Origin of the sequence: Delftia sp. 11MD (assembly GCF_050907895.1) — a bacterium.
Classification (GTDB): domain Bacteria; phylum Pseudomonadota; class Gammaproteobacteria; order Burkholderiales; family Burkholderiaceae_C; genus Comamonas; species Comamonas tsuruhatensis.
This window is the reverse complement of the sequence record NZ_CP194333.1, coordinates 4,783,336-4,839,436: the sequence shown is the minus strand read 5'-3', so window position 1 is coordinate 4,839,436 and position 56,101 is coordinate 4,783,336. Positions and strand designations below refer to the sequence as shown.

At 63.0% G+C, this 56,101-nt stretch carries 46 protein-coding genes, 3 pseudogenes, 1 CRISPR repeat array and 1 riboswitch (2 of these 51 running past the window's edge); of the genes and pseudogenes, 30 read left to right on the top strand and 19 right to left on the bottom strand.

Features of this window, described 5'->3' with window-relative positions; all coding sequences use genetic code 11:
• Together ACRSCF_RS22145 and ACRSCF_RS22140 are read left to right on the top strand one after the other, a co-directional pair.
• On the top strand, positions 1 to 1,807 hold the 3' portion of the coding sequence (locus ACRSCF_RS22145) for an acetoacetate--CoA ligase (RefSeq protein WP_244386630.1). Its footprint begins 182 nt before the window's first position; only the last 1,807 of its 1,989 coding nucleotides appear in the window; its start codon lies beyond the left edge, outside the window; its stop codon occupies positions 1,805 to 1,807.
• A gap of 158 nt (positions 1,808 to 1,965) precedes the next feature.
• Positions 1,966 to 2,376 (top strand): MarR family winged helix-turn-helix transcriptional regulator, encoded by a 411-nt coding sequence (locus ACRSCF_RS22140; RefSeq protein ID WP_244386629.1) that lies wholly within the window; start codon positions 1,966 to 1,968, stop codon positions 2,374 to 2,376.
• A 140-nt stretch (positions 2,377 to 2,516) separates the two neighbouring features.
• On the opposite strand, the gene ACRSCF_RS22135 is transcribed toward ACRSCF_RS22140, so the two are convergent.
• The 5 genes from ACRSCF_RS22135 to ACRSCF_RS22115 all read right to left on the bottom strand — a co-directional run bounded on the left by ACRSCF_RS22135 (position 2,517) and on the right by ACRSCF_RS22115 (position 8,456).
• Positions 2,517 to 3,404 carry an alpha/beta fold hydrolase gene (locus tag ACRSCF_RS22135; protein ID WP_034368308.1) on the bottom strand — a complete coding sequence of 296 codons (888 nt, stop codon included), beginning with the start codon at positions 3,402 to 3,404 and terminating at the stop codon, positions 2,517 to 2,519.
• On the bottom strand, positions 3,401 to 4,477 hold the full coding sequence (locus ACRSCF_RS22130) for a proteasome-type protease (RefSeq protein WP_016449684.1): 1,077 nt from the start codon (positions 4,475 to 4,477) through the stop codon (positions 3,401 to 3,403). Before ACRSCF_RS22130 ends, ACRSCF_RS22135 begins: the two co-directional genes overlap by 4 nt.
• 55 nt (positions 4,478 to 4,532) lie before the next feature.
• On the bottom strand, positions 4,533 to 7,121 hold the full coding sequence (mutS, locus tag ACRSCF_RS22125; RefSeq protein ID WP_244451711.1) for a DNA mismatch repair protein MutS: 2,589 nt from the start codon (positions 7,119 to 7,121) through the stop codon (positions 4,533 to 4,535).
• 319 nt (positions 7,122 to 7,440) lie between these two features.
• The gene (locus tag ACRSCF_RS22120; protein ID WP_034368311.1) at positions 7,441 to 8,205 is read right to left on the bottom strand and encodes a hypothetical protein; all 765 of its coding nucleotides are present in this window, start codon (positions 8,203 to 8,205) and stop codon (positions 7,441 to 7,443) included.
• Positions 8,206 to 8,279: 74 nt separating this feature from the next.
• On the bottom strand, positions 8,280 to 8,456 hold the full coding sequence (locus ACRSCF_RS22115; protein WP_244386628.1) for a hypothetical protein: 177 nt from the start codon (positions 8,454 to 8,456) through the stop codon (positions 8,280 to 8,282).
• An 81-nt stretch (positions 8,457 to 8,537) separates the two neighbouring features.
• Between ACRSCF_RS22115 and ACRSCF_RS22110 the strand changes: the two genes are divergently transcribed.
• Positions 8,538 to 9,110, top strand: a complete 573-nt coding sequence (locus tag ACRSCF_RS22110; RefSeq protein WP_244386626.1) for a helix-turn-helix domain-containing protein — start codon at positions 8,538 to 8,540, stop codon at positions 9,108 to 9,110.
• 46 nt (positions 9,111 to 9,156) lie between these two features.
• Here the strand turns inward: ACRSCF_RS22110 and ACRSCF_RS22105 are convergent.
• Positions 9,157 to 9,480 (bottom strand): annotated as a pseudogene (locus ACRSCF_RS22105) (leucine zipper domain-containing protein); the annotation flags it as partial.
• A gap of 148 nt (positions 9,481 to 9,628) precedes the next feature.
• Between ACRSCF_RS22105 and ACRSCF_RS22100 the strand changes: the two are divergent.
• Together ACRSCF_RS22100 and ACRSCF_RS22095 are read left to right on the top strand one after the other, a co-directional pair.
• Positions 9,629 to 10,300 (top strand): annotated as a pseudogene (locus tag ACRSCF_RS22100) (PLxRFG domain-containing protein); the annotation flags it as partial.
• Between the two features lie 498 nt (positions 10,301 to 10,798).
• Entirely contained in the window at positions 10,799 to 12,526 is a 1,728-nt protein-coding gene (locus tag ACRSCF_RS22095) for a reverse transcriptase domain-containing protein (RefSeq protein ID WP_244386624.1), read from the top strand.
• A 722-nt stretch (positions 12,527 to 13,248) separates the two neighbouring features.
• Here the strand turns inward: ACRSCF_RS22095 and ACRSCF_RS22090 are convergent.
• On the bottom strand, positions 13,249 to 13,953 hold the full coding sequence (locus ACRSCF_RS22090) for a GntR family transcriptional regulator (protein ID WP_034368957.1): 705 nt from the start codon (positions 13,951 to 13,953) through the stop codon (positions 13,249 to 13,251).
• Between the two features lie 147 nt (positions 13,954 to 14,100).
• On the opposite strand from ACRSCF_RS22090, the gene ACRSCF_RS22085 reads away from it, so the two are divergent.
• The 5 genes from ACRSCF_RS22085 (at position 14,101) to ACRSCF_RS22065 (ending at position 19,814) form a co-directional block, all read left to right on the top strand.
• Positions 14,101 to 15,087 (top strand): Bug family tripartite tricarboxylate transporter substrate binding protein, encoded by a 987-nt coding sequence (locus ACRSCF_RS22085; protein WP_034368955.1) that lies wholly within the window; start codon positions 14,101 to 14,103, stop codon positions 15,085 to 15,087.
• A 15-nt stretch (positions 15,088 to 15,102) separates the two neighbouring features.
• Complete coding sequence (locus ACRSCF_RS22080) at positions 15,103 to 16,056, top strand: SMP-30/gluconolactonase/LRE family protein (protein ID WP_034368953.1); 954 nt, start codon at positions 15,103 to 15,105, stop codon at positions 16,054 to 16,056.
• A 90-nt stretch (positions 16,057 to 16,146) separates the two neighbouring features.
• A complete protein-coding gene (locus ACRSCF_RS22075; protein WP_034368951.1) occupies positions 16,147 to 17,874 on the top strand; it encodes an acetolactate synthase catalytic subunit in 1,728 nt (575 codons plus the stop codon).
• Positions 17,874 to 18,641, top strand: coding sequence for an SDR family oxidoreductase (locus tag ACRSCF_RS22070; protein ID WP_034368949.1), 768 nt, complete (start codon positions 17,874 to 17,876; stop codon positions 18,639 to 18,641). Before ACRSCF_RS22075 ends, ACRSCF_RS22070 begins: the two co-directional genes overlap by 1 nt.
• A 180-nt stretch (positions 18,642 to 18,821) precedes the next feature.
• Positions 18,822 to 19,814: a tripartite tricarboxylate transporter substrate binding protein gene (locus ACRSCF_RS22065; protein WP_244386622.1), complete on the top strand. Its 993-nt coding sequence runs from the start codon at positions 18,822 to 18,824 to the stop codon at positions 19,812 to 19,814.
• A gap of 256 nt (positions 19,815 to 20,070) precedes the next feature.
• Here the strand turns inward: ACRSCF_RS22065 and ACRSCF_RS22060 are convergent, their stop codons facing one another.
• From ACRSCF_RS22060 to ACRSCF_RS22045, 4 genes are read right to left on the bottom strand one after another with little or no spacing between them, the layout of a single operon-like run.
• A complete protein-coding gene (locus ACRSCF_RS22060) occupies positions 20,071 to 21,168 on the bottom strand; it encodes a DNA glycosylase AlkZ-like family protein (protein ID WP_034368947.1) in 1,098 nt (365 codons plus the stop codon).
• Positions 21,169 to 21,221: 53 nt separating this feature from the next.
• Complete coding sequence (locus tag ACRSCF_RS22055) at positions 21,222 to 22,154, bottom strand: DUF4349 domain-containing protein (RefSeq protein ID WP_034368959.1); 933 nt, start codon at positions 22,152 to 22,154, stop codon at positions 21,222 to 21,224.
• A 44-nt stretch (positions 22,155 to 22,198) separates the two neighbouring features.
• Positions 22,199 to 23,026 carry a hypothetical protein gene (locus tag ACRSCF_RS22050; protein ID WP_034368945.1) on the bottom strand — a complete coding sequence of 276 codons (828 nt, stop codon included), beginning with the start codon at positions 23,024 to 23,026 and terminating at the stop codon, positions 22,199 to 22,201.
• Positions 23,017 to 23,151, bottom strand: coding sequence for a hypothetical protein (locus tag ACRSCF_RS22045; RefSeq protein ID WP_279613701.1), 135 nt, complete (start codon positions 23,149 to 23,151; stop codon positions 23,017 to 23,019). Before ACRSCF_RS22045 ends, ACRSCF_RS22050 begins: the two co-directional genes overlap by 10 nt.
• 227 nt (positions 23,152 to 23,378) lie before the next feature.
• On the opposite strand from ACRSCF_RS22045, the gene ACRSCF_RS22040 reads away from it, so the two are divergent.
• The 3 genes from ACRSCF_RS22040 to ACRSCF_RS22030 all read left to right on the top strand — a co-directional run bounded on the left by ACRSCF_RS22040 (position 23,379) and on the right by ACRSCF_RS22030 (position 26,852).
• Positions 23,379 to 24,623, top strand: coding sequence for an SAM-dependent methyltransferase (locus tag ACRSCF_RS22040; protein ID WP_183018804.1), 1,245 nt, complete (start codon positions 23,379 to 23,381; stop codon positions 24,621 to 24,623).
• A 473-nt stretch (positions 24,624 to 25,096) separates the two neighbouring features.
• On the top strand, positions 25,097 to 25,870 hold the full coding sequence (locus ACRSCF_RS22035) for an SDR family oxidoreductase (RefSeq protein WP_016453872.1): 774 nt from the start codon (positions 25,097 to 25,099) through the stop codon (positions 25,868 to 25,870).
• Between the two features lie 40 nt (positions 25,871 to 25,910).
• The gene (locus ACRSCF_RS22030) at positions 25,911 to 26,852 is read left to right on the top strand and encodes a LysR family transcriptional regulator (protein ID WP_034369500.1); all 942 of its coding nucleotides are present in this window, start codon (positions 25,911 to 25,913) and stop codon (positions 26,850 to 26,852) included.
• Here the strand turns inward: ACRSCF_RS22030 and ACRSCF_RS22025 are convergent.
• From ACRSCF_RS22025 to ACRSCF_RS22015, 3 genes are all read right to left on the bottom strand, one after another.
• Positions 26,806 to 27,930: a sterol desaturase family protein gene (locus ACRSCF_RS22025; RefSeq protein WP_244386619.1), complete on the bottom strand. Its 1,125-nt coding sequence runs from the start codon at positions 27,928 to 27,930 to the stop codon at positions 26,806 to 26,808. The genes ACRSCF_RS22030 and ACRSCF_RS22025 overlap by 47 nt on opposite strands.
• A gap of 688 nt (positions 27,931 to 28,618) precedes the next feature.
• Positions 28,619 to 29,122 (bottom strand): hypothetical protein, encoded by a 504-nt coding sequence (locus tag ACRSCF_RS22020; RefSeq protein WP_143044528.1) that lies wholly within the window; start codon positions 29,120 to 29,122, stop codon positions 28,619 to 28,621.
• A gap of 49 nt (positions 29,123 to 29,171) precedes the next feature.
• Positions 29,172 to 30,020 carry a hypothetical protein gene (locus ACRSCF_RS22015; protein WP_016453869.1) on the bottom strand — a complete coding sequence of 283 codons (849 nt, stop codon included), beginning with the start codon at positions 30,018 to 30,020 and terminating at the stop codon, positions 29,172 to 29,174.
• A 1,240-nt stretch (positions 30,021 to 31,260) separates the two neighbouring features.
• Here ACRSCF_RS22015 and ACRSCF_RS22010 point away from each other — a divergent pair.
• The 4 genes and pseudogenes from ACRSCF_RS22010 to ACRSCF_RS21995 all read left to right on the top strand — a co-directional run bounded on the left by ACRSCF_RS22010 (position 31,261) and on the right by ACRSCF_RS21995 (position 34,752).
• Positions 31,261 to 31,563, top strand: a complete 303-nt coding sequence (locus ACRSCF_RS22010) for a hypothetical protein (protein ID WP_016453867.1) — start codon at positions 31,261 to 31,263, stop codon at positions 31,561 to 31,563.
• Positions 31,564 to 31,823: 260 nt separating this feature from the next.
• A pseudogene (locus ACRSCF_RS22005) lies at positions 31,824 to 32,639 on the top strand (IS5 family transposase).
• A 326-nt stretch (positions 32,640 to 32,965) separates the two neighbouring features.
• Positions 32,966 to 34,081, top strand: coding sequence for a GmrSD restriction endonuclease domain-containing protein (locus ACRSCF_RS22000; RefSeq protein WP_016453862.1), 1,116 nt, complete (start codon positions 32,966 to 32,968; stop codon positions 34,079 to 34,081).
• Complete coding sequence (locus ACRSCF_RS21995; protein WP_082254228.1) at positions 34,078 to 34,752, top strand: MAE_28990/MAE_18760 family HEPN-like nuclease; 675 nt, start codon at positions 34,078 to 34,080, stop codon at positions 34,750 to 34,752. The genes ACRSCF_RS22000 and ACRSCF_RS21995 overlap by 4 nt, the downstream gene beginning before the upstream one ends.
• Positions 34,753 to 34,890: 138 nt before the next feature.
• On the opposite strand, the gene ACRSCF_RS21990 is transcribed toward ACRSCF_RS21995, so the two are convergent.
• Both ACRSCF_RS21990 and ACRSCF_RS21985 read right to left on the bottom strand, forming a co-directional pair.
• Entirely contained in the window at positions 34,891 to 35,313 is a 423-nt protein-coding gene (locus ACRSCF_RS21990) for an ankyrin repeat domain-containing protein (RefSeq protein WP_016453860.1), read from the bottom strand.
• A gap of 60 nt (positions 35,314 to 35,373) precedes the next feature.
• The gene (locus tag ACRSCF_RS21985; protein WP_016453859.1) at positions 35,374 to 35,667 is read right to left on the bottom strand and encodes a helix-turn-helix domain-containing protein; all 294 of its coding nucleotides are present in this window, start codon (positions 35,665 to 35,667) and stop codon (positions 35,374 to 35,376) included.
• Between the two features lie 141 nt (positions 35,668 to 35,808).
• On the opposite strand from ACRSCF_RS21985, the gene ACRSCF_RS21980 reads away from it, so the two are divergent.
• On the top strand, positions 35,809 to 36,192 hold the full coding sequence (locus tag ACRSCF_RS21980; RefSeq protein WP_034369290.1) for a hypothetical protein: 384 nt from the start codon (positions 35,809 to 35,811) through the stop codon (positions 36,190 to 36,192).
• Positions 36,193 to 36,229: 37 nt separating this feature from the next.
• Here ACRSCF_RS21980 and ACRSCF_RS21975 read toward each other — a convergent pair whose 3' ends face one another.
• On the bottom strand, positions 36,230 to 36,580 hold the full coding sequence (locus tag ACRSCF_RS21975) for an ArsR/SmtB family transcription factor (RefSeq protein ID WP_034369288.1): 351 nt from the start codon (positions 36,578 to 36,580) through the stop codon (positions 36,230 to 36,232).
• Between the two features lie 350 nt (positions 36,581 to 36,930).
• Between ACRSCF_RS21975 and fusA the strand changes: the two genes are divergently transcribed.
• On the top strand, positions 36,931 to 39,033 hold the full coding sequence (gene fusA, locus ACRSCF_RS21970) for an elongation factor G (protein ID WP_244386616.1): 2,103 nt from the start codon (positions 36,931 to 36,933) through the stop codon (positions 39,031 to 39,033).
• Between the two features lie 286 nt (positions 39,034 to 39,319).
• On the opposite strand, the gene ACRSCF_RS21965 is transcribed toward fusA, so the two are convergent.
• Both ACRSCF_RS21965 and ACRSCF_RS21960 read right to left on the bottom strand, forming a co-directional pair.
• Positions 39,320 to 40,507, bottom strand: coding sequence for an IS481 family transposase (locus ACRSCF_RS21965; RefSeq protein WP_411165070.1), 1,188 nt, complete (start codon positions 40,505 to 40,507; stop codon positions 39,320 to 39,322).
• 276 nt (positions 40,508 to 40,783) lie between these two features.
• Complete coding sequence (locus ACRSCF_RS21960) at positions 40,784 to 41,698, bottom strand: inositol monophosphatase family protein (RefSeq protein WP_016449664.1); 915 nt, start codon at positions 41,696 to 41,698, stop codon at positions 40,784 to 40,786.
• Positions 41,699 to 41,914: 216 nt separating this feature from the next.
• Here ACRSCF_RS21960 and ACRSCF_RS21955 point away from each other — a divergent pair, with 216 nt between their 5' ends.
• The 11 genes from ACRSCF_RS21955 (at position 41,915) to cas2 (ending at position 54,668) form a co-directional block, all read left to right on the top strand.
• Positions 41,915 to 42,742, top strand: coding sequence for an RNA methyltransferase (locus ACRSCF_RS21955; RefSeq protein WP_088166809.1), 828 nt, complete (start codon positions 41,915 to 41,917; stop codon positions 42,740 to 42,742).
• Positions 42,743 to 42,777: 35 nt separating this feature from the next.
• Positions 42,778 to 43,602, top strand: coding sequence for a serine O-acetyltransferase (gene cysE / locus ACRSCF_RS21950; RefSeq protein ID WP_432675086.1), 825 nt, complete (start codon positions 42,778 to 42,780; stop codon positions 43,600 to 43,602).
• A gap of 62 nt (positions 43,603 to 43,664) precedes the next feature.
• Entirely contained in the window at positions 43,665 to 44,327 is a 663-nt protein-coding gene (locus ACRSCF_RS21945; protein WP_016449661.1) for a nitroreductase, read from the top strand.
• Positions 44,328 to 44,389: 62 nt separating this feature from the next.
• Positions 44,390 to 44,515, top strand: a riboswitch (TPP riboswitch).
• A 265-nt stretch (positions 44,516 to 44,780) separates the two neighbouring features.
• Positions 44,781 to 46,724: a phosphomethylpyrimidine synthase ThiC gene (thiC, locus tag ACRSCF_RS21940; RefSeq protein WP_034368871.1), complete on the top strand. Its 1,944-nt coding sequence runs from the start codon at positions 44,781 to 44,783 to the stop codon at positions 46,722 to 46,724.
• Positions 46,725 to 46,898: 174 nt separating this feature from the next.
• Positions 46,899 to 49,142, top strand: coding sequence for a CRISPR-associated helicase Cas3' (gene cas3 / locus ACRSCF_RS21935; protein WP_244386608.1), 2,244 nt, complete (start codon positions 46,899 to 46,901; stop codon positions 49,140 to 49,142).
• A gap of 41 nt (positions 49,143 to 49,183) precedes the next feature.
• Positions 49,184 to 49,858 (top strand): type I-C CRISPR-associated protein Cas5c, encoded by a 675-nt coding sequence (gene cas5c, locus ACRSCF_RS21930; protein ID WP_034368868.1) that lies wholly within the window; start codon positions 49,184 to 49,186, stop codon positions 49,856 to 49,858.
• Positions 49,855 to 51,687, top strand: coding sequence for a type I-C CRISPR-associated protein Cas8c/Csd1 (cas8c, locus tag ACRSCF_RS21925; protein WP_126311754.1), 1,833 nt, complete (start codon positions 49,855 to 49,857; stop codon positions 51,685 to 51,687). The genes cas5c and cas8c overlap by 4 nt, the downstream gene beginning before the upstream one ends.
• Positions 51,684 to 52,565 carry a type I-C CRISPR-associated protein Cas7/Csd2 gene (cas7c, locus tag ACRSCF_RS21920; RefSeq protein ID WP_034368866.1) on the top strand — a complete coding sequence of 294 codons (882 nt, stop codon included), beginning with the start codon at positions 51,684 to 51,686 and terminating at the stop codon, positions 52,563 to 52,565. Before cas8c ends, cas7c begins: the two co-directional genes overlap by 4 nt.
• A 27-nt stretch (positions 52,566 to 52,592) precedes the next feature.
• The gene (cas4, locus tag ACRSCF_RS21915; RefSeq protein ID WP_034368863.1) at positions 52,593 to 53,249 is read left to right on the top strand and encodes a CRISPR-associated protein Cas4; all 657 of its coding nucleotides are present in this window, start codon (positions 52,593 to 52,595) and stop codon (positions 53,247 to 53,249) included.
• Positions 53,234 to 54,274 (top strand): type I-C CRISPR-associated endonuclease Cas1c, encoded by a 1,041-nt coding sequence (gene cas1c, locus ACRSCF_RS21910; protein WP_034368861.1) that lies wholly within the window; start codon positions 53,234 to 53,236, stop codon positions 54,272 to 54,274. The genes cas4 and cas1c overlap by 16 nt, the downstream gene beginning before the upstream one ends.
• A 103-nt stretch (positions 54,275 to 54,377) precedes the next feature.
• Entirely contained in the window at positions 54,378 to 54,668 is a 291-nt protein-coding gene (gene cas2 / locus ACRSCF_RS21905) for a CRISPR-associated endonuclease Cas2 (protein ID WP_016453846.1), read from the top strand.
• A 183-nt stretch (positions 54,669 to 54,851) separates the two neighbouring features.
• Positions 54,852 to 56,101: direct repeats of the CRISPR family, unit length 32 nt; unit sequence GTCGCGCCCCGTGCGGGCGCGTGGATTGAAAC (it continues 1,036 nt past the right edge of the window).

Genomic DNA, 56,101 nt, shown 5'->3' with positions numbered 1-56,101 from the left:
CTTCCAGGTTATGGCCGACGGTGACCCGACGCGCGTGCTCGGTGAGCGCGGCATGCCGGGCGCGCAGTGGTTTCCCGACACGCACCTGAACTATGCCGAGCATGTGTTCCGCAGCGCCAGCGCCGAGCACCCGGCCATCATCGCGCGCTGCGAAGGCGCCGAGCCGGTGGAGCTGTCATGGCGGCAGCTGGAGCGTGACGTGGCGGCGCTCGCGGCCCGGATGCGCGAACTCGGCCTGGGCCGCGGCGATCGCGTCGTGGCCTACCTGCCCAATGTGCCCCAGGCGGTCGTTGCCTTCCTGGCCTGCGCCAGCATAGGCGCCATCTGGTCCAGCTGCGCGCCCGAGATGGGTGTTTCCGTGGTGCTGGACCGCTTCCAGCAGATCGGCCCCAAGCTGATTTTCGCCACCGATAGCTATGTCTACGGGGGACGGTGTTTCGATCGCCGCGCCGTACTCGGCGAGGTGCTGCGGGGATTGCCCGAGATAGGCCATGTGATCCATGTGCCCGGCCCCCTGTTCAGGCCCGGGGACCCCGCATGCGAGCTGCCCTGGCGCGATGTCATGGCCTGGGCCGACGCGCTGGCCAGGCCCGCAGAGCCGGTCTTCGAGCGCTTGCCGTTCTCGCACCCGCTGTGGGTGGTCTATTCCTCGGGCACCACGGGACTGCCCAAGGCCATGGTGCACAGCCATGGCGGCATCGTGCTCACCCACCTCAAGACCCATGGGCTGCAGCACGACGTGCGGCCCGGCGACCGCTTCATGTTCCTGGGCAGCACGGGCTGGATCGTCTGGAACCTCATGGTGGGCAGCCTGCTGGCTGGCGCCACCGTGGTGCTGTCCGATGGCAACCCGACCTCGCCCGACGATGGCGCATTGTGGGACTTCATCGATCGCCAGCAGGTCACGCTGTTCGGTTGCGGCGCGGCCTTTCTGGCCAAGACCATGAAGGATGGCGTGGTGCCCGCCCGGGGCCGCCGCTTCGAGAAACTGCGCGCCATCAATTCCACGGGGTCGGCGCTGCCGCTGGAGGCCTACGGCTGGGTCTACGAGAACATCAAGCGCGATCTGTGGTTGGCCTCGGTCAGCGGTGGAACGGATATCGCCTCGGGCTTCGTGGCCTGCGCGCCCCTGCTGCCCGTGCGTGCGGGCGAGATCCAGTGCCGTGAACTGGGCGTCGCCGCGTACGCCTTTGACGAGCAAGGGCGCAGCGTGACCGGCGAGGTGGGCGAACTGGTGATCACCGAACCCATGCCTTCCATGCCCTTGTATTTCTGGAACGACGCCGATGGCCTGCGCTACCGTGAAAGCTACTTCGACGTCTTTCCCGGCTACTGGCGCCATGGCGACTGGATCTCGTTCAGCGAGCATGGGTCGGCCGTGATCTACGGCCGCTCGGACACCACGATCAACCGTTTCGGCATCCGCATGGGAACGGCCGAGATCTACCGTGTCGTCGAGGAAGTTGACGAGGTCTTGGACAGCCTCGTCGTGGACCTGGAGTTCCTGGGGCGCCCCTCTTTCATGCCCTTGTTCGTGGTGCTGGCTCCGGGCCTGGTGCTGACGGATGCGCTGGTGGCCCGGATCAAGGATGCCATCAGGGCCCAGGCCTCTGCGCGCCACGTGCCCGATGCGGTCATCCAGGTCGCCGAGATTCCGCGCACTCTCACGGGCAAGAAGATGGAACTGCCCGTGCGCAAGCTGCTGCTGGGTGCAGAGCCCGCCAAGGTGGCCAGCCCCGACGCCATGGCCAATCCGGGCAGCATCGATTTCTTCGTGCAATACCGGGCACGGGTCCCGCTGGCCTGAGGTGCGGCGACCCTGGCCGATTTCATCCATGACGCAGGAGACAAACCCATGACCGTCTCTATCGAAAGGTCCGCCAGGCCCCGTTCGATGCGCCTGGCCTCACCTTGGACCGAGCCACCCCATCGCCTATGAAGTCAGCACTCCAGCAGAATTTTCTGATGCAGCAGTTGGGCCACTGCACGCGCCTGGCCCATGCCACCGTAAGGCCTCACTATGCGAAGCACATGCTGGCGCTGGATCTCAAGCCGTCGGAGTTTGCCGTGCTGTCGCTGATCTCGGCCAATCCCGGCGCATCCCAGCGCCAGATCGCCGAGACCGTGATGATTTCCCAGCCCAACATGGCGGCGCTGATGGAAAGACTGCAGGTGCGCGGCCTGCTCAGGCGCGAGGCCGATCCTGCGGACAGGCGCCTGTCGCTGCTGTATCTGACGGCCGAGGGCGAGCGCCTGCACGAAAAGGCGGCGGCGCAGGTGGAAATTCTGGAGCAAGAGGCCAGCCGCATGCTGAGCGCTGAGGACAAGCAGCAACTGCTGCGCCTGCTTCACAAGATGATCGATTGCGCCGGGTAGCCGGCCCGCCATCGCCAAGACCCTCGCCCGCTGCCGTGAACGCCGATGGGGCCCGATCCTTGAGGAAGGCGCCAAGGGGTTCAAGCACCACCGCATGGTCCAGGGTTGCCATCCGGATCTCGGCCTGAGCCGGACGCCGCTCAGGTATGCATGTTCAGCAGCGCGGCCTCGATGGCGGCGGCCGTGGCGTGGGGCCGCTCCATGGGGAACAGGTGGCTGCCGTCCAGCATCATCACGCGCCCGCGCGTGATGCGGCGCGTCAGGTCCATGCCCACCTGGCGCATCTCCACCGAGGCGCGCCCGCCGATGAAGGCCGCCGGGCAGCGCAGCGGATGGTGGTGCAGCAGCGAGGCCAGGTTGTGCGGCAAGGTGTTGTAGATGGCGGTCTCCACCTCGCGCGTGAAGTGCAGCGTGCGCCGGCCGTCCAGGTCGGCCAGGCCGCCCTGCACATAGTCCTGGAGCACCTGCGGATGCCATTGCGCAAACACCTTCTTGGCGCGGAAATAGGCCAGCGCCTCGTCATCGCTGTCCCAGGCATTGCGGCGGCGCGCGCTGATCTTGCCTGGCGAGACCGAGCCCACCAGCTGCGTGCGCTTGGCCACCCCCACCGCATTGGCACGCCAGCCGCTGAGCAATGGCGAGTCGATCAGCAGCACGCCGCGCGCCAGCTCGGGATGGCGCGCGGCCGTCATCACGCTCAGGAAACCGCCCAGCGAATGCCCGACCAGGAAGACCGGACCGCCCACGCGCTCGACCTCGGCGCGCGTGAACTCGGCCAGTTGCTCGACCAGGTGCGGCCAGTTGTTGGTGACGGGAAAGCGCGGGTCATGGCCGAAGCGCTCCACGCCCTGCGCCGCGATGCCGCGCTCGGCCAGCAGCGAGAGCAGCAGCCGGTAGGTGGGCAGCGGAAAACTGTTGGCATGCGAGAACACCACGGGCAGCGGCGCCGATGCAGTGCCCGCGCCCGTACCCGTGCCGGCAACCGCCGCATCGCTCTCGGCCCGCTGTGCGGACCGGGCCGCGTTCACGGCCGAGGCTCCTGGCCGGCCTGTGCGGCGCCATCGGGCACGCCTTGCTGGTGGCCCGAGGGCTGGCCTGCATCGGGCCGCACGGGCGATGCCGGGCCCGGCTGCTGGGGCGTCATGGGTGTCATGGGCGTCATGGGGGAGGTCGCAAGACCGTCTGCCGTGGAGGTGCCCAGGCCCGCGCCCGTGCCGCTGTGATAGGGCTGGCGCAGCGCCGCAGGCGGCAGCCGGCCCATGCTGCGCGCCGACGAGCGCAGGGCGCCTGCCGGCGCGTTGACCTTGGTCAGCGGCTGGGCCTGGCGGCTGTGCACGCGGATGGGCACCTCGGAGGCGCCGCCATCCCAGGCCGGGTCCTCGATGCTGTCGAAAACATGGCGCAGGCGCTCGCCCCAGCTGTCGTGCAGCATGCGGAAATACGGATTGCTCTCGTCGATGCTGACGATCTTGTCGGAGGCAAAGCGGTCCTTTTCGTACACGATCAGGTCCAGCGGCAGGCCCACCGACAGGTTGGACTTGAGCGTGCTGTCCATGGACACCAGGGCGCACTTGGCGGCCTCGTCCAGCGGCGTGCGCGGCGTGATCACGCGGTCCAGCACGGGCTTGCCGTACTTGGACTCGCCGATCTGGAAGTAGGGCGTCTCGCTCGTGGCCTCGATGAAGTTGCCGGCCGAATACACCTGGAACAGCCGCATGGTCTCGCCCTGGATCTGGCCGCCCAGCACCAGCGAGATATTGAAGTCCACGCCCGACCGGGACAGCGCCACGCCGTCGCGCTCGTACACATGGCGCACGGCCGCGCCCAGCACGCGGGCCGCATCGAACATGCTGCGCACGTTCCAGATGGTCAGCATGTCTCCCGTGGCCTCGTCGCGCAGCTGCTGGCTCTCCAGCAGCTCGCGAACGGACTGGGTGATGGACAGGTTGCCGGCCGACAGCAGCACCATGAAGCGGTCGCCGGGGTTCTCGTAGACCATGAGCTTGCGGAACGAGCTGATCTGGTCCAGGCCGGCATTGGTGCGCGAGTCGGCCAGGAAAACCAGGCCGGCGTTGAGCTTGATGGCAACGCAATAAGTCATGGGAACATCCGAAACTGCGGGATCGACAAGTTTAGTGGGAGGTGATTGACCGCGTTCAGGCAGCGATCTTCTTGAGCTGGTAGAGGGCCTCCAGCGCCTCGCGCGGGCTCAGTGCGTCGGGATTGATGGCGGCCAGCGCCTGGGCCAGCGGGTCGTGGCGGCTCTCGGGCTCAGGCATGTCGGGCGCATCGAACAGGTCCACCTGCAGGCGGCCCTCGTCGGCATGGGCCTCCAGTGCCTCCAGCGCATGGCGCGCGTGGTGCAGCACGCCGGCCGGCATGCCCGCCAGCTTGGCCACCTGGATACCGTAGCTGCGGCTGGCCGGGCCGGGCTGGATCTCGTGCAGGAAGACGATGTCCTGGCCCGACTCCGCCGCACTCACATGCATGTTCACGGCCGCGCGTGCCTTGGCCGGCAGCTCGGTCAGCTCGAAGTAGTGCGTGGCAAACAGCGTGAAGGCGCGCGTCCTGTCGTGCAGCTGGGTGGCGATGCCGCTGGCCAGCGCCAGGCCGTCGAAGGTGCTGGTGCCCCGGCCGATCTCGTCCATCAGCACCAGGCTGTGGGGCGTTGCCGAGTGCAGGATTTGCGCGGCCTCGGTCATCTCCATCATGAAGGTGGACTGGGCATTGGCCAGGTCGTCGGCCGCGCCGATGCGCGTGTGGATGGCGTCGATGGGCCCCAGCCGGCAGCTGGACGCCGGCACATGCGAGCCCATGCTGGCCAGCAGCACGATCAGCGCCACCTGGCGCATATAGGTCGATTTGCCGCCCATGTTGGGGCCGGTGATGATCTGCATGCGCGTGTTGGCGTTCATGCGCGTGTGGTTGGCGATGAAGCTGCCGCTGGAGGTCTCGGCCATGCGGGCCTCCACCACCGGGTGGCGGCCGGCCTCGATCTCGATGCAGGGATGGTTCACGAACTCGGGCGCGCACCAGTTCAGCGTCAGCGAGCGCTCGGCCAGCGTGCACAGCACGTCGATGGCGGCAATGGCACCGGCCACGCGCGTGAGCGCCGGCACATGGGGCTGCAACTGGTCCAGCAGCTGCTCGTAGAGGAATTTCTCGCGCTGCAGCGCGCGCTCCTGCGCGGACAGGGCCTTGTCCTCGAAGGCCTTGAGCTCGGGCGTGATGTAGCGCTCGGCGTTCTTCAGCGTCTGGCGGCGGCGGTAGCGCTCGGGCACCGCGTCCTTGTAGCTGTTGGTGATCTCTATATAGAAGCCGTGCACCTTGTTGAACTGCACGCGCAGGTTGGGAATGCCGGTCAGCAGCTTTTCCTTGGCCTCCAGCTCCAGCAGGAAGTCATCGCAGTTGTTCTGGATGGCGCGCAGTTCGTCCAGCTCGGCGTCGTAGCCTGTGGCAAACACGCCGCCGTCGCGCACCAGGGCGGCCGGCTCTTCCATGATGGCGCGCACCAGCAGCTCGGCGCAGCCTTCGGGCGGCTGCAGGTCGGCAAACAGCTGGGTCAGGTGGGCCGAGGGTGTCTGCCCGGCCTGGGCCAGCAAGGCCGCCTTTTGCAGCGTGCGGCCCAGTCCCACCAGCTCGCGCGGGCGCACCTGGCGCAGCGCGGTGCGCGCGGTGATGCGCTCCACATCGCTCACGCCCTTGAGCTGCTCGCGCAACTGCTGCCAGGGCGCGGCCATGCCGCCTGCGCTGGTGCCCTGCAGCGCCCGCGTGGCCTCCAGCCGCGCCATGGCCTGCGTGCGGTCGCGGCGCGGCTCCAGCAGCCAGGCCTTGAGCAGGCGGCTGCCCATGCCCGTCATGCAGGTGTCCAGCAGGGAGAACAATGTGGGCGAATCCTCGCCGCGCAGCGTCTTGACCAGCTCCAGGTTGCGGCGCGTGGCCAGCGGCAGCGCAATCAGCTCATCGTCGCGCTGCACCTGCAGAGCGTGGATGTGCGACAGGCTGCGGCCCTGCGTGTGCTCCGCATACGACAACAGGGCGGCGCTGGCGCCATGGGCCAGCGGCAGGTCCTCGGCCTCCCAGGCCTTGAGGCTGGCCGCGCCCAGCAGCTCCAGCAGCTTGCGCTCGCCCAGGCCGCCGTCGAACTGCCAGTCAGGGCGCGGCGACAGCGGGCAGGCAATGGAGCCGCCATGGCGTAGCGCGAACAGGCTCTGCTCGAAGCGCTCGGTCACGCCTGCGCTGTAGATCAGCTCGCTGGGCGCAATGCGTGAAATCCAGGCGCCCAGCTCGTCGTGGGAACACTCGGCCAGATGGATGCGCCCCTGCGTCACCGCCATCCAGGCCAGGCCGCAGCGCTGGCGCCCGGCCGTGTGCAGGGACAGCAAGATCGCTTCGCTCTTGTCCGACAGCAGCTCACTGTCGGTCAGCGTGCCCGGCGTCACCACGCGCACCACCTTGCGCTCCACCGGGCCCTTGGCGGCGCCCACCTCGCCCACCTGCTCGCAGATCGCCACCGACTCGCCCAGCTTGATCAGCCGGCCCAGGTAGTTCTCCAGCGCATGGAAGGGCACGCCCGCCATCGGAATCGGCTGCCCCGCCGTCTGCCCGCGCGTGGTCAGCGTGATATCCAGCAGCCGCGCCACCTTCTCTGCATCCCCGAAGAACAGCTCGTAGAAATCCCCCATGCGGTAGAAAACCAGCGTGTCGGGGTAGTTGAACTTGATGCCCAGGTACTGCGCCATCATTGGCGTGTGCATCGAAAGATCAGGGGCCGGAGAGGGCTGTGTGCTTTGCGAGAGGTCGCTCATTGGCTTGGGAATCAACAGGTTGCAGCGGCGCGAAGGTGCCGGGCAAGGCCTGCCTGGATGGCGCGGGGCCGCAGGAAGGCGCGAATGTTCTTGTGTCGTGCTGCCCGCCTTGGGCCGTATCCATCGTGTGGGGCGTGGTGGCGGGCAAAGGTCACATTATTGACTACCCGAGGTTGGACGCCGCGCCAAGGGGGCGTAGATCGCGGCACACAAATGCGCTGCGCTCAATCCAAGGGACCATTTCCGCCATGCGTCGTCACAGGGCTCCTTCTGGCAACTGCTTGGCTCCTTGGTACAGGGCGTGCTGCGCATCCGCCAGGGTGATCACTTCGTCCCCGGTGAGATAGCTCATCAGAACACTGTTGAGTTTCGCGATGCGTGCGCCATAGCAGCGAATCAGCGAGGCTATCTGAATCTGCTCCGGTTCCGTGATCTGATCACCCAGCGCTGTCACGGCGTGGGCTGCTGCCTCGATGTCGAACGAGCAACGAATGAGCAACTCACTGGCCCGGTGGCCGCTTCCATGCAACGGCGATGCCGCTGTGACTGGTGATGCTGTATCTGCCTGGCTGCCGAATGTATTGACACCGTTGCCAGCCTCCTTGGTTGCAGCAAAGCTGGCCAGGAAGCGCAGGTCGTCCAAGGAGTTGGGAAGCTCGTTGTAGGCCCCGAACAGCCTGTCTGCGAATTCAAAGGCGTGTTCCAGCAGTCCATGAACAAAGGCCGCTTCATTTGCTGCACTGAGCTGGCTCTCTCGGAATGTGTCGCGTGCGAACTCCAGCTCCGAGCTGATGAGGGCGAGCAGTGAAAGCAGATCCACCCTCACCGGGTCATGTGGACTGCTTGCCGGGCAGCAACCGGGATCAGGAAGCTGGTTGAGCGCTGCAAACGCCCGGCTGAGGTGCGGGCAGGAGTAGCGCTCCTGTGCCCCGTCGTACAGGATGCGTTTCACTGTGTACTTGAGCACTCCCGCAGCGAACAGGACTGCTTGGTGGGCATCGGCAAGAGAGGCTCGGGCCATGCATGGGGCGTGGCGTTGGGGCTCAGGGTGCGCGTGATTTCTATCGTGGCGCTGAATGTTTGGCCGCACTCGATTCAGCGCCGCTCGGCGGCGGTGTCGGTTTGACCCAGCACGATGCGGCCCTCGTGCTGGGCGCCGTCCCATGCGCGTTCCAGCCCTTCGCCGGTCATCCCCAAGGGAATGCGTTTGGAGTACATCAGGGGCTCGACCGTGGCCGAGCGGTGGCGGGTGTGGTGCGCTGGGGTGGTCATGTAGTATCTGGAGATAGGTTGTTACAAGACGCGGTGGATTTTGCCCAATTTTTTGGGAAAGTCAACAGATTTACCAAAAAAATGGATGAATTTTCCCAAAGGTTGCGTGAGGAGCGCAAACGGCTTGGCCTGAGCCAAGAGGCGTTTGCATCCCTGGGCGGGGTGTCCAAGAACACTCAATCGAACTACGAGACGGGGGCAAATCTGCCTGATGTTGGCTACCTCAACACCATTCGCGGGTTCGGGGTGGACTCCGGCTATGTGCTCACGGGCATACGTACTTTTGACCCCAGCGCGATAGAGCATGCACAGCCCGCTGCCACGCTTGCGGCCCGCCTGGTGCAAGAGCGCAAGCGGCTGGAGCTGACCGTGGGCCAACTGGCCGCCAAGTCGGGCGTGGATCGCCTGGCCCTGCTGAAATTTGAAGAGGGCGAGTTCGCGCCCGACGCCAAGGCGCTACAGCAGCTGCATGCCGTGGGCGTGGATGTGGGCTATGTACTGCTGTCGCTGCGCGCGGGCGCGGCTGGTGGCGATGCCGGCACGGCGGCCTCAGTCAGTTCTGACACCCAGGAGCTGCTGCAGCACTACGAAAAGGCGCCCCAAGAGGCGCAGGCTGCGCTGCGCACGCTGGCGGCCCTGGTGGCGCGCGGGTAAGCAGCCCGCCGTCTTTGCCAGCGGCCGATGGCCGCGACGAATGCATCACCGGTTCCGCAGGCTGCAGGTCGCTGAGGCGAGACAGGCCAGCCCGGGCCAGCACACGGCTGACGGAGGAGGCACAGACGCCTGCGTTGCTGGCAATGCGCGATTACAGCATCCGACTGCTGCGCAACTTAACGATGGGCAGTGCCTCGGACTGGTCAATGGCTCGGGGCGAGCGCGCTGGCCTGGAGGAGGCGTCGGCCAGGGCGGCTTTGCCGCCGCTCAGATACCGACCCAATCACTTTCTGGCTGTCTGCGCTGTGACGCCGTGGGCGAGAGCAGCTTGGGTGGCATCCAGGCCATGAATGGTCATCTGTTTAACCATCTCAAGTCGGCGGGCGAAGGTGCTGGACTAGCCCATGGTGACCACGCTGCTGGCCGCGGTCTCGGTGTTGAGCGGCGACGAGGACGAGCCCTGGGGCGCGCAGGTGGTCATGCTGGCAGACGCCTTCGGTTAGACGCCGGCGGAGGTTCTCTCCCATGGCCTGTTCCGCCTGACGCCCTGGGACATCTCGGGCCGCGTGGGGCTGGGCCGGCTGATCCCACGGGTGTGCAGGAGGGGGGTGGAAGGTCAGCGCCTGGGCGAGTCGGCAATGGCCGCCACCCTGGGCCCCGTGGCTGGCATCGGCATCAACGCTCTGAAGAGCCTGCAGGAGATGAGCGATGGCCGGTACCAGTGCGGGCTTGAGACCATGGCGCCCAGCGTGCTGCGCGGCCCGCTCAAGGCCTGGCGCTACGAGACCGAGGGTGTCAAGTACAAGACCGGCATCGTGGTGCAGGACCAAGTAGATGCGGCTGCCGTGGCCGGTCAGGCTGTGGGCTTCTCGCCGTCCAGCGTGCGCAATGCCTACGAAGGCAAGTCCGCCATCGTGGGCCAGGACCGCGCGCTGCAGGCCCGGCGCAGCGCCTTGGTCGAGCAGTTCGCCATGGCTGCCATGGCCAAGGACGAGGAGGGCAAGACCGAAGCGCGGGAGGCCATCCAGCGCTTCAACGAGAAGAACCCAGGCCGCCGCATCCGGCCAATGCAGCTGGCCCAAAGCGTGAGCATGCGCGAGAAGCGGATTCGGGAGGCCAAGGACGGGGTCTACCTGCCGAAGAAGCGGGGCGATGCCATGGAGGCAGGGCGGTTCGCGGTCGGGGTGTAGAGACAGGGATGTTGCTAGCTTGTCGCTCCTTCCAACTCCTAGTCTTCAGTTGATTGTGGAGGATCTTGCGTTTTGAGTGAACAGACCGAAGGTCACTTGGAGAGCGCAGACAGTCGGGTGGCCACCCTCATGCCCACAAATGCGATCTCTCAAAGAGACTCTTTCCTATGCTCTCACAGCGGGGAATACGAATCGAGACTCGGGAGGTGGCGAATGTCTTCCGCAAAGGCGGCAAGCTGCTTTTCAAACAAAGCAGATGTTTGTCCAAGCGAAAGACCTTTGTGGCAAATTTCAGACGGTTGTCAACTTGCACGGTTGTTGGTGTGTAGCTTTTTGATACACTGCGCTGGCCACTCCAGCAAAAACTTAATTTGACCGCGTTAACGTAGTCAATGGTGTTATGGTACCCCCATATACTGTCGAGCTCACTTATTGCGTCTTGCTCGCAAAGGGTAAATGAGAAAGCATGCTGGAGTGGCATCTTACAGGAGATGCGATTTGGCTAGCCTAGAGTTTGATATCCGAAAAATTGATGTCGAGCTTATGGCTCAGGATATTTTTGGCAGGCCTTACGCTGAGATATCTAAGATAGTCTATCCTAGGCCTAAATATAAGTACTTTGTTCTTCCGAAAAAATCTGGAGAATACAGAAGTATTGTCGCGCCATCACTTAAGCTAAAAAACATACAGGAATCGCTACTTGATTTTTTGCAGCGCGAGTTTCCTTTGGCTAAGTCCTGTGTGCATGGGTTTCACCGTGGTCGGAGTGTTGTTACAAATGCTCAAGCACATTGTAATAGAGATACTAGCTTTGTTCTGAACATTGATTTGGAGGATTTTTTTCCTTCAATTAGTTATTACAGAGTTAGAGGGGTTTTTGAAAATTCTCCATTTGGCTATGCAAGAAATACGGCTTCTGCCCTTGCTCATATTTGTTGCAATAATGGAATTTTGGCGCAAGGCGCACCTACATCTCCGATAATATCAAACTTGATATGTCGTGGCTTGGACAAAGATCTGTCTGCACTTGCTAGGAAGCATCGTGCAATATACACGAGATATTGTGATGATATAACCTTTTCATTTAAAAGTGGTAGGGTGGATAGGCTTCCAGCTTCAATTTGTAAATTCGATGGTGATGTTCTTGGTATTGGTGATGAACTGACGGAGATAATTTCGAGTCATGGATTTAGGATAAAACATACCAAGAATAGAATTAGTTCACGCCAGCGTAGAATGGAGGTCACAGGTATTGTTATCAATAAATTCCCAAATGTTAGGCGCTTGTATGTTGATAAAATTAGAGGGGCGCTCCATGCATGGGAAACTTATGGTTATGAAATGGCTTCCAAAATTTGGGAAGAGAAAAAATACAGCCGCTCATTAAGAACTGGGGCTATACCGAGATTATATAAAAACCTTTATGGTAAATTGTTGTATTTGAAGATGGTTAAAGGCGATAGCGATGATGTTTATCGATTGCTAGCGATGAAGTACAATAGGGTTTTTTTGAAATCTCAGTCTCTTGGTGAATTGGGTGATGGCAAGCTTCTCTCCCTGGGTAGTAGGGTTGTAAACGCTTCTCATGTGAAAAGTGCAGTGTTTGTGATTCATGCTAGGTGGGGTTTGGATGAATTGGGTTTGCCAGAAGAAGAGGTGCAGGGAACGATATTTTGTTTGGTGGGTAAAATTTTGATTACATGTTCACATGTGATTGAAAAGCCGGAGCATATAAAAACAGATACTGTTGAGTACTATTTGGTGGAACCCACAAGCGGAAAAGAGCATAGATTAAACCTTATCTGTAATGATAGTCACAAGGACATTGCAGTTCTCCGCTTTGTAGAACAAGGCGTGCCCGATGCTCGGGAATTGGTGCTTTCGGAGCAGCCAATATCTCAAAATGCTGATGTGATGCTTTATGGTTTTCCTAATTGGACTCGTGGAAGAGCGTTAAATAGTCTTCCCGGCACGGTTACCTCAACTTTTATTAGATCTAATATCGATTGTTTAGAGGTTGATTGTTCTATTCGTCAGGGAAATAGTGGTGGGCCGCTGCTGAATGTGGGTATGCGTTTGGTTGGAATGGCGACGCAGGGGGCGGATGTAAAGTCTGGAAATAATGAATGTGTCACTGTTTCTGAAATCAGGGATTTCATCTTGCGCTGCAGCACTAGCCACCCATTACATTTTGATAAGTCATTTAATATTTCTAATCTTTTTTGATTTTGCATGCCTTTGCCGGTGTGCCTCGATGATGTTCATATCTGACTACTGATGTTGAAGATTACGCCGTCTCATATCGCAATTGGAATGCGCAGTCGGCTTGCGGAGTGCCTTAATGTTGTGCACTACTCCAGATCTTTGGTGGGGGAGAGGGCCTTGTCATCAGACTCGTCCCGATCGGTTTTGTTTCTATCATTTCGAGGCTGCGATGCGGGAATAAGCCTCTGGCGGGCGCTTCAGTGCTTGCTTAGATTTTCATGAATATTCCCAAGAATCAACGTAATCTGTTGATTTTACTTAATTGTGCGTCTGACTTTTAATCCGTTGGTCGCGAGTTCGATATCGCCGGGCTCACAAATAAAAACACGGAAGCCGCGCTATCGTAAAGATGGCGCGGCTTTTGTTTTGCTTCCAATTTGGGAATAGGTATTAGCTCAGGGGCTGGCGTATGCATAGTTTCAAAAACTCTTCTACGCACGGGTCGCAGGCCGCTCATGCCCTCGGGAATCAAGGGGTTGCGGCGGCTTGCAGGTGCCGGGCAAGGCCTGCCTGGATGGCGCGGGGCCGCAGGAAGGCGAGGGTGTTCTTGTGTCAGGCCTGCCGCCGGGGGCGCTGGCATTCAGCCGAAGGCGCGGCGGCGGGCAAAGGTCACATTGTTGACTAGGCGGGGTGGGCGGGGCGCCAGGGGCTGAAGGCCGGACGGCACCGTGGCATCTGGCGTCCTATCCCGCCGCCTGCCACTCTTCGGGAAACCCCAGGCCATCATCCTTGGCAATCTTCCTGAGGATATGCAGGCAGGCGCTTTGCAGGTCCTGCACCACGGCCTGCCGGGCGGCGGGGCCGTCCCTTTGCTCCAGCGCGTGGATCAGGCGGATGTGCGGATGCTCGGCCGCGCGGGCGTAGGTGCCACGGTACAGGTAGCGCACGGACGGGCCGCACTTGAGCCATAGCAGGCCGATGAGGCTGGCCAGCACGGGCTGCTGCGCGGCTTCGATGATGGAGAAGTGGAAGCGCTCGTTGGCGATCAGCGTGGCGTCGTCGTCCACGGCGATGGATTTTTCCAGGTCCTGGTGCAGCCGGGTGAGGGTGTCGATGAAGTCCTGGCCCGGATGGCGGCTGGCGGCGGCTGCGGCGGCGCGGCCTTCCAGTTCGATGCGCAGGGCGATGATTTCCACGTACTGCTCCACGCTGAGCACGGGCACGGTGGCCACGCCGCGGTCGTCCAGGTCCAGCGCGCCTTCGGAGGCCAGGCGCTGTATGGCATCGCGCACGGGCGTGGGGCTGATGCCGAACTCTTCGGCCAGGCTGCGGTAGACGAGGCGCTGCGCGGGTTGCAGCTGGCCTCTCACGATGGCGTCACGGATCTGCAGATAGGTTTTTTCGGCAAGGGTCTGATTGGTTCGGATCTGTGAAAAAACGCTGGACATCGGGCCTCCGCAACTGCTTGGGCGCAATGGTACCTCCCGGGGGATGGTGGGATGGCCGTCACATCCGAGCGTGACTGGTCCACGGGCTAACCCCATGTTCGGTGTTTGATGCATCAAGTACCATGCATCAAAATCCAGGGAGGACACATGCCCGTATCACCATCGAACCGCCGCCAATGGCTTGCCATGGGCACGGCCCTTATCGGCCTTTCTTGCGCGGCGTCCGCTGCATCCACCACCTATCCATCCAAGCCGCTGCGAATCCTGGTGCCCTATGCCGCAGGCGGGGCCTCGGACAACATCGCGCGCCAGATTGCGGCGGCCATCACGGGGCAGACCGGGCAGGTCGTGGTGGTGGACAACCGCCCTGGCGGCTCGGGCGTGATCGCCGTGCAGGCCCTGCAGGCCGCACCCGCCGACGGCCATACCTTTGCGGTCTTCGATCCCTCGGTGGCGTCGATGAACCCGTTCCTCTTCAAGAAGCTGGCCTATGACCCGGAGCGTGCGCTGGCGCCGGTATCGGTGCTGGCGCGCAATCCGATCGCGTTGGTGGCCTTGCCTTCGTTTCCCGCAGGCAGTGTCCGGGAGCTGGTGGCCCATGCCAGGTCGCATGGCGACCTGAGCTATGCCTCCACCGGCAATGGCAACGGCACCAACCTCGCCATGGAGATGTTCCTGGCCGGCAGCGCCATCCAGATGGTGCACGTGCCCTACAAGGGCAGTGCCCCGGCCATGCAGGCCCTGCTGGCGGGGCAGGTGCCGGTCTTCATGTCCGACCTGCCCACCGTCGTGCCCTATGCCCGGTCGGGCAAGGTCCGGGTCATCGCCGTCACGGGAGACCGGCGCTCGCCGCATCTGCCCGATGTGCCGACCTTTGCGGAGGCGGGCGCGCGCGGCGTGGAGATCGCCAACCATTTCAGCGCCTTCGTCGCTGGCGGCACGCCGGCCGCCGTGGTGGAGCAGCTCAACGCCGTGCTGCACAAGGCCCTGGCTGATCCCCGGTTGCAGAAGAATTTCTCGGAGATGGCGCTGGAGGTTTCGCCGTCCACCCCGCAGCAATTGCAGGCCATGGTCAGGGACGATTCCGAAAAATACGGTGCCGTGATCAGGCGCTTGAACCTGAGCATCGATTGATGCAGTGAGGCGCACATGACATACACGCTGCAAAAAACAGAACCCTCGCTTCGGGCACTGGCCGACGGCCTGGAGTTTCCCGAAGGCCCGGTGGCCCTGCCCGATGGATCGGTCGTGCTGGTGGAGATCGCCAACGGCTGGCTGACCCGGGTGACGGCCGATGGCACAAGGCGGCAGCTCTTCCACCTGGGTGCAGGCCCGAACGGTGCCGCCATAGGCCCCGGCGGCAAGCTGTTCATCTGCAACAACGGTGGCTTCCAGTGGCACCGCAGTGCGGAGCATGGACTGCGGCCCATAGGCCAGGCCAACGACTATTCAGGCGGGCGCATAGAGGCCGTGGACCTGGCCTCGGGCCAGGTCGAATGCCTGTACACGCAAAGCGGCAGCGGACCCTTGAAGGGGTCCAACGACCTGGTCTTCGACCGGCATGGCGGGTTCTGGTTCACCGACCACGGCAAGGTGCGGCCGCGTGAGGTGGACCGGGGCGGCGTCTGCTACGCGCTGGCCGATGGCAGCGCCATCCGCGAAGCCGTCTTCCCGCTGTGGTCGCCCAACGGAATCGGTCTTTCTCCCGATGAGAAGACGCTCTATGTGGCGGAGACCTTCACGGGGCGGCTGTGGGCCTTCGACATCGGCGAGCCCGGGCACATCCTGGCACGGCCCTGGCCCGATTCGCCCAATGGCGGACGGCTGGTCTGCCGCCTGCCGGGCATGCAGAACATCGATTCCCTGGCCGTGGATGCCGAAGGGAACATCTGCCTTGCCACGCTGGGCGAGGGCGGCATCACCGTGGTCTCGCCGGCCGGGCAGGTGCTGCACCGGGTCGAGTTGCCCGACCCCATGACGACCAACATCTGCTTTGGCGGCAAGGACCTGAAGACGGCTTTTGTCACCCTGTCTTCCACGGGGCGGCTGGTGGCGCTGGACTGGCCGTGTCCTGGATTGCCTTTGAATTTCCTGAATAGATAAGTTCCCCCTGGCTTCCCTTTCCGTATCGCTGGCGATTGCCATGGCGAGGGAGCCGCTACGCCTTTTTTTGTTGAACGGAAACCGCAACCCATGTCGAAACCCCTGAGCAACCCTGGATTGAACAAGCAGGACACCGTAGGCCACCTGGTGGCCCGGGTCCTGAAGCGGCACGGCATCACGCAGTTCTTCGGGCAGAGCCTGCCCAGCATGTTCGTGCTGGCCGCCGAGGAACTGGGCCTGCGCCAGATCGCCTACCGCACCGAGAACGCGGGCGGCTACATGGCCGATGCCCATGCCCGCATGAGCGGCAGGCCGGCCGTGATCACCGCGCAGAACGGGCCGGCCGCAGCGCTGCTGGTGGCGCCGCTGGCCGAGGCGCTGAAGGTCTCCATCCCCATCATCGCGCTGGTGCAGGACGTGGCGCGCGACCAGACCGACAGGAACGCCTTCCAGGACCTGGACCACATGGGCCTGTTCAAGCCCGTGACCAAGTGGGTGCGGCGCGTGGACCAGGCATCGCGCGTGGAGGACTATGTGGAGCAGGCCATCATCGCCGCCTGCAGCGGCCGGCCTGGCCCCGTGGCGCTGATGCTGCCGGCCGACCTGCTCACCGAGCCTGCCCAGTCGTCCGGCGTGCCCCGGCCCGCTGCACTGGCCCGCTTTCCGCTGGACCGCGCCGTGCCCGAACGGCAATTGCTGGAACAGGCCGTGGGCGCGCTGCTCCAGGCCCGCGCGCCGGTCATCGTTGCCGGTGGCGGCGTGCACATCTCGGGCGCCAGCGAGGCACTGAGCGCCTTTGCCGATGCGCTGAGCCTGCCCGTGGCCACCACCAACATGGGCAAGGGTGCCGTGGCCGAGACGCATGAGCTGTCGCTGGGCGTGGTCGCCAACTGCCTGGGGCCCAACGGCTCGGGCCGCTACCTGAAGGATTTCGTGGCCGGGGCCGACGTGGTGTTCCTGATCGGCAACCGCACCAACCAGAACGGCACGGACAGCTGGACGCTGTACCCGCGCGATGCGCAATTCATCCACCTCGATATCGACGGCCAGGAGATAGGGCGCAACTACGACGCCATGCGCCTGGTGGGCGATGCGCGGCTGGCGCTGCAGGCCATGCTGGACATCGCCGGGCCGCTGGATCTGTCGGCCCGTACCGGCCAGCGCGCTGCCTTGGCCGCACGCATTGCCAAGGGCAGGGAAAGGCACCGGCAGGAATCAGCCGAAGTGCGCCTGTCCAACGCCGCACCCATTCGGCCCGAACGCATCATGCATGAGCTCGACGCCCTGCTGACCGCCGAGGACACCGTGGTGGCCGATGCCAGCTACTCCACGCTGTGGGTCACCAACTACCTGACCGCGCGCCGGGCCGGCCAGCGCTTCATAACGCCGCGCGGCCTGGCGGGCCTGGGCTGGGGCATGCCCATGGCCATGGGCGCGCGCCTGGCGCAGGACGGCGGCCAGGTGTTCTGCCTGGTGGGCGACGGCGGCTTTGGCCATGTGTGGTCGGAGATGGAGACCTGCAGGCGCATGGGCATCAAGGTCATCACCGTCCTCATCAACAACGGCATCCTGGGCTACCAGAAGCATGCCGAGCACGTGAAGTTCGGCGAGCACACCTCGGCCGTGAACTTCAGCGGCGTGGACCATGCGGCCATCGCACGGGCCTGCGGCATCCACGGCGTGCGCGTGGAATCGGCCGATGCCATCGCCCCCGCGCTGCGCGCCGCCATGGCTGCCGAAGAGGCCACGCTGATCGAGGTCATGTGCACCGAAGACGCCTTTCCCCCCATCACCTTCTACACGCCGGAGAGCCACTGATGAGCGCGCCTGAGAACTTCCCCCTCCGCACGGCCCTGGTGACCGGCGCCGCGCGCGGCATCGGCCTGGCCACCGCCATCGAACTGCTGCGCGACGGCCGCCGCGTGGTGCTGGCCGACCTGGCCGCGCCCGACCTGGATCGGGTCCCGCAGGAACTGCGCGCCCGAGCCAGCGCCGTGGTGCTCGATGTCTGCGACGAGGCGGCCCGCCAGCGCGTGGTCGCGGACATGGTGCAGCGCCATGGCGGCGTGGACATCCTGGTCAACAACGCCGGCATCAGCCTCAAGAACGCCAGCGGCCAGTCCAACGGCATCCTCGAAGTGGGGCTGGGCGAGGTGCAGCAGATCCTGGACGTCAACCTGCTGTCCATGCTGCGCCTGTGCCAGCTGGCGCTGCCGGGCATGAAGCAGCGGGGCTGGGGGCGCATCGTCAACGTGTCCTCGCTGGCCGGGCGCGGCAAGTCCATCGTGGCCGGCCCCGCCTACATGCTGAGCAAGTCCGCCGTGCTGGGCTTGAGCCGCTCCATCGCCTCGGAGATGGGCCAGTACGGCATCACCACCAACTGCGTGGCGCCGGGCCGCATCCTGACGCCGATGGCGCAGCAGGCCGGCGACGAGGTCAATCGCCGCTATGCCGAGCAGATCCCCGTGCGGCGTCTGGGCGAGGCTGCCGAGGTCGGCGCCGCCATCCGCTACCTGTGCAGCGAGTTCGCAGGCTTCACCAATGGCGCCGTGATCGACGTCAACGGCGGCTTCTTCATGAATTGAAGATGGACGGCACCCCCTGAGCGGCTGCGCCGCTTCTCCCTCTTGCTTCGCGGGGGGGCGGCACCCTCGGTGCTCCCACTTCCAGGGCGTGCCTGTTTCCCGGTCAGTGGGTAGTGCGCAGCAACGTGAAAGCACGACTTCCAAAGACGACAGAACCCAAGATCGCAACGAGAGACAACCATGCATGCATATCCATCCCCCGCATCTCGCAGATGCCTGCTTTCGGCCTTCTGCGCGGCAGCGCTGGCGGCCGCAGCCGGCGCCCCGGCGCTGGCCCAGGGCACGGACGCGTTTCCCGAGCGGGAACTGACCCTGATCATCAACTACGGCGCAGGCGGCAATACCGACGTGGCCTCGCGCGCCATCGGCAATGCCATGGAGGGCCTGCTCAAGAAGCCCGTGGTGCCGAACAACCGCGCGGGAGCGCAGGGCACGTTGGGCGTCTCGTCGCTGGCCCGGCAAAAGCCTGACGGCTATACGCTGGGCGTGGTGACGTTTTCGACCATCGCCATCACGCCCCACCTCATGAAAGTGGACTACAAGGTCGATGACTTCGACTTCATCGCAGGCGTGGCCCGATACCGCTATGGCGTGGCCGTGCGCGCGGACTCACCCTACAAAACCATGGCCGACCTGGTGGCTGCGTCCCGCCATGGCAAGGGCATCTTCTTCGGCGCGCCGTCCGCGCCCAACAACCTGGCCATGTACGAGCTGGGGCGCAAGACGGGCGGCAGGTTCGAGGAGATCAACTACAAGTCCGGCGCCGAGACCGTGGCCGGCCTGATCGGCGGTCAGGTGGACGTCATCGTGCAGAACCCTTCGGACATCGTCCAGCACGTCAAGGCCGGAAAAATGCGCCTGCTGGCCAGCGCCAGCCCCATGCGCTGGAAGGAGTTGCCCGAGGTGCCCACGCTCAGGGAGCAGGGCTACGACGTGGAGATCGACTCCTGGATCGGCCTGGCCTACCCCAAGGGCGTGCCCCCGGCCCTGCGCGACAGGCTGGAGCGCATTGCCATGGCAGCCGCCGAGGGGCCCCAGGTGGCGCGCATCTTCGAGTCGGCCGGCGTGGACCCGGCGCCGCTCACCGGCGCCGAATACCGCAGGAAGCTGGTCCAGGGCCATGAGTCCATGGGCGCGGCCATCAAGGCGGCGAATCTGCCGCGCATGAACTGAGGGCGGTCCGGCGGCCTGCCGGCCTTGATGCACGGGTGCTGCTGCAGCATGTGCCGAAAGATCATGAAAGGCCGCTCGTCGGCGGGGGAGCGCTCGCGCCCGCTCCCTGCGTTCGCTGTATCGGTCCACCAGGTAGCCTGTGCAGTCAAGCCGGTGCAGTCCGGTGCAGTCCGGTGCAGTCTCGCGCGTCAGCTGGGTGAACTTGACCAGTTCCCCCAATCACGTACACCGCGCGCAGGGGGCGAGTGCCTGCATCTCAGCGCGGCGCCAGGAACAGCTCCATGCGCTGCAGTTCCTCATCCAGCGCGCTGCGAAAGGCGGCATCGCCGGGCGCTGCGCCGGCCACATAGCCGAATGACGGCTCCAGCCGGCCGTCGCGCGCCTGCAGGTTGGCCCAGCCGATCACATGGCCGCGCCAGAGCATGGGCAGGGCGTAGTAGCCCAGCTGACGCTGAGCTGGTGGCGTATAGGCCTCGAACTTGTAGGTCCAGCCCCAGAGCAGCGTGAAGCGGCGCCGGTCCCAGACCACGGGGTCAAAGGGCGCAAGCAGGCGTAGCCGCTCGTCGAAGGCATGGCGGCGCGAGCGTGGGTTTTCGTCGGCGGGCCAGTACCAGGTGGTTCCGTCGATGCGGCAGCTGGCCAGCTGTTCGCGCGCCAGCCGCAGCGCTGCCTGGGTCTGTTGCGCCAGGTGGGGCGCGCCATAGCCCAGCAGGCGCACCAGGTAGGTCAGGCTGGGGGCCGGCAGCGGTGCGTACTTGCGCACCACCAGGTCGATCAGCGCGGCGGCGCGCCGGGCGCTGGCGGCGGGGCTGTCGTCGGCAGGCGGGTGGGCGATGGCCTCGTAGACGCGCGTGCCGCTGTCGCGGCGCTTGACGCGGAGCAGGCCGCGGTAGTGCATGCCGTCGAGCAACTGCGTGCTGGCGCTGCCCGAGCCGCCCCAGTAGTTCTTCACGCTTCCGTGCGAGAAGTGCTGCTCCACCTCGCGCGGATGCACGGCGCCGCGCTCGCGCACGAAAGCCAGCACCTCGGCGGCCTTGCGCTGCGTCTCGGCATCCCAGGCCTTGCGGGCCTGGCGCGGGTGCATCAGCGCCAGGTGCTCACGGGGCAGAAAGCCGTAGTTGACCAGGCAGTCCTCGTCGATCGCCAGGCGCGCGTAGCGGCGCTCCAGGTCGCCGGCGCGGTAGTCCTTGACGCGGTGGCGCAGCGTCAGGTCCTGCGCCCGGGCCGGCGCGCGGATCGGATCTGCCTGCACAAAGCCCAGGCGCTGTATGGCCGCAGGCAGGGTGGTCGGTGTGAACAGGGTGCGCGCCACGGCATGGCGGCGCAGGTCGTCAAGGCTCGGTTCGGTGGGCATGGATTGATTGGAGCACGGCCGTGCCGCCGTACTTCCTGATCCTGCCGTGCCGCTCAGGCCTTCCTGGCACGCCTGCGTCGCCACAGCGCGCGCAGCACCCAGCCCAGCGGCAGCACCACCAGCACCAGCCAGGGCAGCACGGCCGCCACAAAGGTGATCAGCGCGGCCATGCTCTCGCCCAGCACATGGCCGGCATCGCGCAGCGCGCGGCCTATGGGGCTGTAGCTGGTGCCGCCCTGCACCAGGGCGCGGGTGGGCGTGAACTGGATCTGTATGTGCTGCTTGCTGGTCTGCTGCTCCAGCACCTTGCGCTGGGCGGCCATGGCGTCCAGCTCGGCCTGCGTGTCCGACAGCGTGCGCTGTATCTCCAGCAGGTCGGACATGGTGCGCTTGGTCGTGGTGTCGCGCAGCATCAGGCGCAGGCTGTCGCGGAACTCGGTACGGTTCCTGATGCGCGCCTCCACGTCGATCACCTCGGCCGTCTTGTCCTCGCTGATGGTGTTCTGCGACACGATGGTGGCCACGCCGGCCAGCGTGCCCAGCAGCCGCTGCACATCGGCCGGCGCCACGCGCATCTCCAGCATGGCGTTGCCAGGCTGCTGGGGCGTCTCGCGCAGCAGCGATGCCGACAGCAGCTCGCAGCGCAGCGTGGCACACAGGTCGCGCACCTGGCCCCAGGCATCGGCCAGCTGCGCCTGCGGCACTTCCACGTTCAACTCCTGGCGCACGGCCAGGAAGCGCTGGGCCATCTCGTCCTGCACCGACGTCTCTGGTGCGGCTGATGCCGCATCCTCGGCCTGCACGGTGGCGGCGCGGCCTTGCTTCATGCCGGCGCCGCCCGCCATGGGCGCGGGGGCGGGCGCAGATTCCATGGCAGCTGTGTCACGCCGCTGGTTGCAGCCCGCAAGGGCCAGCGTGGCAGCCAGTGCCAGCATTGCCGGCAAGGCCATGCGGGAGGGCAGAGTGGAAGGCCGGGGATGCGTCATGAATTTCCTCTTGAAAACAGGCAAGAACAGGCCGCTGCCAGGGCTCAAGGCTTGCCGCCGGGGCCGAACATGGTGTCCACCTCGGACTGCAGCTCGAAGATGTCGGACACCGTGTAAAGCCAGTCGCCCTTTTGCAGATGGCCCGGGTCCGGCGGCGTCTCAACGCAGGCCTTGACCAGGGTGAACTGCCCGGCCGGGTCGGGCAGGAACTTCAGGCCCGATATGGAAAACCGCGCCACCCGCCCCACGCCATCGTTGTAGCGCCGGCCCCGGGCGCGCACGTCGGCCAGCTCCGCCATCTGCGGCACGTGGTCGAACACCGCGTCGTAGAACTCGACGATGGGGCTCTGGTTGGTCCGGGCGCAGCCGTGCACGTACAGCGCGTAAAAGCGCCCGTCCAGCTCCATGGCCACCACATCGGCCGCGCGGTAGAAGGTCAGGCTGTCGGGCAGGCCCGGCGAGCGTTTGGGCGGCGCGGGCGGCGTGTCCAGGAAGTCCTGGCGGATCTGCGCCGACTTGCGAAAGAAGTCATCGCTGAGCGCCACCTCGGCATTGAGCACATCGATGGCCGTGCGCGCGGCCGCGTTCAGGCCCGCGTCGGCCAGGCCGTTTCGGTGCAGCACGATGGCCAGGGCCAGCGCCGTCTTGTGCCGGTACAGCGCCGTTGCCTTTGCGTCACCGGCCTGCAGCACGCAGCTCCAGCGCCGCAGCAGGGGCGGCAGGGCATGGCCGCCGTAGTTGGCCGCGATAGCGGCATCGTGCCGGCCCAGCGCAAACGTGCGCGCCATCACGCGCGCCACGTCTTCCTCCAGGGTCTGCACCAGGGTGTCGGCTGCCAGCTTGGACAGCGCCTGGGTATGGGTCATGGCCATGGCGTCACTGGCTCCAGTTCGATGGCAGGTTCCTGAAATCCGGCCGGCAGGCCATAGCCGCCGGTGCTGCGTTGTTCGTTGCGGTGCTCGACGCAGTGCTCGATGCTCAGGTCATGGGCTTGCATAGTGTCTGTCGCAGGCGCCTTCGCGCCGGGGCAGTTGGAACGCCGGCCAGTGTGCCCCAAGCCGGGCCGCTGGCGGGGCGTGGGCGCCATCGGGTCTGTATCGATCCGCTACCGGCGCGGGCTGCCGTGCTGACGTCTTGCCGTCACATGAACCGGCAAGACTCGTCATTTCTTTTTCATGCGGTTCATGTCAAAAGGGGGCGCCGCCAGCCCCGGGGAGATGCGCGATGTTCTGGGACAAAAAGCTCAGGCGCTGGGCCGAGGCCGTGCGTGCGCGGGCCGATCTGCCGGCGCGGCTGGTGCTGTGGAATGGCGAGCAGTTCGACTTCGGCCGCTTCGAGCAGCCGCGCGTCACGCTCACCGTGCGCAGCGCCTCGGCCCTGCCGCTGCTGCTGGACCCCAGCCTGGACCACCTGGGCCAGGCCTATGTGAAGGGCCAGATCGACATCGACGGCCGCTTGCCCGACATCATCGACTTCGGCTATGCGCTGGCGCGCCGCATGTCCAAGACCCAGGGCGCGGGCAAGGGTCCGGGGCGGCTGGCGCTTGCGGCGCGCGCGGCAAGGCGCTTTCGGCACAGCCGCAGCACGGACCGCGAATCCATCCAGTACCACTACGACGTGTCCGACGACTTCTACCGCCTCTGGCTGGACGAGGGCATGGTCTATTCCTGCGCCTACTTCGAGAACGGCGACGAGGACCTGGCCACCGCCCAGCGCAAGAAGCTGGACCACATCCTCACCAAGATCCGCCTGCAGCCCGGCCAGCGCCTGCTGGACATCGGCTGCGGCTGGGGTGCCCTGGTGCTGCGCGCGGCCCAGCACTTTGGCGCGCACTGCGTGGGCGTGACGCTGTCACGCAACCAGTTCGAAGCGGCCACCGAGCGCGTGCGCGCCGCAGGCCTGGCCGACCGCATCGAGATCCGCCTGCAGGACTACCGCGACGTGCAGGGGCGCTTCGACCGCATCACCAGCGTCGGCATGTTCGAGCATGTGGGCCGCCGCAACCTGCCCATGTACTTCGCGCACATGCGCGAGCTGCTGGCCGACGACGGCCTGGCGCTGAACCACGGCATCACCTCCACCGATGCGGACGTGGGCGCCACGGCCCTGGGCGGCGGTGCGTTCATCGACCGGTATGTGTTTCCTGATGGCGAGCTGCCCCACCTGAGCCTGGCGCTGGAGGCCATGCAGCGTGGGGGGCTGGAGGTGCTGGATGTGGAGGGGCTGCGGCGGCATTACGTGCGCACGTTGCAGTTGTGGCTGGAGCGGTTTGAGGCTTGTGTGCCGGAGATTCGGGCGTTGGTGGAGGAGGAGAGGTTTCGGATCTGGAGGGTGTATTTGGCGGGGTGTGCTTATGCGTTTGAGCATGACGATGTGTCTATTTTTCAGGTTGTTTGTCGGAGGGCGGGGCAGGGGGCTGCTTCGTTGCCTTGGTCGCGGAGGTATATGTACGAGCGCGAGCTGTCCTGATGTCTTGGGGCGCGGGCGGTGTGTAGCTTGTTCTTGACCCTGCCGGGGGGTGTTTTTTCGAGGCCGGGTCTCGGCCCGGCGGCCGACCCGCTTTCTTGTCTCGCCAAGAAACCGGGCCAAAGAAGGCGACCCGAATGCCCGCGACCCTTCGCTTCGCTGCGGGCAACCTGCGTCGTGGCGCTTGCGGGGTTTGCCGCAGAACTCTCTGCGCGCTGCGCGCTCCGTTCAGACAACTGCGGCAAGTCAGATCACGAAGCAAGCCTGTCCTTCGGCAGGCTTTCAACCCCGCAAGCGCCACGACGCAGGCGCGGGCATACGGGAGGGGAGGGCTTGAACTGCCGGGGGACATTTGCAGGCAGCATTCGGGCGCGATTGTTCTGGTTTTCTGGATGATCCATCCCGGCTGCGCGGGTTTATCGCGGGGGGCGGGCTGCCTAAGCTGGGTGCTTCATCCAAGCACAAGGAGCGTTTCCATGGCAGACCATTCCATTCGCGGCAAGGTGGCGCTGATTGCAGGCGGCGGCAAGAATCTGGGCGGGCTGATTGCCCGTGATCTGGCGGGGCACGGCGCGCGGGCCGTGGTGGTGCACTACAACAGCGAGTCTTCCCGGGCTGAGGCAGAGACCACGGTGGCCGCAGTGCGGGCGCTGGGCGCAGAGGCCGTGGCGCTGCAGGGTGATCTGACGCGCGCTGGCGCTGTGGAGCGGCTTTTTGCAGAGGCCGTGGACGCCGTGGGCCGGCCGGACATTGCCATCAACACCGTGGGCAAGGTGCTCAAGAAGCCGCTGATGGAGATCAGCGAGGCGGAGTACGACGAGATGGCCGCCGTCAACGGCAAGTCGGCGTTTTTCTTCCTCAAGGAGGCGGGGCGCCATGTCAACGACCACGGCAAGATCGTGACCCTGGTGACTTCGCTGCTGGGGGCGTTCACGCCGTTTTATTCCTCCTACGCGGGCACCAAGGCGCCGGTGGAGCATTTCACGCGGGCGGCGGCCAAGGAGTTCGGGGCGCGGGGCATCTCGGTCACGGCCGTGGGGCCGGGGCCCATGGACACGCCGTTCTTCTACGGCCAGGAAGGCGCGGACGCCGTGGCCTATCACAAGAGCGCGGCGGCGCTGTCGCCGTTCTCGCCTTCGGGGCTGACGCATATCGAGGACGTGGTGCCCTTCATCCGCCACCTGGTCAGCGACGGCTGGTGGATCACCGGGCAGACCATCCTCATCAACGGCGGCTACACCACCAAGTAGGCCAAGTAGAAGGACCGCTGCACGGACTATGCTGCGTCCCATGGACCGACTCGACCGATACCGGATCTTCATGCAGGTGGCCGAGATGGGCAGCTTCATCAAGGCCGCCCATGCCCTGGACCTGCCGCGCGCCACGGTGTCCGCCGCCGTGCAGCAGCTGGAGGAGCAGGTGGGCGCAAGGCTCCTGCACCGCACCACGCGCCAAGTCAGCCTGACGGCCGATGGTGCCCAGTTGCTGGAGCGTGTGCGCCCGCTGCTGTCAGAGGCCGAGGACGTGGAGCAGATGTTCCAGGCCCGCACGCGCCAGGCCACGGGCCGGCTGCATGTGGACGTGCCCAGCCGCATCGCGCGCCGCCTGCTGGCGCCCGCGCTGCCGGGGCTCATGCGCCGGCACCCGGGGCTGCAACTGGTGCTTGGTTCGTCAGACCGCGCCATTGATCTGGTGCAGGAAGGCGTGGACTGCGCCGTGCGCGTGGGCACCTTGCATGACAGCAGCCTGGTCGTGCGCCCGCAGGGCTGCATTGCCCTCATCAACTGCGCCAGCCCCGCCTACCTGCGTGAGCACGGCCTGCCCGAGCAGCCGCAGGACCTGCTGCACGGCCACTGGAGCGTGGGCTATGCCTCGCCGCGCACGGGGCGGGAACTGCCCTGGGAATGGAGTGGGACGAGCGATGTGGATGGGGTGGATGGGGTGGATGGGGTGGTTGGGCCGCAGACCCTGGCCGTGCCCAGCCGAGTGGTCACCAACAATGCAGAAAGCTATATCGCCTGCTGCCGCGCCGGCCTGGGGCTGATCCAGATACCGCGCTATGACGTGCAGCACCTGCTGGACACGGGCGAGCTGGTGGAAGTGCTGCCCGCCCACCGCGCAGCGCCCATGCCCGTGGCGCTGCTGTACCCGAACCGCCGCCAGCGCTCGCGCCGGTTGGCGGTTTTCATCGACTGGTTCGAGGCGCTGATGAGGCCGAACCTGGAGCCGTAGGCGCAGCCCCGGCCGCCCCGGTCACCGCAGCCGCCCCGGCCGCAGGATGGGGCTGGGCTCCATCGTCGTCATGAATGGGCCGGTAGCCCGGCCCGAAGGACACATCGCCCAGCCGCCAGCCCTCGCGCCGGCGAAACGCTCCCCAGAACCGCTTGAGCGTATGCCACTGCATGGCCACCAGCCCGCGCTCGTTGTCGGCATCCACCTCGGGGTCGCTCACGCCCGTGGGGCGCACGGGCTCGTTGGTGTACAGCGCCGTGCCAAACAGCATGTCCCACCAGGGCAGCACCTGCCCAAAATTGCAGTTGTGGCGCGTGGGCCGCTCGGGGTCGCGCAGCATGTGGTGGTGTCGGTGGAACAGCGGGCCCACCAGCACGCGCTCACCCACCCGGCCCAGCCAGCCCAGGCGCAGCCGAACATTGGCGTGCGAGAAGTTCTGCACCAGCTCGCTCAGCAGCCCCAGCAGCGCAAACTCCGAAGGCTCCACCCCCATCGCCAGCCCCACCGTGGCCAGGATGAAGGACTGCAGCATGCCGTCCAGGTAATGGCTGCGGTCATTGCTCCAGCAGCTCATCTGCCGTTGGCTGTGGTGCATGCTGTGCATGGCCCACCACCAGGGAATCACATGCTGGGCGCGGTGCATCCAGTAATACACCAGGTCGTAGACCACGTAGTACACCAGGAACAGCGCCACCGGATGGTCCGCAAACCACGGCACCCAGTGCTTGAGCCCCGTCGCCTCCTCGGCCGCCGGCCCGCCGCCCAGCATGCTGGCAAACGGCATCAGCACCAGAAAACTGAACAGCGGAAACAGCCCCAGCAGCATCAGCAGCGTGTAGTTGCGGTCCACCGTGGTAAGCCGCCGGTCGCTCCAGCGCTCGGCCGGAAACAGGCTCTCCAGCGGCCGCATCACGCCCGCGATCAGGAACAACTGCAGCGCCGCAATCAGCACCGCCTCGGCAATCTCACGCGGATCACCGGCCGCCTGGGCGATGTCCAGCCAGTGGACGGTGGGGGTTACGGCGTGGGTGGCGAGCCAGGTGATGGCTGCCTGCCACAGCTCGGTCAGTGAAGTCATGTCTTGTGCCTGCAAGAAGGGCCGGGGGAGGGCTGGGGGTTGCGGGCGGGATTATGGGGCGGGGGTGTGGAGGGAGTGTGTGGGGTATGGGGCAAAGGTGCTCAGTTGTAAGCATCGCCTTCTTGTCCCTGCCGTTCGAACGTGACCGGAAGCACCCTTAGCCTGAATCTCAGATATAGGCCTCGTCCAGCGTACGAAATTGTTCAAAAGGCTTAAGGCATTCTGTTGATGACTACGATTAGCGGCGCGCGCAGCGAATAGTTTAGGAAATTCGAAAAGCGTTTAGACGCGGTACATACCATCATTGGGGGAAAAAGAAAGCACCAAATTGTCCTATGAAGCTGCACGCCGGTAAGGTTTGCGACTACGGGCCTCGCAATACTCGCTTGCGGCAATGGTGTAACTAAACGGAATTGCCACGCAGAGCATCGAATTTTGGTGGAAATTGCTTGCTGTTAATGAAAAGTTCTATAGTTTATTGGCTTCGGTAAGTGATGAATTATTTTGGAAAAACTTTGATGCTTGTAATGTGATTGCAACTCATGTGGGCGATATTTTTTGACATATTGTCCTACGGGTTTTGGCAAAACTTTGGAGTTTAATGCTTTAGATGAGCGTGCTTATTGGATTCAAAATGCAATATTTTTGAGCTCGATGTGCAGAGTCGCTTGTTCAGCGAATTTGAGATTTAAATTGATATTTTCGAAACAAAATCTTGAGTGAATTGTGGTTCATATAATTCGTAGTTTTTTGCGAACTTTGTGAATAATCCCCAATATTTATCTTCAAAATTTATTCCCTTTTTAAAATTTTCTCCGGTATATGCGCAATGAGCATAGTAGCCAAACATGTACTGGCAAGATGTTTCGTCTAAATATCCTGAATTTATTAATATTTGTATTTCTTCGATAAAAACAATAAATTTTCTATTTTTTTCCCAGAAGTAAAATTGTGATAATTCAATATCGTCTCCGTCGATATGTTGTAGAACATCTTTTAGATCTTGACTGTCAAATAATCTACGATGTTGTTCGAGAAGAAATTTTGTTTTTTCTAACTTGTCAGCTGCTTTTTTTTGCTCTCTAGTGCTGTTTAAGTCTTTCCATACTTTTATTACGGTGGCAATGCCAACTATTAGAGTGACAATAATTCCAACAGCCTGCCATGTGGCTGACCATTCCGACATGGTCATGCACTTTTCAAAAAACGGTATTTTGAAAGCGCTGCAAAAAATTTCTTCTCTACTCATTATTATTAGTGTCGGGAAGAATTGGTGTGATGTTGATTAGCTCAAATTTTTTTATGTATTCTTTATTGTCGCGTACTAGGTTTACTTCAAAACTGCATAATCCGCCTTTCCCTATTCCAAGCGCTGAGCCGTCACGTAATGACTCTGCTGCTAAGGTATCGACTGCTTTCCCCTTTTTCTTGTGATCAACAATATAATAAGGAATGATCCTGTTGTATTCTTTTATATAGGCTCTTCCAAAGCCACTAATATTGCTGTGCCTTGTGACGTTGCCGGTTAGGTGAGTTATTTTTCTTTCTTTTGTTAGAGTGCTCAAGTAAATGTGAGTTTTCTTATTTAACTCGAGCTTTTCTCCTGAGTAAGGTCTTATTAATTTTGCGGATTTTGCACTTCCATTGCAAATTGGTCTGTGTATATTTAAAACATGGGAGTCAATTGCAATGGCCATTTCATCAAATAGACCTGGATTTTCATCCAGAAATTTTCTTAAATAATGGGATGTATTATTTTCGGAATTTCCTGTGCTGGCTGCAAATGCTTCTGTTAAATAGTCCCAATATTTATCTTTGACCACACTGGCGCCGTGTTTTTGGATTGTTTTTTGTTCAAATTTGACGTCTATAAATATGTCAAAGCAGCCTTTTTTTGCCGCGCTGAAGAATGTTTTGAACTCTTTTTGTATGGGGACTTTTGTTTGAATATGATCGTCATTAGAAAAGGCTTGTGTGATTATATTTATGGAGGTTGCTAAACCTTTTAGTGCTTCTGCTGCATCATAAAGGTTGATTCTTCCGTCGTCAGCTTGATTGCCTTCGAATTGAATTTGTATTGTGGTTTCCATTTTTCGTGTATCTAAATATTTCAATAAATTATTGCTCAGAACATTGCTCAGTTTTTTTTTCTTGAGTGATGAGATGGTGATTTCATCAAGGGCAGTGTAGGTGGTGTAGAATGCGCGACTTTTGAGCTGCTAATCCCGTTTGAGTCGTCCATTGACCTGCGGCCTATGGTGGGAATAGGCCTATTCTTCAAGCATAAAGGCCGGTCATGAGCGCCTGCAGCTATACGCCGGAGTTGAAGGAAGATGCAGTCAAAAAGTCGTTGATCGAAGCGACTCCATGTCTGACGTGTCAGCCTGTTTGAGTGTTTTGGCACAGCCTCTACAAGTGGGCCACAATCTTAATTTCGGGAAAACCCGGGTAGCAGTTGAGGAAATTTCTAGAGCGTTTTCTGAACTTTAGGCGCTGCAATAGTAATGAGGCTAGAGGCCGGTGATGCCCCGCAAGGCGATGCCGCGTTCGGCACTGGTTTAGAAGTAGGAGCCACAGACGTGCAAGCTTGGCTCTCAAATGGCACGTCAACGATAGCCTTGGCTGCCGGATTTTGAAGGATAGGCGATGACGCGATGAAGCTAAACAAGGCTTGGTGGGAGCATCTGGCGCCGAAGTCTGTGATTGGACGGCGGCGCGAGGTTGAGCAGCTGCTTGAAGACTTCGTGCGGTCCTCCGACTACGCGCGGGGATGGGCGCGGGTGGCTATCCCCACTGTGTTTAGGCTCAAGCCAGGCCAAGTGATACCCGTGCTGCGCATGATTTTCATGGGCGACCGTCCGGGGGGCATCTCTCCGTTGCGGAAGCTCATGGATGGGCACAGAACGGTGGACCGCAAGTCAGAGTAAGGTCTCGGCGCCCTGGGCGAAGGCGAGTTAGCTATCCAGCCTACGATTTCGGTGGAAGTCGTTACTGATCCCCTGTACTAGGCTGCGGCCATGCACGGAACTACGCAGATTGAAGAAAGCACCATCAGGAGCCCTAGCCTTGTATTTTCGGTGCCCGCGCACTTCCTGCTATCGTCCAAGCACTACCTCCGAGCGCGCATACGTCTTCTACCAGCACATCTTCGGCGCTGGTGCGTCGTACCCCGACGACGGGTCCTTTTATGTGGGTGTGTCCACCCGCAGCTGGCAAAAGCGCTGATCTGAGTACCATCGCGCGATTGAGACTGGCAGTTCATTGCTTTTCCATCGCCGATTTCTAGAAGAGCTAGAGGGCGAGCGTCTCACGTACGTGCACCACAAGGTGATGGCTATCACCGACGATCTGAAGCAGCTCTACGAGGCGGAAGAGTTCCTAGTGGAAGGGCATTGGGATGACGAGCGCCGGCTCAACATGGTGCCGGGCGGAAAGAGCGGCCTGCGCGAAAACGGATTGCTTTCGAAAGGCGTCGTTCCTCTGCCCGATGACCGCGACAAGATACTGCACAAGTGGCTGAATGACCATGCCCGCTTGGGATTGCTAGCGCCATGGGTCGCCGAAAAGTGGAAGGACAACGACTGGGCGATGGCGCAGATTTGCGGGCGGGATGGGCGCTTGTCCGTGGTATAGGTCAAGGCAATACGCGAGCTCGCTAAAACCCACACGCCCGAGGAAATTTACGTGCGCATCGGGGCGAAAGACGTGGCCAAGTGAAACGAGTCCTGGATGGAAAAACCTACGCACGAATAACCTGTTCTCCCACGCGCTGTACCAAGCCACCACTGCTCGCGCTGGTGGCTTTCTCTATGCTTGAAATTGAACAAAATCAGCCGCTTAGAGCGTTTTCTTAACTTTGAGCGCCGCAATAGCAGTGAGGTTAGAGCGCGGCTATGCCCCGCAAGCCCCACCCGACGGACGTCAGCAACGAAGAATTGAGCTTCGCTGGCCCTTATCTGACGCTGATGGAAGAGGCGGCGCCGCAGCGCCGCCATAACTTGCGCGAAGTCTTTAACGCCCTGTGCTAGCTGGTTCGTGGAGGCGCACCTTTGCGTCTGTTGCCCAACGACTTCCCACCGTGGGAGGCGGTCTACCAGCAGAGCCGCCGCTGAGTGGAGGCGGACTGCTTCGAAGCGATGGTCTCGGATCTGCGCTCGATCATTCGCGTGGCCCAGGGCCGGCAGGGTCAGCCGAGCGCGATCGCGCTCGATGGTCGCACGCTGCAGTCGAGCAGCGAGAGCGGACCGCGCGCAGGCTACGCCGGCTACAAGCGCAGGCGAAGCAGCAAGGTGCATATGGTGGCAGTCGATACGCTCGGCCACCTGCTGGCGGTGAACGTCACGCCGCCCGACGAACAGGAGCGTGCCCAAGTCGACCACCTCTGCGCCGCAGTGCAGCAGGCCACGGGCCACACGGTCGAGCTGGCGTAGGTAGACCAGGGCGGCACCGGAGAGAAGGCGCGAGAGGTCGCACAGGAAAATGACATCACACTGCAGATCGTGAAGCTACCTGAAGCGAAGAAAGGCTTCGTGCTGCTGCCCAGGCGCTGGGAGGTTGAGCGTAGCTTTGGTTGGCTGGCGCGCTTTCGACGACTGTCTCTGGACTATGGACGGCTGCCCGAGGTGCTCAGCGGACTGCACTCCCTCTTCTTTGCCGTGCTCATGCTGCCCAATGCCGCACGACTGCTAGCTTGTGCCAGTAGTTCATAACACACCCTAAGCAGCCATTGACGAAATTAAGTCATTGTGTGTCGAATGGGCGTTGCGCGAAGGTAACCGTAGCGTGGTTCCTGCACATTGTGATCGTTGTGTTGCTGCATACCCTGTATGCACCTTGGGTTTAGCGTGTGGCTTGCGCTCCTGTTGTTGGCTACAATAAAGCGGTTGCGTAGAAGGCATTGCATTTGTTCACCACCCTCTGCATGATACGGCCAGCTGGTGAGGCTCCACTGGTGTTTTTTTTAATAAGCGTTTACCAAGGCCGTTTCATTTCTGAAAAATGGCATGCTACATGCGGAGTTACCAAGGTATATTAAATGAGCGTTCAAAATCTGCAGGCTGAATTGGAAAAGGCAAAACGACAAGTCGTTACCGATGGCTATGAGATGTCGCTGGGCGAAATCGCAAGCCTCTACAAGAATGATGAACTAATAATTGCCCCCGCTTATCAACGCCTAATTCGTTGGGAAGATTCTCAGAAGACCCGCTTTGTTGAATCGATTCTATTGGGGCTTCCGGTCCCTCCGGTATTTGTTTTTCAGCGTGAAGACGGTGTCTGGGAGCTGATTGATGGTCTCCAGCGTATCTCGACTGCTCTGCATTTGATGGGGGTGTTGCAGGTTAATGGAAAACTTATGGATCCACTGGTTTTATCAGGGACTAATTTTCTGCCATCGTTGGATGGTATGAAATGGACAAGTGGCCAAGTCGGTGATGCGAATGTTTTCAATACTCCGCTTCAGCTCGAAATAAAGCGGGCTAGAATTCGAGTGGAGATTTTGCGCAAGGAAAGCGATCAAGATGCCAAGTACGAGTTGTTTCAGCGTCTCAATACAGGAGGATCGAAACTCAGCGACCAGGAGGTTCGCAACAGCGTTCTGGTGATGCTCAATGAGAATTTTTTCAATTGGATTCGCGATCATTCTGCCAAGCAGGAATTCAAAGACACAATTCAGCTCACTCCCACGCAACAGGAGTTGGCACAAGATAATGAAATGGTATTGCGCTTTGTGGCCTACCGACGTGAGGCGTATACTAAAGGGTTGGATGTTAATGAGTATCTAGACCACGCAGCACGTAAATTGAGCGCGCTGACTGCAAACGAACTGGCCGATGAATCAATAACCTTTGATTGGACTTTTGAGCTATTGTGGAAGACGTTTAATGGCGAAGCATTCAAGCGCTGGGACGGCAATCGACATACAGGCCGATCTATGCTTGCCGCCTTTGATGTTATCGCTTACGGTGTAGCGGAAAATCGACAGAATATTATGGCTATGCTAAATGATGCCCAGCGTCAGAGTTGGCTAGTCGACAAGGTTCGTTCTTTGTGGACAAACGAAATTTATTCAAATTATTCTGGTCAGGGTGTTCGCGGAACAACGCGGATGGCCAATCTGCTTCCCTTTGCTGTAGAGTATTTTAAGCCATGAAGATCAGGTCAACAGAGGATCTGACAAACTACTTAGATGATGATTTGGCGTGGCGACGCAAAGAGATTATTGAATTGCGCGTAATGGCGAAATCAGCCAAGGCGAAGAAGGCGGATGTTCATGTTCGGGCAGGTGTTGCCATGTTATACGCACACTGGGAGGGTTTTATAAAAAATGCCTCTAATGCCTACGTCGTCTTTGTGTCAGCACGTGGAATGAAGACGCGCGATTTGCAGGACTCATTTATTGCGCTGAGTATCAAAACCAAGCTCAGTCTGATGGGTGATAGTGGGAAATCTTCAGTAGCCGTTCCAGCAATTACGCACCTTATGTCGTTGCTTGATAAGCCAGCTTTGCTACCAGTCACAGGGATTACCGCAGAGGGGAACCTGAAGTCGGATGTGTTTGTCAATATTGCGGGCTGGCTGGGTATCGATGTTGCCCGATACTCGTCTCGCTTCAATCTGATTGATGAGACCCTGTTGGCCTCAAGAAATAGGATTGCGCATGGGGAGTATCTCAGTATCTCAACGCAACGTTTCGAAACTCTTGCCGAAGAGATACTAGAGCTGATGATGTGGTTCAAGACTGATTTGGAAAACGCCGCGGCGCTCAAGTCCTTCCAGCGCATAGACAGCACACTACCCGCCTTGGCAACTAGGGTGACATAAGGACTCAGGCTTGGATGGTAGCTGCAACTGACGTTGCTCAGTCTGATGCCGCCGGCCAAGCGGGCCGTTTGGCTGGCTGTTCCCGACTGGCTGCCGACTTTGAAGGTATGCCTGGGCGCTCGCGAACGTTCGACACTTTCAAGACTGGCTTACCAAGAGCACCCGTTCAACGCGCCCCGAACAATACGCCCGAGCAAAGTCAACCGCCGTTTCACCCCTCTCAGTCTTTGCGTACACGTCAGCCCCGTGCGCGAGCAGCCAGAGGATGGCATCAAGCGGTTCATCCCCAAGATCCCCTCCGCGTTGAATAGTCGAGTCGATTGAAAAATCAACGGCCATGTGAAGCGCAGTCCACCCGTCCGCATAGGCCCGCCTCACATCGGCGCCGTACTGCAGCAGCAAGTCCAGGGCCTTCAAGTCGTTTGCACAAGCCGCTGCCATCAGAGGCGACTGGCCTTCCTCATCCATTGCGTTGGCATCGACGCCAGCCTCAAGCAGACGTCTCACTTCGGTGATTTGCCCATCGTCAATGGCTTTCATGAGCGCACTGATGTCATCCATGCCCAACCTCCGGTTTCGGCCGTTCTTTTGGAGGTCTCGAAGCTCAGCGAATCTCGGCTGCTAGTCCGCAGTCCCGCCCCGCAGTTCCTCCTCAGCCCTTCCCATCACCTCCGCCGCGCCACACCCCAACCCCCGCGCAATCTTGAACACGATGACCAGCGTGGGCATGTGCTCCCCGCGCTCCACCTTGCCCATGTGAGAACGCTCGATATCGGCGAGGTTGGCCAATGACTCCTGGGAGATGCCGCGCTCGTTGCGAAGGGAGCGCACCGCCGCGCCGAAAGCCCGGGCAATGTCTGCATCAAATGAAGTGGCGCCGACTGGACGGCCGCGTTTGACAGGACGCTTTTGCATGGGCAAGAGCGTCAGTTTTTGATGCAATTTAAACCACGTTATATTTAACTCTTTTGTTGATTTTGGGCTGCTGCTGCCTTGCATCCGGCACAGCTCGGTACGAGGCCGAGACGCAGGCTTCAATCATCAGAGGAGGCTTCGATGGATCAAGACATCTGCACCATTTCCGAACCCAAACTCGACGACCTGGCCATCGACGCCGTCCTGCACCTGGGCGCTGCCCTCGAAGTGCTGGAGCTGCACGCTCGCCACAAGGTCACGGCCATCAACTGCGTCTGCCGCGACCTGCTGCGCATCTACTACGCCAAGGCCGATCAGGCGCAGTCGCTGGAGCCGCAGGACAAGGAGCTGCTGGGCCTGCTGCACGACACGGCGGTGGATCTGGGCTATGCCGTCGAGGTGGTGGACCATCTGAATGGCGACGAGGCCGATGACCCCATCCTCTATGCCGTGAGCTATCTGCTCAAGGCGGCCAAGCGGTTTGCGGATGAGGGCGTTGCTGTGGCGCTTGCCGTGAAAGGGTAGGGCGCAGGGCTGCCGCCTGCGTTGCAGGGGCGGGGCTTCAAGGGCAGGGTTTGAGGTGCGGGGCCGTGGCCTGTTCGGTGAGCGGGTCTTCGGCCAGGGCCTGCAGCAGCGCGTCCAGCAGGCCGGGAAAGCGCGCATCCAGGTCTTCGCGGCGCAGGGAGAGCAGGTTTTCTCGGCCATCGGGGCGCTGCCAGATCACGCCGCTGTCGCGCAGCACGCGCCAGTGGTGGGTCATGGTGGATTTGGACTGGCCCTGCAAGAGCGAGCCGCAGGCGCGCTCATGGCCTGCGGCCAGCGCGCGCACCACGGCCAGGCGCAGGGGGTTGCCCAAGGCGTTGAGCAGGTTTTCCAGGCGTATCTGTTCGCGGTCGGGGTGGTTGGCAAGCATGAATCGTCCTCAGGACTTACGCAAACAGGTGGCAGCAACGCGCTGCGCCCTGTGGAAGAGCACTGGTTGCGTTCCTTCTTGCGCAAGCCGCAATCCTGTCGATGGGGCGCCACTGTGCCATGGAAGCAATGCCGCACGTCGCTGATGCGGCGTGGCGCGGGCAGTTATCTGGCAGACAGGCGCATGGCGCGGTGAAAACATGGATCGTTCTGCAAGAAGTTGCGGAAGATAGTACGATTGTCTTCGTACATTCCAATTGTCATCAACCCTCATTCAACCCCCGCGAGAATCCGACCCTTCGAACCGGCAGATCACGCACTTACGCTTTCGTAGCACCCAGGAGTCCTTTCATGGCCCGCCATACCCCCATAGAACGCTATCGCAACATTGGTATCTCCGCGCACATCGATGCCGGCAAGACCACCACGACCGAGCGCATCCTGTTCTACACCGGGGTGAGCCACAAGCTGGGCGAGGTGCACGAGGGCGCCGCCATCATGGACTGGATGGAGCAGGAGCAGGAGCGCGGCATCACCATCACCTCGGCGGCGACCACCTGCTTCTGGAAGGGCATGGACGGCCGCTTTGAACAGCACCGCATCAACATCATCGACACCCCGGGCCACGTTGACTTCACCATCGAGGTGGAGCGTTCCATGCGCGTGCTTGACGGCGCCGTCATGGTCTATGACGCCGTGGGCGGCGTGCAGCCGCAGTCCGAGACGGTCTGGCGCCAGGCCAACAAGTACAAGGTGCCGCGCCTGGCCTTCGTCAACAAGATGGACCGCACGGGCGCGGATTTTCTGCGCGTGCGGCAGATGATGATCGACCGCCTCAAGGCCAACCCCGTGCCCATCGTGTTGCCCATTGGCGCAGAGCAGCAGTTCACCGGCGTGGTGGACCTGCTCAAGATGAAGGCCATCATCTGGGACGAGGCCACGCAGGGCATGAAGTTCGAGTACCAGGACATTCCCGCAGCCATGGTGGCAGACGCCAGGAAGTGGCGCGAGTCCATGGTGGAGGCGGCTGCCGAGGCCAGCGAAGACCTGATGAACCGCTACCTGGAAGAGGGCGACCTGCCCGAGGCCGACATCCTGCGCGGCCTGCGGCTGCGCACCATTGCGGGCGAGATCCAGCCCATGCTGTGCGGCTCGGCCTTCAAGAACAAGGGCGTGCAGCGCCTGCTGGACGCCGTGGTCGAGCTCATGCCTTCCCCGCTGGAAGTGCCGCCCGTGGAAGGCCATGCGGAAGACGGCTCCATCATCGTGCGCCATGCCGATGACAGCGAGAAGTTCTCTGCCCTGGCCTTCAAGCTGATGACCGACCCCTTCGTGGGCCAGCTCACCTTTGTGCGCGTCTACTCGGGCGTGCTGAACAAGGGCGACAGCGTGCTCAACTCCGTCAAGGACAAGAAGGAGCGCATCGGCCGCATCGTGCAGATGCATGCCAATGAACGCCTGGAGGTCGATGAAATCCACGCCGGCGACATTGCCGCCTGCGTGGGCCTGAAGGACGTGACCACGGGCGAGACCCTGTGCGACCCGTCCGCGCCCATCGTGCTGGAGAAGATGGTCTTCCCCGAGCCCGTCATCGCCCAGGCCGTGGAGCCCAAGTCCAAGGCCGACCAGGAAAAGATGGGCATTGCCCTGTCGCGCCTGGCGGCCGAAGACCCGTCCTTCCGCGTGCGCACCGATGAGGAATCGGGCCAGACCATCATTGCCGGCATGGGCGAGCTGCACCTGGAAATCATCGTGGACCGCATGAAGCGCGAGTTCAACGTGGAAGCCAACGTGGGCAAGCCCCAGGTGGCCTACCGCGAGACCATCCGCAAGAAAGTCACCGATGTGGACGGCAAGTTCGTGCGCCAGTCAGGCGGCAAGGGCCAGTACGGCCACGTGGTCTTCACGGTGGAGCCGCAGGAACCCGGCAAGGGCTTCGAGTTTGTCGACGCCATCAAGGGCGGCGTGGTGCCGCGCGAGTACATCCCTGCGGTGGAAAAGGGCGTGGTCGAGGCATTGACCAGCGGCGTGCTGGCCGGCTACCCCGTGGTGGACGTCAAGGTCACCCTGACCTTCGGCTCGTACCACGACGTGGACTCCAACGAAATGGCCTTCAAGATGGCGGCCATCTTCGGCTTCAAGGAAGCCGCCAGGAAGGCCAGCCCCGTCATCCTGGAGCCCATGATGGCCGTGGAAGTCGAGACGCCCGAAGACTACGCCGGCACCGTCATGGGCGACCTGTCCTCGCGGCGCGGCATGGTGCAGGGCATGGACGACATGGCCGGCGGCGGCAAGTCCATCAAGGCCGAAGTGCCCCTGTCCGAAATGTTCGGCTACGCCACCTCCCTGCGCTCGCAAACGCAAGGCCGTGCCACCTACTCCATGGAGTTCAAGCACTACGCCGAAGCACCGCGCAACGTGGCCGAGGCCGTGATCAACGCACGCGCGAGGTAAAAGAGGCGGCAAACGTGCAGCGGGCAGCATGCTGCCCCTGACCCAGGCCCCCTCTCACCCCTCCCGTATGTCCACGCCTGCGCCGGGCCGCCTGCGGGGTTGCAGTCCTGCCGAAGGACAGGACTGCTTCGTCAACTGACTCGCCGTGATGTTTGAGTGGAGCGCGCAGCGCGCAACGAGTTTCACGGCGAACCCCGCAGGCGGCCCGGCGCAGGTTGCCCGCAGCGAAGCGAAGGGTCGCGGACATTCGGGTTGTACGTGTCAAGGACATGGGTAACAACTCAGCTCACAGACATGGGTAACACTTCAAGCTCACATAGTCGTTCTGGGGTCCTCGCACATCCTCTTCGTTGAAGCAGCCCAGTCGCACCGGCCCCAGATACACATCCCACTGCCCAGCGGCCACCTCCTGCATCCCGATCCACTGCCCCGCCAGCAGGTAGCCTATGTAGATCCGCAGCGCTCGCCAGTAAATCAAGCCGTTGTGGCTGACCCGAACCCTTTCCCAATGCTTCGGATACTCCAGCTCCGGTAGCTTTGAGGGGTATGGCCTGGTCGAGTCGCTGTAATGCTGGGCCGGCATGCTTTGCTGCAAGGCCTCATGCGGGCGCTGCTGGTTGTAGTGCTCCACAAAGGCATCGAGCTGCATCTGCAATGCCGCTTTGTCCGCCGCAGGCTCTTTGCCCAGGGCATGCTTGAGCGTGCGGTGCATCCGCTCGTGGCGACCGTTTTGCTGTGGCTTGCCCCTCTCGATGCGCTCCGGGCTGATGCCCAGCCTTATCCACCATATCGCCAGGCGTGACAGGCCCGCCACGCCAGTAGTCGCGAACGGCGGACCGTTGTCACTGCGTATGCGCTCGGGCAGTCCGTATTGCCGAAACACCTGTTCAAAGCTGCGTTTGGCATCCTCGTAGTTGGGGCTGTCGTAGACATGCACGGCCAGCAAATAGCGGCTGGCGTGGTCCATGATGGTCAATGGATAGCACCAGTGACCATCGGCTGTCTTGAACTGGCCTTTGTAGTCTGCACTCCACACCCCATTGGGCTGCTTGCTCGTTCGCAAGGGCTGGGCCGTAGGCACCGAGCGTCTGCGTACACGCCTGCTGCAAACAAGCCCCTCAGCCTTCAGCACGTTGTAGATGGTGGTTTTGCTGGGTGTCTCCTGTGGGCCCCAACGCTGCAGGAGCAAAGCGTGCAGCTTCTTGGGCCCCATCTGTGACCTTTGCTGCGTGCGCAGCTCAATGATGGCCCGGCGCTGTGCATAGCTGATCGCCTGATTGTTCCCGTGGGGCCTGCGACTGCGCTCTTGCAATCCATCCATGCCCAGTTGGCGGTATCGCTCAACCCACTTGTAGGCCGTCTTGCGGCTGATGCCGTAGCGCCTGCACAGCTCGCTCAGCGGCACGCCACTGCGCAGATGGTCGGCTATGAAGAGCAGTTTCTCGTCCATGGGTGCGCACTCCTTCCAGGGCATGGTGATCGCTCCTTGGCTGCTGTTGGCTCCAGCTGCCAAGCTTGGATCTGTTACCCATGTCCTTGTACTGATGTGTCACCTATGAGTGTGAGTCGTACCGGTCGCCTTCTTTGATCTGACCTTTCTTGGCGAATCAAGAAAGGGCAGTCGGCCGCCGGGCCGAGACCCGGCCCCGAAAAGCAACCCCCGGCAGGGGCAAAAAGCGCACCGAACCCACGCCCAACGAAAAACAGCTCCTTGAAGGAGCTGTTTTTCATAAGAGAGGAGAAGCCGGAATCAAGCCTCAGGCTGCTGCTCAGACTCAGCAGTTTCAGCATCAGCGACGGGAGCCGCCTCTCCAGAATCAGACAGCGCCTGCCGCACACCCGCCTTCTCACCAGCAGAAGCAAACTTGCTGTACTTGCCAACGATGCCGACCAGCGCACCATAGATGCGCGGATTGCCCGCCAGGCATTCCTTCTGCTCCAGGAAATCCGCCTCGCCTGTGAAGTTGCCGACCAGGCCACCGGCCTCGGTCACCAGCAGGCTGCCGGCGGCCACGTCCCAGATCTGCAGGCCGCTTTCAAAGAAGCCGTCGGCAAAGCCGGCTGCCACGTAGGCCAGGTCCAGCGCGGCGGCACCGGGGCGGCGCACGCCTGCGGTTTCCTGCATCACGTCGCCCAGCATGTTCATGTACTGCTTGAAGTTGTCGCCACGGCGGAAGGGGAAGCCGGTGGAGATCAGGCTGTCCTTGAGCTGGATGCGCTTGGACACGCGGATGCGGCGGTCGTTCAGGTAGGCGCCGCGGCCGCGCGTGGCCGTGAACAGGTCGTTGCGCGAGGGGTCGTACACCACGGCATGCTCCACCTTGCCCTTGAAGGACAGGGCAATGCTCACGCAGTACACGGGGAAGCCGTGGATGAAGTTGGTGGTGCCGTCCAGCGGATCGATGATCCAGACGTAGTCGGAGTTCTTGGCGCCGAACTCGTTGCCCGATTCCTCTGCCAGGATGCCGTGGCCCGGGTAGGCGCCCAGCAAGGTTTCGATGATGGCCTGCTCGGCCGCCTTGTCCACCTCGGTCACAAAGTCGTTGACCTGCTTTTGTGCGACACGCACGGATTCCACGTCAAGAGCCGCGCGGTTGATGATGGCGCCGGCGGCGCGTGCGGCCTTGATGGCCACGTTGAGCATGGGATGCAGGTTGGTCGACATAGATTGTGAGGCGTTGGCGGAGCAGCGGCTGTGCAAGGAGAGGACGGTCCTCTCTGGCAAAAGCAGGCTGTTTGACGCGGGTAAGAACGGAAAAAGCCGCGTCCGGCGATGCGGGGCGGCGACAATAGCGCGCAATTTTACCCGCCTTGTCCGTTTTGTGCTGCGCAACCTGTCCCGTCTTGGGGGCTCTGCCGGCGCCGGCAGGCCAGCGACGCCATGAAAACCCGATTCGTACTGATAGAAACCAGCCACGCCGGCAATGTGGGTGCCGCCGCCCGCGCCTTGAAGACCATGGGCTTTGACGACCTGGTGCTGGTGCGCCCGCGCTGGCCCAACGTGCTGCGCAAGGAAGAGACCATCCAGCGGGCCAGCGGCGCGCTGGACGTGCTGGGCAATGCGCGCGTGGTCGAGACGCTGGAGGAGGCGCTGGACGGCATCAGCCACCTGTGCGCCACGGCCATGACGCCGCGCGACTTCGGCCCGCCCACGCGCACGCCGCGCCAGCATTTCGAGCTGCTGCTCAGCGGGGCGCTGGATGTGCTGGCTGCGCCCGATGAGGCCGATGCGCCCGATGAAGCGGCACCGCCCACCGATGCATCCGTGTCCGCACCGGCTCCCGCGCCGCGCTGCAACCAGTCCGGCGTGGCCTTCCTGTTCGGCTGCGAGCGCTTCGGCATGAGCAACGACGATGTCTACCGCAGCGATGTGGCGCTGTCGATTCCGTCCAATCCGCAGTTCGGCTCGCTGAACCTGGGGGCAGCCATCCAGGTGGTGGCCTATGAGTGGCGCCAGGCGCTGGGCGGCTTTCCCGTGGTGGAGCACACGCCTGCGCCGCAGCGCGCCGACGCGGCCCAGGTGGCCGGCATGCTGGGCCACTGGGAGCAGGCGCTGGCGCATATCGGCTTTCTCGATCCGGCCGCACCCAAGAAGCTCATGCCGCGCCTCAACCAGCTTTTCAACCGCTCGCAACTGACCGCCGAGGAAATCCACATCCTGCGCGGTGTTGCGAAGGCCATGCTGCAGAGCACCCCACCGAAACGCTAGACTGAGCGGTCTTGTCAACAATAACCAGCCCCTAGATGCTTGACCGCCTGCGCTCCGATATCCAGTGCATCCTCGACCGCGACCCTGCGGCACGCAGCACCTGGGAGGTCATCACCTGTTATCCGGGTCTTCATGCGATCTGGCTGCAGCGCCCGGCGCACTGGTGCTGGAACCATGGCCTCAAGTGGCTGGGGCGCTTCATCTCGCACATCGGCCGCTGGCTCACGGGCATCGAGATCCACCCCGGCGCCGTCATCGGTGAGCGCGTCTTCATCGACCACGGCATGGGCGTCGTCATCGGCGAGACGGCCGTGGTCGGCGACGGCTGCACCATCTACCACGGCGTGACCCTGGGCGGCGCCTCGCTGTACAAGGGCGCCAAGCGCCATCCCACGCTGGGCCGCGATGTGGTGGTCAGCGCGGGCGCCAAGGTGCTGGGCGGCTTCGAGGTGGGCGACGGCGCCAAGATCGGCAGCAATGCCGTGGTCATCAAGCCCGTGCCCGCAGGCGCCACGGCCGTGGGCATTCCGGCGCGCATCATCGCCAGCAAGAACGGCCACAGTGCCGATGTGACCGAGCACGACCCGGCATCGGCCAAGGCCGAGTCCATCAAGGTCCCGGCCTCTGCCGCGCCCCAGCCGTTCACGGCCTACGGCATCACCCAGGAAATGGACCCCGTGGCCCAGGCCATGCGCGGCCTGAGCGATGGCGCGGCCGCGCATGAGCAGCAGATCGCGCTGCTGTGGGAGGCCATTGCCAAGCTCTCGGCCGGCAGCAAGGTGGGCGACTGCGTGCCCTGCGAGTCCGAGCGCCCGCAGGCCTTCCAGAAGGACAAGATCGACCAGATCATGGGCAAGTAGGCCTGCACAAGATCACCAAAGATCCCCAAGATCCCCCAAGAAGACCGGAGACTCCGACCAGCATGAACGTTGAACAGGCCTTGCATGCGCGCCGCTCCGTGCGCGCCTTCCTGCCCCAGTCGCCCGATGCGGCGCTGGTGCGCACCCTGATGGAACAGTCGGCCAATGCGGCCTCGGGCGGCAACCTGCAGCCCTGGCGCGTGCTGGCGCTGACGGGAGAGCCGCTGCAGCAGCTGCTCACCGCCGTTGCCGAAGCCGAGCCCCAGGACGCCCAGCCCGGCCTGTCCTACCCGCCCAACCTTTGGGAGCCCTACCGCAGCCGGCGCTTTGCCAATGGCGAAGAGCTGTACCAGTCGCTGGGCATTCCGCGCGACGACAAGCCCGCGCGGCTGGAGCAGCTGGCCCGCAACGGCCAGTTCTTCGGCGCGCCCGTGGGCCTGATCGTGGCGGTGGACGAGCGCATGGGCCTGCCGCAATGGGTGGACCTGGGCATCTACCTGCAGTCCTTCATGCTGCTGGCCTGCGCCAATGGCCTGGCCACCTGCGCCCAGGGCTTCTGGCGCCGCTACAACGACGCCGTGACCCAGGCGCTGGCGCTGCCCGAGGGCTACCACGTGGCCTTCGGCATTGCGCTGGGTTACGAGGACAAGAGCGCCCCCATCAACGGCTGGCGCGCCACGCGCGCACCGATGGCCGAATGGGGTGCGCTGCGCGGCTTCGACTGACTGCGGCGCATGGCCCCTGGGCAAACCCGCAGGCGATGGGCCGCCAACCATCCCCTATACTTGCCGCTGCTCCGGGGTGTGCTGATGCACTGAGATGCCAACCGGTCCATGCGCTGCATGGGCCAGGAGGCGAACCCGACGAACTTGATCCGGTTGATACCGGCGGAAGAAGAGCGGGACCCTGAAGCGGGGCCGAAGTCAGAGGATGGAAGTCCGCCACGGCGGATACACGCAGGGCCGCAACGGCCAGGCAGGCCACCATCCGATGCGCATCGACCCTTGCCAACCAAGGCTGCTCGTGCGCCTTGGCGTGCGTGGCAACCAGGGGCCAAGGCCATACGGCCCTGGCAGGCCCACACTGGCATAGCCCGGTGCGCGGCCTTTGGCACAGCCCAAGGAGTGTCCGGTTCCCGGAGCGTTGTTGATCGACGCTTTGAACGCAAGGAACCCGACATGAACGCTCCCGATTCCATCTTCACCCCCGCAGCCGGCGAAGCTCCCGACGCACAGCGTTTTTCCGACCTGCTGGCGCAGTCGCGCAAGCCGTTCCCGGCCTCCACCAAGAGCTATCTGCAAGGCAGCCTGCATGCCGGCCTGAGCGTGCCCGTGCGCGATATCCAGCTGACCAATGGCGAGCAGGTCAGCGTCTATGACACCTCGGGCCCCTACACCGATCCGGCCGTGGCCATCGACGTGCGCAGCGGCCTGCCGGGCGTGCGCAATGCCTGGATCGAGTCGCGGGGCGACAGCGAGTACTACGCCGGCCGCCTGCGCCAGGCCCTGGACGACGGCGGCAAGCGCGGCGAGGAAGACGAGCGCGTGGCCCGCCTGCGGGCCGAGGCCGCATCGCTGCAGCGCCAGCCGCGCCGCGCCAAGAGCGGTGGCAACGTCACCCAGATGCACTACGCGCGCAAGGGCATCATCACGCCCGAGATGGAGTACGTGGCCCTGCGCGAGAACGGCCGCCGCGAATGGATGGCCGAGTACCAGCAGGACGCCGCGCGCGAGGCGCGCCTGGCCGGCAACGGCCTGGGCGCCGCCATCCCCAAGATCATCACGCCCGAATTCGTGCGCGACGAAGTGGCGCGCGGCCGCGCCATCATCCCGGCCAACATCAACCACCCCGAGATCGAGCCCATGGCCATCGGGCGCAACTTCAAGGTCAAGATCAACGCCAACATCGGCAACTCGGCCGTCACCTCCAGCATCGAGGAAGAGGTCGAGAAACTGGTCTGGGCCATCCGCTGGGGCGCGGACAACGTGATGGACCTGTCCACCGGCAAGAACATCCACACCACGCGCGACTGGATCATCCGCAACTCGCCCGTGCCCATCGGCACCGTGCCCATCTACCAGGCGCTGGAAAAAGTGGGCGGCATTGCCGAGGACCTGACATGGCCCATCTTCCGCGACACCCTGATCGAGCAGGCCGAGCAGGGCGTGGACTACTTCACCATCCACGCCGGCGTGCGCCTGGCCTACATCCACCTCACGGCCCAGCGCCGCACGGGCATCGTCTCGCGCGGCGGCTCCATCATGGCCAAGTGGTGCATGGCCCACCACCGCGAGAGCTTCCTGTACGAGCACTTCGAGGACATCTGCGACATCATGAAGCAGTACGACGTCAGCTTCTCGCTGGGCGACGGCCTGCGCCCCGGCAGCGCCTCTGACGCCAATGACGAGGCCCAGTTCGCTGAACTGCAGACCCTGGGCGAGCTGACCCAGCTGGCCTGGAAGCACGACGTGCAGACCATGATCGAAGGCCCCGGCCACGTGCCCATGCACATGATCCAGGCCAACATGACCGAGCAGCTCAAGCACTGCCACGAGGCGCCGTTCTACACCCTGGGCCCGCTGACCATCGACATCGCCCCCGGCTACGACCACATCGCCAGCGCCATCGGCGCGGCCATGATCGGCTGGTTCGGCACCGCCATGCTGTGCTACGTCACGCCCAAGGAACACCTGGGCCTGCCCGACCGCGACGACGTCAAGCAGGGCATCATCGCGTACAAGATCGCCGCCCACGCCGCCGACGTCGCCAAGGGCCACCCCGGCGCCCGCGCCCGCGACGACGCGCTGAGCCAGGCCCGCTTCGACTTCCGCTGGCAGGACCAGTTCAACCTGGGCCTGGACCCCGACACCGCCCAGGCCTACCACGACGAAACCCTGCCCAAGGACAGCGCCAAGGTGGCGCACTTCTGCTCCATGTGCGGCCCCAAGTTCTGCTCCATGAAGATCACCCAGGAAGTGCGCGAATTCGCCGCCGCCAAGGGCGTGGCCGAGCAGGAAGGCATTGCCGCCGGAATGCAGGCCAAGGCCGAGGAATTCAACCGTGCGGGCGGGGAGTTCTATATCCCCATCGTGGCGGCCAGCAGCGATACGACGGCGCGTTGAAATCCGCTGACTCCTGATCGGGATTGCGCCGTGTAGGCTGATATTTCCCCTATAGTCGGTCCAGCCTTGGACTGGTCAAATAAACACCGCAGGCGCTTTTGGTGCCTGCGGTGTTTTTTCTTAGAACTATTCCTGTTTTTACCGAGAAATAGACGGAAGAATCTGAATTGTCTTATGGGTGACTTCTTTGCGCATTCCACAGCCAATGTTTCAAAGGCCGATTGGCAATCCCTGCCGGATCACCTGAAGGGTGTGGGCACATTGGCTCGACAGTTCGCACAGGCCTTCGGTGCCGGTGAGCTGGCTGAGATACAGGGCTGGCTGCATGACCTGGGCAAGTACACCGAGCCCTACCAGTTGCGTCTGCAAGGCGATGCTCTTCGTGTGGACCACTCCACCTGGGGTGCACGCATTGCAGCCAAGTACTACCCCGGCATAGGCCATTTGTTGGCCTACGGCATTGCAGGGCATCACGCAGGCTTGGCCAATGGCGACGGGCAGGGGGGAAAATCCACATTGCGTCATCGGCTCGATGATGCTTATGAATTGCCGCAACTCGATCCCTCGTGGAAGCGCGACATCGCATTGCCCGCCAAGCTGCCAATGGTCGATCTCAAGCCTTGTGACGGCAAACGCAAGAATTTCCAGTTGGCATTTTTCACACGCATGATGTTTTCATGCTTGGTCGATGCCGATTTTCTCGATACGGAGCGCTTTTATCTGAAGACGGAAAGCCGTCCCGATCATCGCAGCGCGGGTAAGCCGGCCCCCAGCCTGCAGGCATTGCGCGAGCAGCTCGATCACTTCCTGGCAGGTCTGCCGACGGGGGGCGACGTCAACCCCATCCGCTCAGACATCCTGCAGCATGTGCGTGCGCAGGCGGAACTGGCGCCGGGGCTGTTTTCCCTGACGGTGCCCACGGGCGGGGGCAAGACGCTGGCCTCGCTGGCCTTCGCGCTGGACCACGCCATACGCCATGGCCTGAGCCGAGTGATCTTCGTGATTCCGTTCACCAGCATCGTCGAGCAGAACGCCGCCGTATTTCGCAGGGCCCTGGGCCCGCTGGGCGACGCCGCCGTGCTGGAGCACCACAGCGCTTTCGTGCAGACCGAGCCGCCGCGCGACGACCCCGAAAAATACCAGGCGCAGAAGAAGCTGCAGCTGGCCATGGAGAACTGGGACGCGCCCATCATCGTTACCACGGCCGTGCAGTTCTTCGAAAGCCTGTTCGCCGCCCGGCCATCGCAATGCCGCAAGCTGCACCGCATCGCGGGCAGCGTGGTCGTGTTGGACGAGGCCCAGACCATGCCCCTCAAGCTGCTGCGGCCCTGCGTGGCGGCCATCGACGAACTGGCGCGCAACTACCGCGCGAGCGTGGTGCTGTGCACCGCGACCCAGCCTGCACTGGTGGCGCCCGATTTCGAGGACGGCCTGAACGAAGTGCGGGAACTGGCGCCCGACCCGGACCGGCTGTTCACGCAACTGGAGCGCGTGCGCGTGCGGCACCTGGGCGTGCTGGACGATGAGGCGCTGGCCGGGCACTTGCGCTCGCGCGAACAGGTGCTGTGCATCGTCAACAACCGCCGCCATGCGCGGGCCGTCTACCAGGCCATGGCCGATCTGCCCGGCGCACGCCATCTGACCACGCTGATGTGTGCCCGGCACCGCAGCGAGGTGCTGGCCGAAGTGCGGCAGATGCTCAAGGAAGGCAAACCCTGCCGGCTGGTATCGACGAGCTTGATCGAGGCCGGCGTCGATGTGGACTTTCCCACCGTGCTGCGTGCCGAGGCGGGCCTGGACTCCATCGCCCAGGCCGCTGGCCGCTGCAACCGGGAGGGACGGCGCGCCAGGGATACCAGCGAGCTGCTTGTGTTTCTGCCGGGCAATCCGGATTGGGCACCGCCACCTGAACTCAAGCAGTACGCGGAGAAGGCGCGAGAAGTGCTCAGGCAGTTCGAGGCGCAGCCTCTGGCCCCCGAGGCCATCCAGCGCTACTTCTCGCTGCTGTACTGGCAAAAGGGCTCGCAGGCCCTGGATGTGCCGGATCTGCTGGGGCAACTGACGGCAAGCCGCTTCGACAGCCTGCCGATGGAAACCCTGGCGGCGAAGTTCCGGCTCATCGACAGCGTGCAGATACCGGTGATCGTGCCGTATGACGACAAGGCCAGGGACGCGCTGCGGGCGCTGGAGCATGCGCAAGGCAGCGTGGGCCTGGCGCGCAGCCTGCAGCCCTACCTGGTGCAACTGCCGCGACAAGGCTTTGATGCACTGCGCAAGGCCGGGGCCGTGGTGCCGGTGGCCGAGAGCAAATGGGGTGATCAATTCATGGTGCTGGCGCACGAGGGCTTGTACGACCCGCGCCATGGCATCCATTGGGATGAGCCCGCGCTGATCCAGACCGAGCATTTGTGCTGGTAGCGCAGGCAACGGTGTCTTGCCGCTGAAGGAGAGGAGAGGGCATGGGATTTGGAGTGAAACTGAAGGTCTGGGGTGAGCGCGCCTGCTTCACCAGACCCGAGATGAAGGGTGAGCGCGTCAGCTACGACGTCATCACGCCTTCGGCCGCGCGCGGCATTCTGGAGACTATCCACTGGAAGCCGGCTATACGTTGGAGCGTAGACCGCATCCACGTACTGAAGCCGATCCGCTTTGAATCGATACGGCGCAACGAGGTCGGCAGCAAGATCTCTCCGGCCAGTGTGTCCAAGGCGATGAAGGTCGGCTCCACGGAAGGCTTGGTCACGCATGTGGACCAGGACCGCCAGCAGCGTGCGGCCACGGTGCTGCGCGACGTGGCCTATGTGATCGAGGCGCATTTCGAGCTCACGCCCAAGGCCGGCGCCGACGACTCGGTGGGCAAGCACCTGGACATCTTCAACCGCCGAGCGCGCAAGGGCCAGTGCTTTCAAATGCCCTGCCTGGGCGTGCGCGAGTTTCCGGCGGACTTCGGTCTGCTCGAAGACGGCGAGGCATTGCCAACACCGCACGAAAGCCTGCTGCCCGAGCGGGACCTGGGCTGGATGCTGCACGACATCGACTTTGCCAACGGCATGGCCCCGCGCTTTTTCCGCGCCAGCATGTCCGGTGGCGTGATCGCCGTGCCGCCCTGGCACAGCGAGGAGCTCAAGTCATGATCCTGCAGGCGCTTGCCACCTACTACCAACGGCTGCTGGAACGCCGCGAGGAGGGCCTGGCGCCCTTTGGCTACAGCCCCGAGAAGATCAGCTACGAGATCCTGCTGGCCGCCGATGGCCGTGTGGTGCAGGTCAACGACATCCGAGACACCACAGGCAAGAAGCCGCTGCCGTGCGTGATGAACGTGCCCCAGCCGGAGAAAAGAACGGTGGGCATCAAGTCCAACTTCCTCTGGGACAAGACCAGCTATGTGCTGGGCGTGAGCGCAACCAGCAAGCGCGCGGACAAGGAGCATGAAGCCTTCAAGGCCTTGCACCGCGAGCATCTGGCCGGCACGCAGGACGCGGGCCTGAAGGCCTTGCTGGGCTTTCTCGATGCCTGGACGCCGCAGCAATTCGAAGCGCCCCATTTCACCCCGGACATGCTCGATGCCAACATGGTGTTCCGCATGGATGGCGAAAAGGCCTATCTGCACGAACGCCCGGCCGCTCAGGCCCTGCGTGCCCGGCTGCTCGCCAGCGACGACGGTGGAGAAAGCAGTCAGGAGTCGGTGGCGACCTGCCTTGTGAGCGGCGAAAGCCTGCCCGTGGCGCGCCTGCACCCGGTCATCAAGGGCGTCAGCGGTGCGCAGAGCTCCGGCGCCTCCATCGTCTCCTTCAACCAGGAGTCATTCACTTCCTACGGCAAAAGCCAGGGCGACAACGCACCTGTCTCGGAGCAGGCCGCCTTTGCCTACACCACCGTGCTCAACCACCTGCTGCGGCGCGGCGAGCACAACCGCCAGCGCCTGCAGATCGGTGATACCAGCATCGTCTTCTGGGCCGAGGCCGCAGATGGCCAGGAGGCCGAACAGGCCGTGCGGGCCGAGTCGCTGCTGGCCGACCTGCTCGATGACCGTCCCTCGGACGACCAGGAGACCGCGCGCATCCGCATCGAACTGGAGAAGGTGCAGAAAGGCCGGCCGCTCAGCGACATCGACCCCAGGCTTGAGGAAGACACGCGAATGTACGTGCTGGGCCTGGCGCCCAATGCCTCGCGCATCTCCATCCGTTTCTGGGAGGTCGGCACGCTGGGCCTGTTTGCGCGCCGCCTGGCGGAGCATGCGCAGGACTTTCATCTGGAGCCTGTGCCCTGGAAGACCGCGCCCTCGGCTTACCGCGTGGTGCTGGCCACGGCACCGCACCGTGAGGGCAGCGCGCCCAAGATGGATGACGCCATGAGCAATCTCGTGGGCGAGTTCATGCGCGCCGTGCTCACCGGCCGCCCCTATCCGCGCAGCCTGCTGGCCAACGTGCTGATGCGCATGCGCAGCGACGGCCATCTGTCGGGGCTGCGCGTGGGTATCTGCAAAGGCATTCTGGCGCGTGAGCGCCGCCTCGGAATCAACAGTGACAAGGAGGAGATCCCCGTGAGTCTGGACAAGGAATCCACCAACGCGGCCTACCGGCTGGGCCGCCTTTTCGCCGTGCTGGAAAGTGCCCAGCGCCAGGCGTTGGGCGGGCAGGTCAACGCGACCATCCGCGACCGCTACTACGGCGCGGCCTCGGCCACGCCGGCATCGGTATTTCCCATGCTGCTGCGCAATGCGCAAAACCATCTGGGGCGCCTGCGCAAGGACAGGCCGGGCGCTGCCGTGGGGCTGGAAAAGGACATTGGCGAGATTGTCGGCGGCCTCACCGACAGCTTCCCCCGCAGCCTGCGCATCGAAGACCAGGGCCGTTTCGCCATCGGCTACTACCACCAGTCGCAAAGCCGCTTCAACAAGTCTGCCGCCAACGACGACAGCACCGATTCCACCGAAGACCGCACTGACGGAGATCCCGCATGACCGCCATCGCCCACCGCTACGAATTCGTCTACCTGTTCGACATCACCAATGGTAATCCCAATGGCGATCCGGATGCCGGCAACCTGCCGCGCCTGGACCCCGAGACCAATCGAGGCCTGGTCACCGATGTCTGCCTCAAGCGCAAGATCCGCAACTTCGTGAGCCTGGACAAGGAAGATGCGCCTGGCCATGCCATCTACATGCAGGAAAAGGCCATCCTGAACCAACAGCACCGCAAGGCCTACGAGGCCATCGGCCTCAAGCCCGAAGACAAGAAACTGCCCAAGGACGAAGCCAAGGCCCGCGAGATCACGGCCTGGATGTGCGCCAACTTCTTCGACATCCGCACCTTTGGCGCTGTCATGACCACGGGCGTCAATGCGGGCCAGGTGCGCGGACCCATACAGATGGCCTTCGCCACCTCCATCGACCCCGTGGTGCCGCTGGAAATCTCCATCACGCGCATGGCCGTCACCACGGAAAAAGAGGCCGAAGCCCAGAGTGGCGACAACCGCACCATGGGCCGCAAGCACATCATTCCCTACGGCCTGTACCGTGCCCATGGCTTCATCTCGGCCAAGCTGGCCGAGCGCACCGGGTTTTCCAACGAGGACCTGGACCTGTTCTGGCGCGCGCTGATCAACATGTTCGAGCATGACCGCTCCGCCGCACGCGGCGAGATGGCGGCGCGCAAACTCATCGTCTTCGAACATGAAAGCGCCATGGGCAACGCGCCTGCGCATGTGCTGTTTGACGCCGTCAAGGTGGAGTCCGCACAGCCGGCCGATGCGGGCGCTCCCCGGCGCTTTGCTGACTACCGTGTGCACATCGACACTGCGGCCGTGCCTTCGGGCGTGACCCTGCGGGAACTGATCTGAGACGGGTGGCAAAGCCGCCGACGCACCATGAGCGAAGACGACGCCATTGCCCTGTCGGCATTGCAACACTACTTGTACTGCCCAAGGCAATGCGCCCTCATCCATGTCGAGCAACTGTGGGCCGAAAGCCGGCATACGGCTGAAGGCCGGCTGCTGCACGAAAAGGCCGACAAGCCCAAGGCCGAGCGGCGCAAGGGTGTGCGCACTGTCACGGCCATGCCGCTGGCCGATACGCGCCTGGGCATCACCGGCATTGCCGACGTGGTGGAATTCCACCAGGGCCCACAGGGCGAGCGAGCGTTTCCCGTGGAGTACAAGCGCGGCCGGCCCAAGGCCCATCGTGCCGATGAAGTCCAGCTCTGCGCCCAGGCGCTGTGCCTGGAGTCCATGCTGGGCCAGCCGGTAGAGGCGGGCGCCCTTTACTACGGTGAGGCCCGCAGGCGCACCGATGTGCGCTTCGACAACGAACTGCGCCAGCTCACCTGCGGCACCATTGCCGCGGTGCGCTCCATGCTGGACTCGGGCACCACGCCAACGGCGCGCTACAGCCCCCGGCTGTGCGATGCCTGTTCGCTGCTGGACCTGTGCCAGCCCAGGCTGTTGGGGCGCACCCAGAGTGTCAATGCCTGGCTGTCAGCGCAATGGGGCCAGCAGATGGAAGAAGGTCCATGCGACGGCAACTGAACACCCTGTACGTGACCACCGAAGGCGCCTGGCTGCGCAAGGACGGTGCCAACATCGTGATGGAGGTCGAGCAGCGCGAGCGTGCCCGGCTGCCGGTGCACATGCTCGAGAGCCTGGTCTGCTTCGGACGCGTGCTGGTGTCTCCACCGCTGATGGGCTATTGCGCCGAGCAGGGCATCTGCACCAGCTTTCTCACGCCCAACGGGCGCTTTCTTGCGCGGGTGGAGGGGCCTGTTTCCGGTAACGTGCTGCTGCGCCGTCAGCAGTACCGTGTCAGCGATGATCCGGGCCGTTGCGCCGCCATCGTCCACAACATCCTGCTGGGCAAGCTGCACAACCAGCGCGCGGTCCTGGGCCGGGCACTGCGTGACCACGGCGACAAGCTGGAGCCCGAAGCCGAGGCAGCACTGACGCACGCCTACAGGCGGCTGGGGCGCATTGCGGACAAACTGCCCGGAGAAACCAGCCTGGACATGCTGCGCGGCTACGAGGGCGAGGCGGCGCAGGCCTATTTCGGCGTGTTCGACATGCTCATTCGCGTGGACAGCCCCGCCATGCGCTTTCAGGGGCGCAGCCGGCGCCCACCGCGCGACGCGGTCAATGCCTTGCTGTCTTTTCTCTACACCCTCGTCACGCACGACTGCCGCTCAGCACTCGAAAGCGTGGGCCTGGACCCCGCCGTGGGCTTCCTGCACCGTGACAGGCCTGGGCGCCCCAGCCTGGCGCTGGACCTGCTGGAGGAATTCCGCCCCCTGCTGGCGGACCGGCTGGCGCTGTCGCTGATCAACCGCAAGCAACTGGGTGAGCGCGACTTCCAGACCATGGACAACGGAGCGGTCCTGCTGACCGAAGCATCACGCAAGACCGTGCTGACCGCCTACCAGGAACGCAAGCGTGAAGAACTGCGCCACGCCTTCATCGAAGAAAAAGCCGCCATCGGACTGTTCCCCTTTATCCAGGCGCAACTGCTGGCCCGCCACCTGCGCGGTGATCTCGATGCCTATCCGCCATTCCTTTGGAAATGAAACATGGCCCCCACGCTTCCTTTGTTGCGCAAGGTCCGCTGCCCCCCGAGGGAGCCGCTTTTTTATCTTGGGGCAGCCCGGCGATGAGAAATGAGGTGTGCCGATGATGGTCCTGGTGAGCTATGACGTCCGTACCCAGGACCCGGATGGTGCCCGCCGCCTGCGGCGCATCGCCAAGGCCTGCCGGGACTTCGGCCAGCGCGCGCAATACTCCGTCTTCGAAATAGAAGTGGACGCCGCGCAATGGGTCGCCCTCAAGGCGCGGCTGATGCAAATCATCGACCCCGCCCAGGACAGCCTCAGGTTCTACTACCTGGGCCAACACTGGCGCAGCAAGGTCGAACACATCGGCGCAAAGCCCGTGCTGGACCTCGACGCCCCCCTCGTCTTCTGAGCCTCCGCGCGAACCCCAAGTGACCGCCGCCTGCCCTTGAGGTTCGCGGCCGCGCAAGCTGTTGTTTTCAAAAGGGGGTGTGCGAGGGATTGGCTGAACGCCGATTCCGCAGCATGACAGTGCCGCCTGGTTCGCGGAAGCCTGGCTTTTTTCATAGCGGTGAAATTGCTCTATAAGTACCCCGTCGCGCCCCGTGCGGGCGCGTGGATTGAAACCAAAGTCTGGTACGTCTGCGAGGAAAACGGCTGCTGGTCGCGCCCCGTGCGGGCGCGTGGATTGAAACACCCCCAAGCCGCTGCGCACCACGATGATGACGAGTCGCGCCCCGTGCGGGCGCGTGGATTGAAACTTGAAGCCGCTGATATGGGTCTCGGGTATGCCCAGTCGCGCCCCGTGCGGGCGCGTGGATTGAAACTTGCCAGTGCCCTTGCGGATCTCTTGCACGACTAGTCGCGCCCCGTGCGGGCGCGTGGATTGAAACGTGCGCCAGCTCAAGGCCCACGGCTACCAGGTGGGTCGCGCCCCGTGCGGGCGCGTGGATTGAAACCAGGGCGGGCGCTGCCTGGGCGGTGGGAGCGGCAGGTCGCGCCCCGTGCGGGCGCGTGGATTGAAACCACGCGCGCTGCCGGAGCATCACGCATCGCACGTCGCGCCCCGTGCGGGCGCGTGGATTGAAACTCTAGGACAGTCCCCGGCGCCGTAGCTACCGCGGTCGCGCCCCGTGCGGGCGCGTGGATTGAAACATCGACGAGGGCATGGCCGCGTCCACGCTGCTCGGTCGCGCCCCGTGCGGGCGCGTGGATTGAAACACAGCCGATTTGCACCCCTGCGACAATCTGCCGTAGTCGCGCCCCGTGCGGGCGCGTGGATTGAAACCCTACGCGAAGCTCATCAACAGTAGTCAAATACAGTGTCGCGCCCCGTGCGGGCGCGTGGATTGAAACGTCAACACGCCCGGACAGGACGTCTATGCCCTGATCGTCGCGCCCCGTGCGGGCGCGTGGATTGAAACAACCCCAGCGCCGTGCTCGCGCCTTTTGCGGCGGTCGCGCCCCGTGCGGGCGCGTGGATTGAAACTTGATCTGGTCCATGACGGAACGGCGCGTGAGGCGTCGCGCCCCGTGCGGGCGCGTGGATTGAAACTGGAAGAGATGGAGGTTGTCGCCGGCCCGGCAGGTCGCGCCCCGTGCGGGCGCGTGGATTGAAACGGCCAGTGACATGCGATGCTCCGTACACGGCCAGGTCGCGCCCCGTGCGGGCGCGTGGATTGAAACTTCACCCGGCCGCGCAGAAAGGTGATCATGCCGGGTCGCGCCCCGTGCGGGCGCGTGGATTGAAACGGAGCCCACGTGGAGCGGCAAGACCCGCAACAACAAGTCGCGCCCCGTGCGGGCGCGTGGATTGAAACAAGCTGCACCGGCACTACAACGCCG

What these genes read in the sequence shown, in the direction of transcription:
- ACRSCF_RS22140 (WP_244386629.1), top strand. Translation starts at nt 1,966, where the DNA reads ATGCAGCAGTTGGGCCACTGCACGCGCCTGGCCCATGCCACCGTAAGG.
- ACRSCF_RS22130 (WP_016449684.1), bottom strand. Translation starts at nt 4,477, where the DNA reads ATGACTTATTGCGTTGCCATCAAGCTCAACGCCGGCCTGGTTTTCCTG.
- mutS (WP_244451711.1), bottom strand. Translation starts at nt 7,121, where the DNA reads ATGATGGCGCAGTACCTGGGCATCAAGTTCAACTACCCCGACACGCTG.
- ACRSCF_RS22120 (WP_034368311.1), bottom strand. Translation starts at nt 8,205, where the DNA reads ATGGCCCGAGCCTCTCTTGCCGATGCCCACCAAGCAGTCCTGTTCGCT.
- ACRSCF_RS22115 (WP_244386628.1), bottom strand. Translation starts at nt 8,456, where the DNA reads ATGACCACCCCAGCGCACCACACCCGCCACCGCTCGGCCACGGTCGAG.
- ACRSCF_RS22110 (WP_244386626.1), top strand. Translation starts at nt 8,538, where the DNA reads ATGGATGAATTTTCCCAAAGGTTGCGTGAGGAGCGCAAACGGCTTGGC.
- ACRSCF_RS22090 (WP_034368957.1), bottom strand. Translation starts at nt 13,953, where the DNA reads ATGTCCAGCGTTTTTTCACAGATCCGAACCAATCAGACCCTTGCCGAA.
- ACRSCF_RS22085 (WP_034368955.1), top strand. Translation starts at nt 14,101, where the DNA reads ATGCCCGTATCACCATCGAACCGCCGCCAATGGCTTGCCATGGGCACG.
- ACRSCF_RS22080 (WP_034368953.1), top strand. Translation starts at nt 15,103, where the DNA reads ATGACATACACGCTGCAAAAAACAGAACCCTCGCTTCGGGCACTGGCC.
- ACRSCF_RS22075 (WP_034368951.1), top strand. Translation starts at nt 16,147, where the DNA reads ATGTCGAAACCCCTGAGCAACCCTGGATTGAACAAGCAGGACACCGTA.
- ACRSCF_RS22070 (WP_034368949.1), top strand. Translation starts at nt 17,874, where the DNA reads ATGAGCGCGCCTGAGAACTTCCCCCTCCGCACGGCCCTGGTGACCGGC.
- ACRSCF_RS22065 (WP_244386622.1), top strand. Translation starts at nt 18,822, where the DNA reads ATGCATGCATATCCATCCCCCGCATCTCGCAGATGCCTGCTTTCGGCC.
- ACRSCF_RS22060 (WP_034368947.1), bottom strand. Translation starts at nt 21,168, where the DNA reads ATGCCCACCGAACCGAGCCTTGACGACCTGCGCCGCCATGCCGTGGCG.
- ACRSCF_RS22055 (WP_034368959.1), bottom strand. Translation starts at nt 22,154, where the DNA reads ATGACGCATCCCCGGCCTTCCACTCTGCCCTCCCGCATGGCCTTGCCG.
- ACRSCF_RS22050 (WP_034368945.1), bottom strand. Translation starts at nt 23,026, where the DNA reads ATGGCCATGACCCATACCCAGGCGCTGTCCAAGCTGGCAGCCGACACC.
- ACRSCF_RS22045 (WP_279613701.1), bottom strand. Translation starts at nt 23,151, where the DNA reads ATGCAAGCCCATGACCTGAGCATCGAGCACTGCGTCGAGCACCGCAAC.
- ACRSCF_RS22040 (WP_183018804.1), top strand. Translation starts at nt 23,379, where the DNA reads ATGTTCTGGGACAAAAAGCTCAGGCGCTGGGCCGAGGCCGTGCGTGCG.
- ACRSCF_RS22035 (WP_016453872.1), top strand. Translation starts at nt 25,097, where the DNA reads ATGGCAGACCATTCCATTCGCGGCAAGGTGGCGCTGATTGCAGGCGGC.
- ACRSCF_RS22030 (WP_034369500.1), top strand. Translation starts at nt 25,911, where the DNA reads ATGGACCGACTCGACCGATACCGGATCTTCATGCAGGTGGCCGAGATG.
- ACRSCF_RS22025 (WP_244386619.1), bottom strand. Translation starts at nt 27,930, where the DNA reads ATGACTTCACTGACCGAGCTGTGGCAGGCAGCCATCACCTGGCTCGCC.
- ACRSCF_RS22020 (WP_143044528.1), bottom strand. Translation starts at nt 29,122, where the DNA reads ATGACCATGTCGGAATGGTCAGCCACATGGCAGGCTGTTGGAATTATT.
- ACRSCF_RS22015 (WP_016453869.1), bottom strand. Translation starts at nt 30,020, where the DNA reads ATGGAAACCACAATACAAATTCAATTCGAAGGCAATCAAGCTGACGAC.
- ACRSCF_RS22010 (WP_016453867.1), top strand. Translation starts at nt 31,261, where the DNA reads ATGGCTATCACCGACGATCTGAAGCAGCTCTACGAGGCGGAAGAGTTC.
- ACRSCF_RS22000 (WP_016453862.1), top strand. Translation starts at nt 32,966, where the DNA reads ATGAGCGTTCAAAATCTGCAGGCTGAATTGGAAAAGGCAAAACGACAA.
- ACRSCF_RS21995 (WP_082254228.1), top strand. Translation starts at nt 34,078, where the DNA reads ATGAAGATCAGGTCAACAGAGGATCTGACAAACTACTTAGATGATGAT.
- ACRSCF_RS21990 (WP_016453860.1), bottom strand. Translation starts at nt 35,313, where the DNA reads ATGGATGACATCAGTGCGCTCATGAAAGCCATTGACGATGGGCAAATC.
- ACRSCF_RS21985 (WP_016453859.1), bottom strand. Translation starts at nt 35,667, where the DNA reads ATGCAAAAGCGTCCTGTCAAACGCGGCCGTCCAGTCGGCGCCACTTCA.
- ACRSCF_RS21980 (WP_034369290.1), top strand. Translation starts at nt 35,809, where the DNA reads ATGGATCAAGACATCTGCACCATTTCCGAACCCAAACTCGACGACCTG.
- ACRSCF_RS21975 (WP_034369288.1), bottom strand. Translation starts at nt 36,580, where the DNA reads ATGCTTGCCAACCACCCCGACCGCGAACAGATACGCCTGGAAAACCTG.
- fusA (WP_244386616.1), top strand. Translation starts at nt 36,931, where the DNA reads ATGGCCCGCCATACCCCCATAGAACGCTATCGCAACATTGGTATCTCC.
- ACRSCF_RS21965 (WP_411165070.1), bottom strand. Translation starts at nt 40,507, where the DNA reads ATGCCCTGGAAGGAGTGCGCACCCATGGACGAGAAACTGCTCTTCATA.
- ACRSCF_RS21960 (WP_016449664.1), bottom strand. Translation starts at nt 41,698, where the DNA reads ATGTCGACCAACCTGCATCCCATGCTCAACGTGGCCATCAAGGCCGCA.
- ACRSCF_RS21955 (WP_088166809.1), top strand. Translation starts at nt 41,915, where the DNA reads ATGAAAACCCGATTCGTACTGATAGAAACCAGCCACGCCGGCAATGTG.
- cysE (WP_432675086.1), top strand. Translation starts at nt 42,778, where the DNA reads ATGCTTGACCGCCTGCGCTCCGATATCCAGTGCATCCTCGACCGCGAC.
- ACRSCF_RS21945 (WP_016449661.1), top strand. Translation starts at nt 43,665, where the DNA reads ATGAACGTTGAACAGGCCTTGCATGCGCGCCGCTCCGTGCGCGCCTTC.
- thiC (WP_034368871.1), top strand. Translation starts at nt 44,781, where the DNA reads ATGAACGCTCCCGATTCCATCTTCACCCCCGCAGCCGGCGAAGCTCCC.
- cas3 (WP_244386608.1), top strand. Translation starts at nt 46,899, where the DNA reads ATGGGTGACTTCTTTGCGCATTCCACAGCCAATGTTTCAAAGGCCGAT.
- cas5c (WP_034368868.1), top strand. Translation starts at nt 49,184, where the DNA reads ATGGGATTTGGAGTGAAACTGAAGGTCTGGGGTGAGCGCGCCTGCTTC.
- cas8c (WP_126311754.1), top strand. Translation starts at nt 49,855, where the DNA reads ATGATCCTGCAGGCGCTTGCCACCTACTACCAACGGCTGCTGGAACGC.
- cas7c (WP_034368866.1), top strand. Translation starts at nt 51,684, where the DNA reads ATGACCGCCATCGCCCACCGCTACGAATTCGTCTACCTGTTCGACATC.
- cas4 (WP_034368863.1), top strand. Translation starts at nt 52,593, where the DNA reads ATGAGCGAAGACGACGCCATTGCCCTGTCGGCATTGCAACACTACTTG.
- cas1c (WP_034368861.1), top strand. Translation starts at nt 53,234, where the DNA reads ATGCGACGGCAACTGAACACCCTGTACGTGACCACCGAAGGCGCCTGG.
- cas2 (WP_016453846.1), top strand. Translation starts at nt 54,378, where the DNA reads ATGATGGTCCTGGTGAGCTATGACGTCCGTACCCAGGACCCGGATGGT.